The following is a 55,389-nucleotide window of genomic DNA, read 5'->3' on the forward strand; positions in this document are numbered from 1 at the left end:
CCCCACGACACCTTCGTCCCGCCCACCCCGCGCCGCCCGGTCGAGGATTTCCTGTCCTTGCCGCATTGAGGCGCCGGAGACCGGTCGCCCCATGGCGGGGTGGCCACCGGCCCGCCACACGCTAGACTGACCACGCCTGATCGTCACCCCCGGGAGGCACAGGCATCGTGGACCACTGCGAGGCAGGTGCGAATTCCGTTGCGAAACGGGGTTTTCCACATTCCGCGCACGGTCCGCGCCCTCGTAGCTCAGGGGATAGAGCACCGCTCTCCTAAAGCGGGTGTCGCAGGTTCGAATCCTGCCGAGGGCACAGCTTGACCTGCGTTTTCAGGCAGATTCGCACGCCGCGTGCCAAATGCATGCCAGATGCTGAAGGCTGACAGGCTCAAATGTGACCTTTTCGGAGCAACGGGGAGCACACGCCAGGCCGTGCGTCGTCACTTTCGTGTCGGGCATCCGACATCGCGTTCTGTGTCCGATTCAGCGCGCCTCACCAACGGGGACACGCCCGGCATTCTCCGGAAGGTGCCACCTTAAGGGTTAACATTCGCCGGTGGATGAGGTGACGAAGTACCGGTGGGCCTTGCGGAGGTCCGCAGACTTGGCCAGCGACCCATCAAACCGCGGCGATAAGGCGGCGTGGTGGCGTCACACCCACCAGCGCCTCCTCGACCACGAAGGCGTTACCGGTTCACCGTGTCCACGGTGTGGTGAAGCCTGGCCGTGCGTTTCGACGATGGGAGCGATCAGCGATCTCGAAAGCGGCTCGCAGGGGTACTGATCAACCCGATTTCGGATCAGCGACGTTTCCAAACCTTCTCGCAGCAGATTGCCATTTGACGAAGTCTGGCCAAGCGGCGGTGAGATACGCGCCGTGTAGACCGGGCCGCTTTTGAACGCACAAGTAAGTGAATTAAGGTCGAAAGCTTTAATGACAGAGGATACCGACTCCAAGTTGCTCCCAGCGGAAACGAAGCTGGCCGCCGCAGTAAACCAGGGAATCATGTGCCGGTTGGTATCGTCCGATACCAACCAGGAGCCTGATCGCAAACTCACTCTTGAGGATATGCAGAAATGGAGTGACGATCACGTAATCCGCGCCTCTTTCCTGAAGAAGCTACTCGATCGAAATCAAAACACCTCGGTGCATGTCTCAGGGGCTATCATCGATGGAGCCCTATTCTTGACGGGTCAGCAAATTCACATCCTGTACCTTGAGAAGTGTTTCATCCGCGGAGAAGTCCACGCCGACGGGATGAAAGCCGGTTCCCTCACATTTATTAATTGCGTCTTTTCGGCGCACGTCGGACTCGTCGCGTCCACCGTCGATGCGTTTGCATTTACAGGGTGCACCACCCTAAGGCCGGTGTGGTTTCGTGACTCAATTTGGGGATCGGCGATGTTCGATAATACCGAACTCTTGGCAAAAGCCTGGTTTGATCACATGATCGTCACTGGAAGGGCCACTTTTACGGAAGGTCAGTTTCACGACGTTGACTTCAGCGGCTCTCGTTTTCTTAACGATGCCACATTCACGGGAACCCATTTCTCGGGCGAAGCACGCTTCACTGATGCGGTAGCGCAGACGTGGAATTTCAACGGCGCGCAGTTCGATGATCCAAACCCCGGTCTATGGACTGGAAATAATATCGACCTGTCCGATACGACGTTTCGCAAACGTGGGCATCTAACAGTCATGGCGAAAACCGTCACAGCACGCCGGTTGCGATCTATAGAAGGCACACAGCTTTCCGTACGCTCCGAGACGCTGGACCTGACGGAAGCAGACTTTCAAGGACCCAGCATAGTCACCAGCTACCAGTTAGACGAGAGCGACCGCGTCGCCTTCCCGATCCCCCTAGACACCCTGGATAGTTTCCCGCTCGCAAAAGACATTCGCGAGTATGCCATCAATCGGTCCAATGCCTTCACGGAACAAATTGTAAATACAGTGCGGCAGATTCCCGGTTGCGAACTACGCTCACTTCGCCGCGCATCCGTTGCGAAGCTGGCGCTCACCAAGGTTTCGCTGGGAAACTGCCGCTTTGCTGACGCCCACAACCTCGAGCAGATCAGGATCGGGCACGAGTGTACATTTCACCGACCTCGCAGACTTCTGCGGACACGCCGGGACACAATCGCGGAAGAAGACCTCTGGCGCGAATCCCGCCGAACAAACACCGGCCCGCCGTTTGACGTGCCCTCACCGGGAGAGATAGCGGCCATCTACCGTTCTCTACGCAAGTCGTTCGAGGACACGAAGAACGAGCCCGGTGCGGCCGACTTCTATTACGGCGAGATGGAGATGCGACGTCACGCAGCAGCGCCAAGGTCGTTCGACCGATGGCTCCTGAACGCGTACTGGGCTATTTCCGGCTACGGGTTGCGGGCATCGAGAGCACTGCTGATTTTGGTCGCTACCCTGGTACTCGCTGGAGTTCTCTATCATCAGCCAGCCTTTGCGCAAGTCGTCACACCCGGCCGAATCACCGCGTTGAACTTCGACAACGGCACTCTCGTGTACAGCAAACCGTCGAAGTCACCGGTTCCCTTCCCTGAGGCACTGGAATTCGCAGCACAGCAGAGTATTTCTTTGCTCTGGCGTCCACCTACCGCGATCGCTACCAGCCACGGAGGAACCTGGCTCGCATGGGCTCTGCACCTCGTTTGCCCAGGATTACTGGCATTGGCCGTGGTGGCCTTGCGAGCGAGGATCAAACGCTAAGTGCGGCGGCACGAAACTGACCCAGGCGCCGGCCACGGAAACCAGTCCGGTGATCGGCATCCACCACAGCAGCCCCACCTTGGCTGCCCGCATCGAGGTTGCAGCCGAACTCGCGCGACAAGCCGACTACGATTCGAACCTATGTTCGATGATTGGCCGGACGAGTTCAGCCCCTCGCTCCGCCGTACTGTTGCGCCGCCGAGACCCGTCGTCGTCAACCTGGGTAAGGCAATGCCCACCGATGCGCTCAAAGGATTCGGACGCAACAAGATCGCGATGAAGATCAAGGCCGGCGGCCTGAAACTGACAGACGATGTACCAGGACTCCTGCAGGCCTGGGCTCGCGTTGCCGACGGTACTTGGCTTGGGCTCGTCGAGATGGTCCTGTGGACTGGCAACGGCCGCGGGAAGCTACCCGTGATGCAGTGGTGCCCAGCCTCCGCCATATCGCCGGCGAGGTGAGTTCGGCCGGAACTGCAGGCACGTCCTAGCCGACAGGAGGCTCAGCCTCTGGGCGTGTGAGCTCCAGTTCGATCAGCCAGCCCTTATGGATGCCGTAGCCTGCGTACACGCACTCTTCGCACACCACGATGTTGGCGCTCCCCGGGCTGTAGATAAACCCCTGCTTCGCTCCCACGAACCGCTGGCAGTCGACGCAATCGGCCCCATAGATGTTGCGCTGCATACGTTCCTCCTCGGTGGATCAGCCGTGCCGACTCGGGTGCGCCGGCCGACTGTCGTGTTGATGCATACGAATCAATCCGCGTTCAGGCCAGCCAAATGACCCAGCCGATTGCCAGGACGAGGCACAACACGGCAAACACGATGCAGGTGTTCGTCAGCCTCGCGGCTGTGCGCTTGAGTTGTTCGATCTCGGCGGCCGACTTCTTTCGGCCCTCTTCAGCCTGGGAATTCATCGCCAGCAGCTTCTTGGCCGCGGAAGTGAGCCGGTCGTTCTCGGCGGCGGCGCGTCCGATCGCCTTCTTCTGGTCAGCTATCGTGCTGTCCCGGTCGCCGAGGGTTCTGACTTGGTCAGTGATCGTCTGCGCCTGTTCGTCGATCTTCTCGGCATGACTGTTCGCGGTGGCGCGTGCGGCGCGGAGGTCCGTTCGGAGTTGGTCGCGTTCGGCGAGGGCGTCGGCGAGTTGCCGCTTCTTGGTGGCGATTTCGTGTGCTTGGTCTTTGGTGTGTTGTTCCCAGTCGGTCACGGTGGCCCATCCTGCGGTTGTGGCGGTGCTGTATGCCCACGCGAGTTCGTCGGTGCTGCTGCTGGTCCAGTCCAGTAAAAACCGGTCGAGCGGCCAGCGGGCCACGACCATCCGTGTCCCCGGCCCTCGCCGCGCGGGTTGGTGGCGGAGGACTCCGGTGTGGAGTTCGTACCCGCCGCGGATGGCGGGGCGGAAGTCGCTGACGCCGGCGGCGGGTAGCTTCTCGACCCAGTTGCAGTGGCGGGTCAGCCAGACGACGCGGTCGCATCCGGCCGCGCGCAGTCCTTCGGTGCGCGCACGTGCGGTGTCTAGGTCGAGGTGGCTCCATTGCACCTCGACGGCGTAGGCGATTCCGTTTTTGGTTCCGTAGACATCGGGAAACTGGTCACCGATGTGGGGCTCTACCGTGGCGTCGGACAGCCCGTAGTGCTCGAGCCGGTCGCGGGTCCAGTACTTGAGCAGGGCATGGTCGAAGGTTTCCGACCCCTTCCCTCCGATCGGGATCTGACCGGCCGGCGTCCGTTTGCCGTGCCGAAGGAAGGGATTCCCGACTCGCGAGTGGTATGGCTCCACCTTGTTGCCGCAGAGCAGGCAGCGAAGTCCCTGCTTGGCTTCCCAGTCGTCGAACACGCCGTCGTCGTGGACGTCGACGAGTACGCCGTAGGGGCCCAACGCCGCGGTCATTTCACTCCCCGGGCACACCCGTCCGCGTGACGCCACCATGCTCGACCCCCTGCGGCCTACCGAAACACGTTGTATCCGAAGGTAACTCGAGGCACCGACAAACACCGCCGGTCCGATCGCTACAGGCAGCGGAAGGGCACCAGTTGTTGACAAGGAACTCTGTTCAGGCCAGACGGATCCGGGACGGTTCAGTCAGCGTCCCTTCGAGGCCACACGTGTGCAGGCGTTGGGCATCTTCGGGACCGTAGGCGGCCAGAACCGACGGTGCGCCGGCGTTCTCACTCGCACGGGTGCCGTCGGGGCGGTGGAAGTGGATTCGGCCGTCGAGGAACAGCAGCAGCGACGCGCGTTTCCAGACATGCTCGACAAACCAACTCGTCTCGGTGCGCGCGAAGACCAAGGCGGTGCCAGTGCCGTGATCAGCCAGTCGGGCAATCCATTTCACCGCTTCACGGCTGTAGGGCGGATTCAGCCAGACCCGTCCCGCCCAATCTGCAGCCAGGCCGTCCTCGGGCAGGCAGATGTGGCGGGCAGCAGTCGCCCACGGACGCGGCTGCGCCGGACTGTCCGGTGCAGCACACGGATCCAGATCGAACGGACCGAGCGCGGCCAGGATCTCCGGCGGAGTCAGCCACACGTCGGTGACCATCCGGGCCGACTGATGCCCACCCATCCCACGCGAACGGGGCCGCCGCTGCCGCCGCCGATACGCCCGCTGCCGGCACGCATTCGAACAGAACCGGCGCGGCCGACCATTCTCCGGCGACTCGATTCCACTGCCGCACATCCCGCAACGGTCCACCGCATCCTCCTCTTCGTAACGGGTTTCGTAACGCGCTTGCACTTGTGCGCTACGCATCGCCGCCCTCTGCCACCGGCACGGTGAAGGGCTGGCTGCAGATGCCGCACAGGATCGGACCGGCGTCGATCGTCTTCTTGTGGGCCCGTACACGACGTACCGGGTCGCAACTGCACACCAACGCGCTACCACTGCGCGGCGCCTTCCCCTTCCCGTCGCCGTCTTCGCCGTCCCCGTCCTTCGCGGCGAGGTCGTGTTCGGACCGACGGTGCGCAACGATCGCCGCGGTCAAGGTGGCGATCTCGTCGGCGTACTGCTCGGCGGTGGGCTCGGGCAGCGTGGTGGTCGACCATCCGATGCGCGGGTCGCGCTCGACGTGCAAGCCGAATTCGTTGGCGAGGTCGCGGAACTTCCCGTTGTGGTAGGCACCGCCGCGGCTGGTCTCGGAGATTCCACGCGTGCGCGCCGCGCCGTGGGCGGCCTCGTGCAACAGCGTGGCCAGTACGTCGCGGGCACCGAACGCGAGTCCCTCGCCCCCGACGAACAACTCGGGCAGCACCTGCTGGCCGTGTTCCCATCGGTCGGCGCCGAACGCGCCGAGCCGCAACCCGCGCCGGCCGGCCGATCCGGACGCCATCGTGACGACGACGTCGGGCACGTCCGGATGCCGGGTGCGAAGGTCGGCCCATACCGATTCGATTGCGGTCGCCAAATCACTGGCAATGGAACTCATGAAACCCTCCCCAAGGGCTTGATGCATATGCATCAATTCTACCGAAAAACTGTGCACAGCAACAGGTTTGACGCATATGCAACAACAGAAATTGATGCCTACGCGTCAACTCCCGCCGATTCCGCAGCTTTGATGCATGCGCGTCAAAACCCCGTTGATGCATCCGCAACAACCACCAGTTTGACGCATATGCATCAAACGCGCCCCGCCCGAACCTTCCTTTTGTGGTCATCGATCGAAACCGGCACGCACACAACATGACTCGACCACCGCACTGAGCGCGTCCCGCGCGCGAACACGACTCCGCAGGAGTCGCACATGCTCACGCGCCCAGCTCTACCAACGCAACGCACCCACCCAACCCCCTTTTATGGTCTCTCTTCCCCTTGTGGTCCTCTCCCCCTTCTTCTGGTTCCCTTTGTCTCCCAACTGTTTGGTGTTGGCTCTCCTCCCGCCCGGCCGCCACTCTCTACAACCACACTCTTCTCAGTGGTGGTAGAGAGTGGCGGCCGGGCGGGAGGAGAGACGACACCAAACACCCAGGTCACAGCGATCTTGTATCGGAATCCAATCGGAATCCCATTCGCATTGATTCCGCATTCGTTCCGAATTGATTCCGCATTGGTTCCGCATTGAAAATCGTTGCCCGACACAGCAGTAGGCCCGTCCAGCGATGCTGGGCGGGCCTACTGCTGTGGTTGCTCGCTACCGTGCTCGACCGGCTCCCGAACGGGCCCCGGCGGGCTCGGAAAATCATTCGGGGTGCGTCTCCTCATCACCTCCCACCAGACCGACGTTGGCGGTCAGTTCCTTGGCCGCGGTCACGGTGCGCGTCACCGCGGACGGGCTGAGTTCGACGTGCTCGGCGATGCGCGAGTGCGACCACTGCTGCTCGAACTTCAGCCGCAGAATGGTTGCGACCTTCTCCGGATCGCGACGGCCGGCCGGATCCGCACCGCACACCGATTCGGCGACCTGCGCCCACCGATCCTGCGCACCCTCCGGCTCGATCGTGGTGCGCTGGGCCGGTTCGATCTCCGGCAGCGACGGTTGCGCGGTGAGTGCTGTCGACTGCGAATAGGTTTCGGTCCGCACCTCCCGCACCGACACCCTGTGTACCGGCTCGTCCCTGCGCACCGGCTCCGGATCGGCGTCGATCCGCTCCGAACCGGTCCGCACCGGCAATGCGGATTCCGGATCGGTGGTGCGCACGTCGTCGGTGTCGTGGTGCTCACGCAGGATCATGTGCGCAAGCGCTGCTCCCATGCCGAGGACTCCGACCGGCAGGCAGGCGACCAGCACGGTGACCGGCCACGGTGCCGAGTGCATTTTCGCGGCTTGCATGAGGTGGTAGGCGATCTGACCGACCGCACCCAGAATGAGACTGCCGAAGGCGGAATACTTGGCGTACCTGCGGGTTCCCTCGGATCGGATGCGGTTGCCCAGCCACACATACAGCGCGTAGGAGGCATAGGCTTCCATGCCGATCGGCAGCGTGATCGCGGTGTTGATCGTGAACGAGTCGGCGATACCGGGCAGCGGATGAACCGGACCGAACCCGGTCAGCTGCCCGAGCCCGACCCAGCCGGACCAGATCGCGACGAACGCGGGCAACGCCAAAAGCAGCACCGGCCACGCCCGCATCGGCTGATGATTGGATTGCGCACCGGTCTGCGCACTGGCGGTTGCGCGGTGGTGCGCAGCATCGTCGCTGCGCACCGCCTGCGCACCGGACCGGAATTCGGTGCCGGACATTGGTGTGTTCCTTCCTCGTGAGATTTGCTGGGTCAGCGCACCGGGGTCACCGGCTACGCGTCAGCCCCCGGGCCTGTGTCCGTTCGTGTTGTGGTGGTTGGCGAAAGTGGCGATCCAGATACGGGACGGGTTCGAGTTCGTCGATGCGGTGGAAAGCATCGAGGTGGTCGGACAGGTCCTTGCCGGCCGCGGCCTGCATCACCCGCACCTCACCGACTCGTCCGTGCAGGGACTCGGCGACGGTGTTGGCGTGGCGGTATCCGGGGCGGTCGCGGTCGGCGACCACGATCACCCGCCCCGCCCCGCGCAGCCATTTGGCATGGTCGGGGGTCCATTTCCCGGCGCCCATCGCGTTGCAGGTCGCGATCTGCCCGGCCTCGAACGCGCGCTGCACGTCCTTCTCGCCCTCGCACACATAAATTTCGCGGCCGGCGTTGACGGCCTCGACGACGTCGGGCAGCCGGAACGGCACAGGCGCGAATCCGGTGTGTTCCCACTCGGTTCCGGTCCAATGGGCCTGCCAAAACGATTTCGCGTCCCCGTGCTCGTGCGGGGTCCGCACACGAGTCACCGCACCCTCCACCCGGCCGTCGGGCCACCGGTAGACATAGGTTTCGACGTTCTCCGGCTCCGCGATCTGCTGCCCGATCTCCTTGCGTGCAGGGAACGCGAACCGGGCGTAGTCGATGGCCTTGTCCACCCGCGACTTCGGCGCCGGCGCCGTGGTCGGGGTAGGGCGGCCCGGCCGCCGCTGGGTGCGGCGGTTCGGGTCGCGTTCGGGCAGGCGGTCCCACAGGTCGCGCACCCGTAATCCAATGCGGGACAGGACTTCTTCGTCATCGCAACGGGCCCAGCAGCGCACCATCGTCTTGCCCTGCTGCGGGTCGTACCGCACTCCCAGCGACGGGTTGTGATGGTGGCCGTCGGCCTCGTGGACAGGGCACAGGTAGTTGGTCCACTGCATCGGGCCCCGCGGAAACTTCGGCGGCCCCATCCGGCTGCTCAATGCGTCGGTGACGACCTCGTACGATCGGCCCCACTCGCTGCGCTCGTCCATGACCGGCTCACCGCTCCCGCACCGGTCGCTCGGCCCGCTGAACCTGCTGCTGGGTGAGGGTGCGGGCCTGTTCCAGGCTGCGCAGCTGCACATCGCTGAGCCCGACGTGCCCGTCCAGCTCCAGGTTGTGGGCGATGTCGGCGCGGAAGCGCTCCATCGTCTCGGGGTTGCGGCGCCAATCGTGGTAGGCGTCTTCGAGGAAGGCCCAGTGATCGGCGTGCGGCCCGGTTTCCCAGCGCTCTGCCAGGGCGTGGCGCTTCATGTCGCACAGCTGGATCTCGTAGCTGGTCACCCGCGGCCGCGCCATCTTGCGTTCCAGGTCGGTGTAGGTGGCGAAGTCGGCGCGCATGGCTTCTTCGTGTTCGCGTTGCATGGGTTATCGGCTCCGCTCGATACCGTTGCGATGCGGGCGGGCTGGGCGAGGGATCGGCTCGTATCGCCTGCCGTTGTCCATTTGCCGAACCCCATCGCGGAGCGCGGTGTCCTCTCGGGCTGTCTGCTCGATGTCGACGCGTTCCTCGGAGCCGTAGCGGTCCTGGCGTGGTGTGGCGTGGGCGAGTTTCTGTACCGCTTCGTCGCGTTCGGTCCTGTACTTGTCGCGCTCGACCGTGACCTCTACCAGTCGCAACCCGTTCTGCCGCAGGTCTTCCAGCTCACGGGCCTGGGCCAGGTTGGTGTTCTTCAACGCCTCCACCTGCGCTGTCGCGGCCGCGAGCTTCCGTTTGTGGTCGTCACGGTCTGCGGTGACCGCGTCGACACCGCGCTGCAGAATCTCCACCCGCCGCGCAAGCTGGTCACGGTCTTCACGCAACCCGCGCACCTCGCGCTCGATCTCGGCCAGCCGGTCGGGGTGCTTCGCTTCCGGCGCAACGGGTTCCGGCGCTGCGACCAGGTGCGCCTGCGTCGGTCGGGTTTCGGTGGGCTGGTCCGGCGGACACTGCTGGGTCTGCTGCGATCCCCAGGTGGTGACCTCGTCGCGCACCATGCCGAGCGGGCCGGTCGCGGACTGCCCGGTCGGGCCGGGGTTGCGCGAATCCCACATCGTCGCGACGAACTGGCCGTCGCGGCGGCTGCTGCCGTTCTCGTACTCGCTCAATCGGTCGGCGACCCACTGCTGGGCCTGCTCGCGTGTAACGAAACTCGCTGTGCGGGGCCGGTTCTGGTGCGGGACCGACGCCAACGCGGGATCGTGGTCGCGGCCGTAGTACTCCTCCGGGCCCACCGATGCCACGAACGGCGCCGCACCATCGGTGCCGAGTTCGCCGCGGCGGGCCTCGACGCCGGCCAACTGGGCCCGCAACCGCGCCGCCTCGGTATCGAGGTGGCGCGCCTGCTCGGTGCGCTGCTGCTGCTCACGCTGGGCCGCCAGGTCACGTTCGATCTCGGCTTGGCGCTGCTGGGTGCGGCGCTCCGAGGTCACCGCGGCTTCACGCGCGGCCAGCGCGGACCGGTCATCGAGCGGCGTAAACAGTCGCTCGATCCGCACCGCGGCGGGCCGGCGTTCGATCTGATCAAGGGCCTGGACCACCTGTCCGCGCTGTTCCAGCGGTAGAGCGGTGGTGTGCAGGGTGTGCTCGATGCGGTGCCGGATGGCATCGAGGCGATCGGTCCGCTCGGCCAGCCACTGCTGGTTGTCGGGTCGGGACAAATCCATGTGGGTGCGGGCCCAGTCCAGCTCGCGGGCCTCGCGGTGGTAGTCGCTGACCCGCAGGTCCGCCCACGCGCCCGCGATGCGGCGCTCGCCGACCTCGATACGCACCGCCTCGGCCAGATCCCGGCGTTCGCGGCGGGTCAGCTTGCGAACCCCGCTGTAGCGGTTGCGGTTGCGGTGCGCCTCGATCCAGGTGCGGGCGACGTTCAGAATCTCGCGCAGTGCTCGCGAGGATTCGCGGCCGATCTGATCCATCTCGTTGTCTGACATATCGGTCAATTCCTCTCAGTGACAGTCGGTTTCGGGTTCGGGTTATCGGGTGCGTTCGATCGGCGCGCGCTGGCGGTTGCGGTGGTCGAGTTCGTCGGCGGCGCGGTCGGTGAGCTTCAATCGGGACGCGTACCGGCCGCGGGTCTCGGCCAACGCGTGCTCGGCGACGCGCACCCGCTCGTCGACGCGGTCGAGGTCGTCCAGGACCGCGTCCGTCGCCTCGACCGGATCGATCTCGGCGCCGAGGGTGTCGACCTCCAACGCATCGGGGTGCCGGCGCAGCGTCCGGTACTCGCGGCGAATCTCTGCGAGCTCGCGCCGGATCTCGTTCATCCGGTCGCCGACATCGTGCAGGCGGCCGTGCAGATCGACCGGGGCGGTGCGGATCGGATCGGGCGGGATTCGGTCTTCTCGGTAGTCGTTGTGGTTCATGGCTTTTCGGCTTCCTTCCACTGGATTTCTTGCGGGCTCGGCGTGCGGGTTATGCGGCGCCGAGGGATTGGGGGTCGTCGGGGTAGGGCTCGTCGGGTGAGAGGCCGAGGAGTTGTTTGCTGAACTGCCAGTCGATGAGCGCCTGTTCGGCGGTGTGGCCGACGATCTGGCTGGCGGTGGTGAACGCGAGCGAGGCGCGGTAGCGGGCGGCGTTGTCGGCGGTGAAGCCGTACTCGTGGCCGGCGTCGGGGTCGATGTGCAGCATCCGGTACTGCTCGGGCACGGTGGCGTCGATCTCGAGCAGCCGCGCGCCGGTGGATTCCCACGGCAGTGGGGAGCACACGAACGCTTGGGCGAGCTGGTACCACATGCCGCGGATCAGCCCGTCCCGCCAGTGGTGCTCGGCGTCGTTGGCGTCGACGAGCCCGAGGGCGCTGGCGCGTTCTTCGCACGCGAATTGGGCTGCGTGCGAGCAGAACAGGGTCGCCATCTCGTCGAGCCAGTACTCGATATCGGTGACCGACACCGTCGGCTCGGCCCGGCCGGTGATGTCGCCGGGCATCACTGGGCCACCTCCGCTGTCGCGGTGGCGGCGTCGTCGGGACGGGACCGGGCCGCGGTGGCGCGGCTGGTCAGCCATGTGACGGCGCCGACCAGAGTGCGGGCGAACGCGGCGCTGCCGCGGGCGAGCGCGGTGGCGATCGTGGCGATCGCGACGGGCAGCGGGGGCCGCAGGGCGGCGTTCCACCACAGGTAGGCCAGCCACCCGATGCCGTACCCGGCTACGGGGACCGCGACGACGGCGGGCTGTCCCCATCCGGCCAGTGCGGCGGCGGTGACCACAAGGGAGGAACTGGCCGCGGTCGAGGTCAGCAACCGGGCCCGGCCACTGGAGCCGGTGGTGCCGGCTTCTTCGGTGGTGTGCTCGGTGTCGTGCTCCTCGTCGTCGACGACGCTCGGGACCAGTCGCAGGTCCGGCTTGTGCTGTGCGAGTGTCGGTTCGGCCGATGCGGCAGGCGTGCGGTCGGTGGCGCGGACGGCGGCGGCGAGGAAATCGCTGACTTCGTCGGCGATCAGGTTGCCGACCTCGTCAGCGGGCACGCCCGCGGCGAAGTCTTCGAGCCGCTTGGGCCGGTCGTCGTCGTTGTGGTCGTGTCCGTCGTCGTCTCGGATGATGCGCATGACGTTGTGCTCCAATCGAATTCGAAAGAGATGGATGAGTTACGCGGCGGCGGTGGCGGTGCCGCCGATACCGGGCTGTGTGGCGGTCTTCTTCGCAGCGGCGGTGCCGGGAAGCGGTGTGAGGCGTTTGGTGTCGAGGGGGACGATGCGGCCGTAGAAGGCGCGGCCCTTCTTGGCGAACACGAAGTCGCCGGTCTCGAACTGGCGGACCCGGTCGGGGTCGACCAGCCACTTCTCACCGACGGAGACCTGGCCTTCGTCGCCGTGGCGCTGGCCCTTGATCAGGTGCCGAGACGGCAGCATCACCCGCCGGGATCCGAAGTGTTTGCATAGCTCACCGAAGTTCTCGCCGTACCCGATCAACACCCCGCCCGCGCACGCTTTCAGCAGCCGATCCAGCGACCACTTATCGGCGGCGAGGGATTCGGGGGATTGTCCGGCGAATACCATCGCCACGCCTTGGGAGCGGCCGCGTTCGGCGATCTCTTCCAGCCCGAGTGATCCCTGTTTGGTGGTCAGGGCGCTGGCCTCGTCGAGGTACAGGGTGACCGAGCGTCGCTGGTCTTTGCGTTTGCGGCCGGCGCGCTGCATCACCATGCGCAGGGTGGCCGCGACCTGGGAGCGGGCGGCGTCCTTGTCGAGTCCGGGCACGGTCATGAACAGCACCGACAGCTCGTCGATGTTGCGGCCGCCGTCGAACACGACATTGCCGGAATCGTCTTTGAGCAGGTCGAACAGGTTGCTGCACTTGATCAGCGCATCGTCGATCTGGGGGACCTTCTCCGCCTGCAACGCGTTGACCTGACGCACCACATCCGGCGCGTTCGACCAAATCTCCTTCAGCTTGTGCTCATTCAGCCGCTCCAGGAACTCGACGTGGCTGCCAGGCGGCCCGATCGGGGCATCAACCACCAAGGACACGATGCGCTTGCGCATGTCGTCGAAGTGCTGGCCCTCCGAGGTGCTGGCCTGGCCCGAGGACAGGAACTCACTGAGCACCGCGCGCTGGTCCCGCGCCGGCATATCCCAGATGTGCAGGCGATCCCCGCCCGGGACGACGGTCGCGATCTCGTGGGCGGGAACGCCCATCGCGGTCGCCAGAGCGGTGATTTCGCGCCCGAATTCGAGGTCGTCTTGGCCGCCCTTGCAGGTGATCAGTACCAGTTGCGGCTTGGGGTGCTTGGCCGCCATCTTGGGTACGTCTTTCCACCGGTACCAGGCCCGCCACTCGTACTCGAACGTCGCCAGGGCGTGGCGTTTGATCAGCTCGGTTTTGCCGCCGCCGGTGGTCGCGATGATCGCCTGATGCCGCTTGATGTCTTTGTGCGGCACCGTCATCCAGTGCTGATGCCGCGCAGTCAGCTCCCGCATCAGCCCGGGGGTTTTGATGTCGGTGCGGTCGGCGAGGGTGCCCAGCACGATGTTCGCGCCGGCACTGTAGGGGGCGCCGAGCTTCGCAGCGCGCACCGCCGCACGAGCCCGGCGGACCGTCAATGCTTCCTGCATGCGTTCGGTGCGCGCCAGCGACTTCAACCCGACAGTGTTGGTCTTGAGCACGAAACTGGCCCACCAATACGTTGCGGCCAGCATCGCCACCGGCACCCCCAGCGACAACATCAGCCGCAACCCCGAAAAGTCACCGGCCGCGACCTGCCCCGCACCCGACCACAAGAGAGAGGCCGGGGTGCTCCAGGAACCGCCGGCCAGGACCGACAACACCGGCAGCACCAGCGATCCGAACGCGAAGTTCCGCAAGCGGTGCGGCGCCAGCGGGAGTGCGGAGGCGACGCCGATGATCAGGATCAGCATCGCGACCACCACCACACCGGCCACCAGCGAATTCGCCACCACGTGCTCGACAGCTGAGACGTCGGGCATGTGCAGGCCGGTGATGTGGTGGTCGACCTGATCGGTCACGTGTCGGACCGGTGCGGGGGTGCCGGGAGGGGCTTCGGGGTGCAGGTTGCCGAACGGGGCGCTGCTGCCCGGTGCCGGTGACATCGGCGCGGGAACCGGGGTGGTGTAGGCGTCCTTGCAGTCGTCCGGGGTGATCAAGGGGGTGCAGTCGCTGGTCATGATGCTTCCTTGGAAAGTCGAATGAGGTTGTCGCGGTGGCGGTTCGCGGCCTTCGCGGCGCGCATGGCGCGGCGTTTGGCGGTGTGCTGTTCCCACTGCTCGTCGAAGTCGCCGACGGCGAACAACAGGGGAAGGTCGGCGAGTTCGCGGGGCAGTCGCTTCTTCGCCGCGGTCACCGCCGCAATGACGCGTTCGGTGCGGCACAGATACAGCACCCCCACCAGCCGGTGGGGCTGCGCGTCGCGCGCGGACCGGAACGCACCGGCCAGCGCGGAATCGAGGTGTTTGGGGTCCTTTTCGGTCAGTTCGACTTCCAGGGCCCACCAGCCGTAGGTGCCGTCGATGACTCCGCAGAACCAGCCGTCGTGCACGTGCGGGCGGTTGGGCATCGGCTCGCGGCCGGTGCTGAACTCCAGCACGGGTTTGCGGTTGCGGGCCTCGGCCTCGGCGCGCAGCCGCTTGCCGGCCTCGTGACGCAGCACCCGCTCGGACACCCACGCCTGCGGGTCGGAGCCGACCAGCATGATGCGGGCCTGCGCCACCGCCCGATAGTGGTTGGCGAACATCAGCGGCGGTTCCCACTCAGAGGGCCGCCACCCCAAATAGCGTGCTGCCACATCGCGTTTCGGATACAGCCACGCCCGCCCGCGCTGCACCTTCGCCAGCGACGCCCACCCGTTGTCGACCAACACCCGCCCGATCGCGTACGCACTGGACTCGTGCACGTTCAAGAACTCGGCCAGCACATCGATCTGCAGCCCGTGCATATGCGAGGTCGCCGACAACACCTCGGCCTGGCGCTCGGTCGCGGTGTCCTGACGCGGGCCCGGAAGGATCCGGCCCATCGACCCCGCCGGCACACCCAGCTCCGCGGCGATCTCGGCCACGCTGTAGCCCTGCGCCCGCAACGCCGCGGCCTCACCCAACTGCTTCTCGACCTGCCGCAACGGGATACCGAGGGTGCGGCGGATCTCGCCGTAGGACAGCCCGGCGGCTCGCAGACCGGCGACGATCTGTGGGCGGTAGCGGCGCTCCAACGCCACGAAATCCGCGGCGTCGGTCTTCGTGTTGTGGTTCATCGGGTTCGCTCCCTTCCAGGTCGGGTAGCGCGGCGGGCGGCCAGATCGGCGCGTGCCGCCTCGATCAGCTCGCGCATGTCTTCCGCGTCGATCCCGCGGCGTTCGCACGCCTGCGCCGAACGCACCCACCGCGCGATCCGCAGCGACTCCAGCTGCGCCTCGGTCGGTTCCTGCTTCGGCCGGGTCCGCTGCGCGTCGTAGAGATACGCCTGCCGACGCCCGCGACCGCGGACCTGCGCCTGCCATTCGCTGGTCGGGCGGCGGCCCTCGGCATCCAGCTGCCGCCAAGTGCGCAGATGCTGCGGCGCCATCCGCCACGGCCACGTCGGCACCCCGTACCGCTTGCCCTCCGGGTCCAAATACGCGGTACTCATGGCGCGACCCCGGGCAGGTAGTCGATGCCCAGCTCGATCAGCTCGGCGCGATTCGCGGCCACGAACCGCTCGACCGCCTCGGTGATCCGAGCCAGACTGTCTTCCATCCCGGCGACGTATTCGTCGAACTGGCGGTCGAATTCGTCCGCGTTCGCCGTCGGATCGGTCATGTAGACCGCGTAGTCGTAGCTGCGATCCGCCGGCGCGCTGATCACGCAGTCCTCGTAGAACCGCAACTTCTCGAACAGCACCTCGGCCTCGTCAGCCACCCGCGCCAACACAGCGCGACGATCGTTCTCGCCGGTCACCGGGCCACCCCCGACTCCGCCGTCGTCGGGACGACGTGAACGCAATCGATCCGCGAAACCTCGTCCGCCCGACACACATTCGGCGACGGCGCATAAGTCGGGCTGCCCTGGCCGAGCATGATCCCGAACACGATCCCGGCGCCGAAACACACCGCCGCCGCCAACGCGATCAGCCGCCACTTCGGCGGGGTCGCATACATTCCCGCCTGCACCAGCCCAGCCGCGTCGAACTCCGGCCGCCCGAACGCCGCCAACCCCGTGTGGTGGCGGGTGAAATCCAGACTGTTCATCGCCGCCACATCCCCCGCGGACGACGGAACATCGTCGACACCAGCCAGCGCAGCCCGAACACGAACACCGCAGCCGCGATCACAATCCCGATCACCAAATCTGGGGACGTGACCAGCGCATACAGACCGATCATCGTGACGGCTAGAAGCAGAGGCATCCGAGTCATCACGACACCGCCTGCGATGCCAAACCCTCGACCCGCTCGGCCGTCGCCATCGGGCGCGCGAGGTTCAACAGCTCCACCCGATCGATGCGGATCTGGTTCGACGCCAACCGATACCCGGTCAACTTTCCTTGAGATATCCAGCGGCGCAACGTCTTCACGTGCACGTCCACCAGTGCTGCCGCTTCCGACAGCCTGATCAGCACCACATCGCGCGATTCCGCGTCCTTGCGCGTCCGCGAACTTGTCATGACTTCCACTCCCTCTGTTGGACATCGGTTGAAAACCGGTCATATCTGAGAGTGGATGCAGTCAACGCCCTAAAAAAGGCCATACAAGAGGACATTGATGGGCCGTTTTTTGCCCCCCGCTGTGGTTAACGGCCTACCTGCGGACTAGAATGGAGGCATGACAGCTCCTGGAAACGCCGCACTCCGCGCAGCCCGGCAGGCACTCGGGTTCCGTTCTCAAGCAGCGCTTGCAGAGGCACTGAATGAGACCGCACGATCGGTCGGGCTTCGAGTCTCGATCAACGCCCGCACCGTGCGCCGCTGGGAATCCGCCGAACCCCCCTGGCCCCATCCTGAACACGCGGCCGCACTGGAAGCCCTGTTCAAGCGGCCCCTATCCGAACTCGGTTTCACACCGCCTTGGTCTGACACTCCGGACAGCGAGCGCTCAAGCACTGCCGGCCCGAAGTCTGAAACCTGGGCAACCCGTCACCTCGGCGGATCAGCAGCAAGCCTTCCGCCGTCTGTGGCGAACGACTTCATGTCGGTGACAGTCGCGCACAGGCACCTGTACTGGTCCATCCCGGCGGCTCGACTTCACCGTTCAGTTGCCGAACACGCGGCCCTTGGCGCCGATCTCCTGCGACAGCTTCACGGGACCGCGAAGGAAGTGCTGGCACGGGCCGTCGCAGAATCCGCCCTCCTTGCCGGGCGCCTGGAGTTCTTTGATCTACAGCAACCCGATCTGGCTCAGCCGAGCTTTGTGCTGGCTCTTCAAGCCGCACACGAAGGCGACGATCCGCTTCTCGGCGCCGCAACGCTGGCGCACATGGCCTTCGCCCCGGCCTTCTCGGGCGATCCAAGCCGAGCAGAGGAAGCACGGGACAAGTTGCGCGCGGCTCGCGCTTTCGCGCGGCGGGGAGATGCCAGCGCCGAGATGCTGGCTTGGCTCGATGCAGTCGAAGCAGAAGTTGAGACCCGATTCGGGGATACGCGGCGGGCTCTGAATCTCATTCACCACGCTGAGCAGACCCTCGATGAGCACGACACCGAAGTGAACCCGTCACCTGCATGGCTGGACTGGTTCTCCTCCGCGCGGCTGGCAGGATTCAAGGGCAACACGTTAATGATCGCCGGCCGTGGACGTGAAGCGCGGGAGACTCTTGAACAGGTGCTGGCCGAGCTTCCGGAAGAGTCGGTGAAACAGCGGACTGTATATCTCGCGGACATCGCCGCGGCGGCAGTTCTCGAACACAATCCAGAGGCGGCCTGCAGCTACCTTGAGGACGCCCTCGACCTCCTGGGCCGGAACTGGTACGCGACCGCAATGGATCGAGTCAAGGCCGTTCGCCAGTCGCTACGGGAGTGGGATTCCCTGCCTGCCGTACGGGCACTGGATGACCGGCTGTACGACTGGCATACGACGGTCAACTCTCTGATCGGCTAGCTTGAGACGTTCTCTGCCGCAACAATTTCAGATAGTTCGTTGAGGTCGCGGATCCGCCAGTCGGAGAGGTCCGCGACTTCCTTTTTGTCGCGGAGTATCCAACCCCAGGGTCCTCGCTGTATGTAGGCGGTTCGCATCCCGGCCCGCTTGGCAGGCGTTACATCATTGTCGATTCGGTCGCCGACGTAGACGATCTGATCCGCGGCACAAGGCGCCGCCTCCACGACCTTGTCAAAAAACTCAGGCGCTGGCTTCTGGACTTCCCAGTCGTCGGATGTGGCGATAAAGTCGGTCGGAAGATCGAGGCTTCGAAGGATCTGACCGGAGCGTACGGTCTGGTTTCCAACGATTCCGACCCATACACCCAGGTCCTGCAGCTTCGACAACGCCGGCCGAACATCCGGGTACAGGTCCTCCTCCCCGTACGCCTCGGGCTGGCCGGCGTCGGCGCGCGCTTGCCGCTCTGCCGCAAGGTCAAATCCGGGTTTGAACACTTGGAACGTTTGCAGGTAGTCCTGGCCGCTGGCGATCGTCGCGCCGAACACTGCCGCAAAGGTATGTCGAGGAACCCCCAGCCAGTCCGCCCACGTGCCGTATTCACGGGTCTCGTCGACAAGCGTTTCACCAACGTCGAACACGACAGCCGAAATCATGCGCACTACCGTACCCTCCCCTGCCGACGACCCGGCGTCCGTCTCCAACCGTGACTAACTGGTCCAGGTGCTCTGAATCAAGCCACGCGTCCGGCTGATATTCGAATGGGTGTATCGCGCGGACATAGCAGCGGAGGTATGCCCCATGAGGGTCATGTGATCCGCCAGACTGGCGCCGGCCTGAGCAAACAACGTTGCGGCCGTGTGCCGAAGGTCGTGCGGAACAACGCGGTCGTATCCGATCGACTGCCCAGCTCTGATCAGAGCCGAACGTATGGTGTCCCGATGTAGAAACTTCCCGTTCGGCGCCGGAAAGACCAGCCCACTCCGTCCAGGAATCGAATAGTCCGCCATGTGGTTGATGAGCGCTGGACGTAGAGGGTCGGGCAGCGGGACGGTCCGCAGCGCAGCGCGTGACTTCGGTCGGCTGACAATCCAGTCCCCCTTCACCCGAACCACCGCCCGAGACACTGTGACTGCCACGCCATCCCCGGTGAGGTCGATGTCCGACCGACGAAGGGCCGTCAACTCGCCCCAGCGCAGACCGGAGAACCCAGCGACGAGCACGAATACCTGCCAATGCTTCGGCATTTCTCCCGCCAGCGCCCGAACCTCATCTGCTGTCAGCGCAAGCGGTTCGCGTACGCGATGCTTGACCGCGCCGCCCTTGATACGACACGGATTGACCAATATCAGTTCGTCGTCGACCGCTTGGTTGAGGATCGTTCGCAACAGGCTGTACGCATTCGCGTTGCGCGTCGGATATGTGGTCCCGAGACCAGCGAACCAGGCACGGACCTTTTGAGCCGTCAGCTTTGACAGAGCGACGTTGCCGAGTTCCGGGAGGATCTGCCTGTCGAGGTATCCCCGGTTCAGAGTGCGGTACTTGGGCTTGTGCCTCCCCTCGGTCTCATCGAACCACCGATTCGCGTACTCCCGCAGCGCCGGGCCGGCCTTCGTCTGCCCGGCTCGGGTTTCAACCCGATCGGTGGGCGGTGTCCACACGCCCAGATCGATCTTCTTACGCTCCGCCGCCAACCACGCGACGGCATCGTCATGCGCGGAGAAGGTATGCATCGCTTTGTGCGGCTTACCATCTGGCCCGATGTAGCGAGCTTGGTACCGGCCCGAAGGAAGCTTGCGGGTGTTCCCGAACCCGCGCTTCGTCCCCTTGGCATTACTCATCGATCCTCCATCGCCTGCCGTCGTGCGAGATGTCCAAGAATACGTGCCAGATACGTGCCAGATCAATGTATTCCGATGTCAACTCACCTGCAGGTTTGTCCACGCACTCTGGTTGTGCCACATAGCCCTACGGCGAAGTTATCGCAGATGAGCGGCCCTAAGGCCCGGTGTCGTGTCGCAGGTTCGAATCCTGCCGAGGGCACAGCTTGACCTGCGTTTTCAGGCAGATTCGCACGCCGCGTGCCAAATGCATGCCAGATGCTGAAGGCTGACAGGCTCAAATGTGACCTTTTCGGAGCAACGGGGAGCACACGCCAGGCCGTGCGTCGTCACTTTCGTGTCGGGCATCCGACATCGCGTTCTGTGTCCGATTCAGCGCGCCTCACCAACGGGGACACGCCCGGCATTCTCCGGAAGGTGCCACCTTAAGGGTTAACATTCGCCGGTGGATGAGGTGACGAAGTACCGGTGGGCCTTGCGGAGGTCCGCAGACTTGGCCAGCGACCCATCAAACCGCGGCGATAAGGCGGCGTGGTGGCGTCACACCCACCAGCGCCTCCTCGACCACGAAGGCGTTACCGGTTCACCGTGTCCACGGTGTGGTGAAGCCTGGCCGTGCGTTTCGACGATGGGAGCGATCAGCGATCTCGAAAGCGGCTCGCAGGGGTACTGATCAACCCGATTTCGGATCAGCGACGTTTCCAAACCTTCTCGCAGCAGATTGCCATTTGACGAAGTCTGGCCAAGCGGCGGTGAGATACGCGCCGTGTAGACCGGGCCGCTTTTGAACGCACAAGTAAGTGAATTAAGGTCGAAAGCTTTAATGACAGAGGATACCGACTCCAAGTTGCTCCCAGCGGAAACGAAGCTGGCCGCCGCAGTAAACCAGGGAATCATGTGCCGGTTGGTATCGTCCGATACCAACCAGGAGCCTGATCGCAAACTCACTCTTGAGGATATGCAGAAATGGAGTGACGATCACGTAATCCGCGCCTCTTTCCTGAAGAAGCTACTCGATCGAAATCAAAACACCTCGGTGCATGTCTCAGGGGCTATCATCGATGGAGCCCTATTCTTGACGGGTCAGCAAATTCACATCCTGTACCTTGAGAAGTGTTTCATCCGCGGAGAAGTCCACGCCGACGGGATGAAAGCCGGTTCCCTCACATTTATTAATTGCGTCTTTTCGGCGCACGTCGGACTCGTCGCGTCCACCGTCGATGCGTTTGCATTTACAGGGTGCACCACCCTAAGGCCGGTGTGGTTTCGTGACTCAATTTGGGGATCGGCGATGTTCGATAATACCGAACTCTTGGCAAAAGCCTGGTTTGATCACATGATCGTCACTGGAAGGGCCACTTTTACGGAAGGTCAGTTTCACGACGTTGACTTCAGCGGCTCTCGTTTTCTTAACGATGCCACATTCACGGGAACCCATTTCTCGGGCGAAGCACGCTTCACTGATGCGGTAGCGCAGACGTGGAATTTCAACGGCGCGCAGTTCGATGATCCAAACCCCGGTCTATGGACTGGAAATAATATCGACCTGTCCGATACGACGTTTCGCAAACGTGGGCATCTAACAGTCATGGCGAAAACCGTCACAGCACGCCGGTTGCGATCTATAGAAGGCACACAGCTTTCCGTACGCTCCGAGACGCTGGACCTGACGGAAGCAGACTTTCAAGGACCCAGCATAGTCACCAGCTACCAGTTAGACGAGAGCGACCGCGTCGCCTTCCCGATCCCCCTAGACACCCTGGATAGTTTCCCGCTCGCAAAAGACATTCGCGAGTATGCCATCAATCGGTCCAATGCCTTCACGGAACAAATTGTAAATACAGTGCGGCAGATTCCCGGTTGCGAACTACGCTCACTTCGCCGCGCATCCGTTGCGAAGCTGGCGCTCACCAAGGTTTCGCTGGGAAACTGCCGCTTTGCTGACGCCCACAACCTCGAGCAGATCAGGATCGGGCACGAGTGTACATTTCACCGACCTCGCAGACTTCTGCGGACACGCCGGGACACAATCGCGGAAGAAGACCTCTGGCGCGAATCCCGCCGAACAAACACCGGCCCGCCGTTTGACGTGCCCTCACCGGGAGAGATAGCGGCCATCTACCGTTCTCTACGCAAGTCGTTCGAGGACACGAAGAACGAGCCCGGTGCGGCCGACTTCTATTACGGCGAGATGGAGATGCGACGTCACGCAGCAGCGCCAAGGTCGTTCGACCGATGGCTCCTGAACGCGTACTGGGCTATTTCCGGCTACGGGTTGCGGGCATCGAGAGCACTGCTGATTTTGGTCGCTACCCTGGTACTCGCTGGAGTTCTCTATCATCAGCCAGCCTTTGCGCAAGTCGTCACACCCGGCCGAATCACCGCGTTGAACTTCGACAACGGCACTCTCGTGTACAGCAAACCGTCGAAGTCACCGGTTCCCTTCCCTGAGGCACTGGAATTCGCAGCACAGCAGAGTATTTCTTTGCTCTGGCGTCCACCTACCGCGATCGCTACCAGCCACGGAGGAACCTGGCTCGCATGGGCTCTGCACCTCGTTTGCCCAGGATTACTGGCATTGGCCGTGGTGGCCTTGCGAGCGAGGATCAAACGCTAAGTGCGGCGGCACGAAACTGACCCAGGCGCCGGCCACGGAAACCAGTCCGGTGATCGGCATCCACCACAGCAGCCCCACCTTGGCTGCCCGCATCGAGGTTGCAGCCGAACTCGCGCGACAAGCCGACTACGATTCGAACCTATGTTCGATGATTGGCCGGACGAGTTCAGCCCCTCGCTCCGCCGTACTGTTGCGCCGCCGAGACCCGTCGTCGTCAACCTGGGTAAGGCAATGCCCACCGATGCGCTCAAAGGATTCGGACGCAACAAGATCGCGATGAAGATCAAGGCCGGCGGCCTGAAACTGACAGACGATGTACCAGGACTCCTGCAGGCCTGGGCTCGCGTTGCCGACGGTACTTGGCTTGGGCTCGTCGAGATGGTCCTGTGGACTGGCAACGGCCGCGGGAAGCTACCCGTGATGCAGTGGTGCCCAGCCTCCGCCATATCGCCGGCGAGGTGAGTTCGGCCGGAACTGCAGGCACGTCCTAGCCGACAGGAGGCTCAGCCTCTGGGCGTGTGAGCTCCAGTTCGATCAGCCAGCCCTTATGGATGCCGTAGCCTGCGTACACGCACTCTTCGCACACCACGATGTTGGCGCTCCCCGGGCTGTAGATAAACCCCTGCTTCGCTCCCACGAACCGCTGGCAGTCGACGCAATCGGCCCCATAGATGTTGCGCTGCATACGTTCCTCCTCGGTGGATCAGCCGTGCCGACTCGGGTGCGCCGGCCGACTGTCGTGTTGATGCATACGAATCAATCCGCGTTCAGGCCAGCCAAATGACCCAGCCGATTGCCAGGACGAGGCACAACACGGCAAACACGATGCAGGTGTTCGTCAGCCTCGCGGCTGTGCGCTTGAGTTGTTCGATCTCGGCGGCCGACTTCTTTCGGCCCTCTTCAGCCTGGGAATTCATCGCCAGCAGCTTCTTGGCCGCGGAAGTGAGCCGGTCGTTCTCGGCGGCGGCGCGTCCGATCGCCTTCTTCTGGTCAGCTATCGTGCTGTCCCGGTCGCCGAGGGTTCTGACTTGGTCAGTGATCGTCTGCGCCTGTTCGTCGATCTTCTCGGCATGACTGTTCGCGGTGGCGCGTGCGGCGCGGAGGTCCGTTCGGAGTTGGTCGCGTTCGGCGAGGGCGTCGGCGAGTTGCCGCTTCTTGGTGGCGATTTCGTGTGCTTGGTCTTTGGTGTGTTGTTCCCAGTCGGTCACGGTGGCCCATCCTGCGGTTGTGGCGGTGCTGTATGCCCACGCGAGTTCGTCGGTGCTGCTGCTGGTCCAGTCCAGTAAAAACCGGTCGAGCGGCCAGCGGGCCACGACCATCCGTGTCCCCGGCCCTCGCCGCGCGGGTTGGTGGCGGAGGACTCCGGTGTGGAGTTCGTACCCGCCGCGGATGGCGGGGCGGAAGTCGCTGACGCCGGCGGCGGGTAGCTTCTCGACCCAGTTGCAGTGGCGGGTCAGCCAGACGACGCGGTCGCATCCGGCCGCGCGCAGTCCTTCGGTGCGCGCACGTGCGGTGTCTAGGTCGAGGTGGCTCCATTGCACCTCGACGGCGTAGGCGATTCCGTTTTTGGTTCCGTAGACATCGGGAAACTGGTCACCGATGTGGGGCTCTACCGTGGCGTCGGACAGCCCGTAGTGCTCGAGCCGGTCGCGGGTCCAGTACTTGAGCAGGGCATGGTCGAAGGTTTCCGACCCCTTCCCTCCGATCGGGATCTGACCGGCCGGCGTCCGTTTGCCGTGCCGAAGGAAGGGATTCCCGACTCGCGAGTGGTATGGCTCCACCTTGTTGCCGCAGAGCAGGCAGCGAAGTCCCTGCTTGGCTTCCCAGTCGTCGAACACGCCGTCGTCGTGGACGTCGACGAGTACGCCGTAGGGGCCCAACGCCGCGGTCATTTCACTCCCCGGGCACACCCGTCCGCGTGACGCCACCATGCTCGACCCCCTGCGGCCTACCGAAACACGTTGTATCCGAAGGTAACTCGAGGCACCGACAAACACCGCCGGTCCGATCGCTACAGGCAGCGGAAGGGCACCAGTTGTTGACAAGGAACTCTGTTCAGGCCAGACGGATCCGGGACGGTTCAGTCAGCGTCCCTTCGAGGCCACACGTGTGCAGGCGTTGGGCATCTTCGGGACCGTAGGCGGCCAGAACCGACGGTGCGCCGGCGTTCTCACTCGCACGGGTGCCGTCGGGGCGGTGGAAGTGGATTCGGCCGTCGAGGAACAGCAGCAGCGACGCGCGTTTCCAGACATGCTCGACAAACCAACTCGTCTCGGTGCGCGCGAAGACCAAGGCGGTGCCAGTGCCGTGATCAGCCAGTCGGGCAATCCATTTCACCGCTTCACGGCTGTAGGGCGGATTCAGCCAGACCCGTCCCGCCCAATCTGCAGCCAGGCCGTCCTCGGGCAGGCAGATGTGGCGGGCAGCAGTCGCCCACGGACGCGGCTGCGCCGGACTGTCCGGTGCAGCACACGGATCCAGATCGAACGGACCGAGCGCGGCCAGGATCTCCGGCGGAGTCAGCCACACGTCGGTGACCATCCGGGCCGACTGATGCCCACCCATCCCACGCGAACGGGGCCGCCGCTGCCGCCGCCGATACGCCCGCTGCCGGCACGCATTCGAACAGAACCGGCGCGGCCGACCATTCTCCGGCGACTCGATTCCACTGCCGCACATCCCGCAACGGTCCACCGCATCCTCCTCTTCGTAACGGGTTTCGTAACGCGCTTGCACTTGTGCGCTACGCATCGCCGCCCTCTGCCACCGGCACGGTGAAGGGCTGGCTGCAGATGCCGCACAGGATCGGACCGGCGTCGATCGTCTTCTTGTGGGCCCGTACACGACGTACCGGGTCGCAACTGCACACCAACGCGCTACCACTGCGCGGCGCCTTCCCCTTCCCGTCGCCGTCTTCGCCGTCCCCGTCCTTCGCGGCGAGGTCGTGTTCGGACCGACGGTGCGCAACGATCGCCGCGGTCAAGGTGGCGATCTCGTCGGCGTACTGCTCGGCGGTGGGCTCGGGCAGCGTGGTGGTCGACCATCCGATGCGCGGGTCGCGCTCGACGTGCAAGCCGAATTCGTTGGCGAGGTCGCGGAACTTCCCGTTGTGGTAGGCACCGCCGCGGCTGGTCTCGGAGATTCCACGCGTGCGCGCCGCGCCGTGGGCGGCCTCGTGCAACAGCGTGGCCAGTACGTCGCGGGCACCGAACGCGAGTCCCTCGCCCCCGACGAACAACTCGGGCAGCACCTGCTGGCCGTGTTCCCATCGGTCGGCGCCGAACGCGCCGAGCCGCAACCCGCGCCGGCCGGCCGATCCGGACGCCATCGTGACGACGACGTCGGGCACGTCCGGATGCCGGGTGCGAAGGTCGGCCCATACCGATTCGATTGCGGTCGCCAAATCACTGGCAATGGAACTCATGAAACCCTCCCCAAGGGCTTGATGCATATGCATCAATTCTACCGAAAAACTGTGCACAGCAACAGGTTTGACGCATATGCAACAACAGAAATTGATGCCTACGCGTCAACTCCCGCCGATTCCGCAGCTTTGATGCATGCGCGTCAAAACCCCGTTGATGCATCCGCAACAACCACCAGTTTGACGCATATGCATCAAACGCGCCCCGCCCGAACCTTCCTTTTGTGGTCATCGATCGAAACCGGCACGCACACAACATGACTCGACCACCGCACTGAGCGCGTCCCGCGCGCGAACACGACTCCGCAGGAGTCGCACATGCTCACGCGCCCAGCTCTACCAACGCAACGCACCCACCCAACCCCCTTTTATGGTCTCTCTTCCCCTTGTGGTCCTCTCCCCCTTCTTCTGGTTCCCTTTGTCTCCCAACTGTTTGGTGTTGGCTCTCCTCCCGCCCGGCCGCCACTCTCTACAACCACACTCTTCTCAGTGGTGGTAGAGAGTGGCGGCCGGGCGGGAGGAGAGACGACACCAAACACCCAGGTCACAGCGATCTTGTATCGGAATCCAATCGGAATCCCATTCGCATTGATTCCGCATTCGTTCCGAATTGATTCCGCATTGGTTCCGCATTGAAAATCGTTGCCCGACACAGCAGTAGGCCCGTCCAGCGATGCTGGGCGGGCCTACTGCTGTGGTTGCTCGCTACCGTGCTCGACCGGCTCCCGAACGGGCCCCGGCGGGCTCGGAAAATCATTCGGGGTGCGTCTCCTCATCACCTCCCACCAGACCGACGTTGGCGGTCAGTTCCTTGGCCGCGGTCACGGTGCGCGTCACCGCGGACGGGCTGAGTTCGACGTGCTCGGCGATGCGCGAGTGCGACCACTGCTGCTCGAACTTCAGCCGCAGAATGGTTGCGACCTTCTCCGGATCGCGACGGCCGGCCGGATCCGCACCGCACACCGATTCGGCGACCTGCGCCCACCGATCCTGCGCACCCTCCGGCTCGATCGTGGTGCGCTGGGCCGGTTCGATCTCCGGCAGCGACGGTTGCGCGGTGAGTGCTGTCGACTGCGAATAGGTTTCGGTCCGCACCTCCCGCACCGACACCCTGTGTACCGGCTCGTCCCTGCGCACCGGCTCCGGATCGGCGTCGATCCGCTCCGAACCGGTCCGCACCGGCAATGCGGATTCCGGATCGGTGGTGCGCACGTCGTCGGTGTCGTGGTGCTCACGCAGGATCATGTGCGCAAGCGCTGCTCCCATGCCGAGGACTCCGACCGGCAGGCAGGCGACCAGCACGGTGACCGGCCACGGTGCCGAGTGCATTTTCGCGGCTTGCATGAGGTGGTAGGCGATCTGACCGACCGCACCCAGAATGAGACTGCCGAAGGCGGAATACTTGGCGTACCTGCGGGTTCCCTCGGATCGGATGCGGTTGCCCAGCCACACATACAGCGCGTAGGAGGCATAGGCTTCCATGCCGATCGGCAGCGTGATCGCGGTGTTGATCGTGAACGAGTCGGCGATACCGGGCAGCGGATGAACCGGACCGAACCCGGTCAGCTGCCCGAGCCCGACCCAGCCGGACCAGATCGCGACGAACGCGGGCAACGCCAAAAGCAGCACCGGCCACGCCCGCATCGGCTGATGATTGGATTGCGCACCGGTCTGCGCACTGGCGGTTGCGCGGTGGTGCGCAGCATCGTCGCTGCGCACCGCCTGCGCACCGGACCGGAATTCGGTGCCGGACATTGGTGTGTTCCTTCCTCGTGAGATTTGCTGGGTCAGCGCACCGGGGTCACCGGCTACGCGTCAGCCCCCGGGCCTGTGTCCGTTCGTGTTGTGGTGGTTGGCGAAAGTGGCGATCCAGATACGGGACGGGTTCGAGTTCGTCGATGCGGTGGAAAGCATCGAGGTGGTCGGACAGGTCCTTGCCGGCCGCGGCCTGCATCACCCGCACCTCACCGACTCGTCCGTGCAGGGACTCGGCGACGGTGTTGGCGTGGCGGTATCCGGGGCGGTCGCGGTCGGCGACCACGATCACCCGCCCCGCCCCGCGCAGCCATTTGGCATGGTCGGGGGTCCATTTCCCGGCGCCCATCGCGTTGCAGGTCGCGATCTGCCCGGCCTCGAACGCGCGCTGCACGTCCTTCTCGCCCTCGCACACATAAATTTCGCGGCCGGCGTTGACGGCCTCGACGACGTCGGGCAGCCGGAACGGCACAGGCGCGAATCCGGTGTGTTCCCACTCGGTTCCGGTCCAATGGGCCTGCCAAAACGATTTCGCGTCCCCGTGCTCGTGCGGGGTCCGCACACGAGTCACCGCACCCTCCACCCGGCCGTCGGGCCACCGGTAGACATAGGTTTCGACGTTCTCCGGCTCCGCGATCTGCTGCCCGATCTCCTTGCGTGCAGGGAACGCGAACCGGGCGTAGTCGATGGCCTTGTCCACCCGCGACTTCGGCGCCGGCGCCGTGGTCGGGGTAGGGCGGCCCGGCCGCCGCTGGGTGCGGCGGTTCGGGTCGCGTTCGGGCAGGCGGTCCCACAGGTCGCGCACCCGTAATCCAATGCGGGACAGGACTTCTTCGTCATCGCAACGGGCCCAGCAGCGCACCATCGTCTTGCCCTGCTGCGGGTCGTACCGCACTCCCAGCGACGGGTTGTGATGGTGGCCGTCGGCCTCGTGGACAGGGCACAGGTAGTTGGTCCACTGCATCGGGCCCCGCGGAAACTTCGGCGGCCCCATCCGGCTGCTCAATGCGTCGGTGACGACCTCGTACGATCGGCCCCACTCGCTGCGCTCGTCCATGACCGGCTCACCGCTCCCGCACCGGTCGCTCGGCCCGCTGAACCTGCTGCTGGGTGAGGGTGCGGGCCTGTTCCAGGCTGCGCAGCTGCACATCGCTGAGCCCGACGTGCCCGTCCAGCTCCAGGTTGTGGGCGATGTCGGCGCGGAAGCGCTCCATCGTCTCGGGGTTGCGGCGCCAATCGTGGTAGGCGTCTTCGAGGAAGGCCCAGTGATCGGCGTGCGGCCCGGTTTCCCAGCGCTCTGCCAGGGCGTGGCGCTTCATGTCGCACAGCTGGATCTCGTAGCTGGTCACCCGCGGCCGCGCCATCTTGCGTTCCAGGTCGGTGTAGGTGGCGAAGTCGGCGCGCATGGCTTCTTCGTGTTCGCGTTGCATGGGTTATCGGCTCCGCTCGATACCGTTGCGATGCGGGCGGGCTGGGCGAGGGATCGGCTCGTATCGCCTGCCGTTGTCCATTTGCCGAACCCCATCGCGGAGCGCGGTGTCCTCTCGGGCTGTCTGCTCGATGTCGACGCGTTCCTCGGAGCCGTAGCGGTCCTGGCGTGGTGTGGCGTGGGCGAGTTTCTGTACCGCTTCGTCGCGTTCGGTCCTGTACTTGTCGCGCTCGACCGTGACCTCTACCAGTCGCAACCCGTTCTGCCGCAGGTCTTCCAGCTCACGGGCCTGGGCCAGGTTGGTGTTCTTCAACGCCTCCACCTGCGCTGTCGCGGCCGCGAGCTTCCGTTTGTGGTCGTCACGGTCTGCGGTGACCGCGTCGACACCGCGCTGCAGAATCTCCACCCGCCGCGCAAGCTGGTCACGGTCTTCACGCAACCCGCGCACCTCGCGCTCGATCTCGGCCAGCCGGTCGGGGTGCTTCGCTTCCGGCGCAACGGGTTCCGGCGCTGCGACCAGGTGCGCCTGCGTCGGTCGGGTTTCGGTGGGCTGGTCCGGCGGACACTGCTGGGTCTGCTGCGATCCCCAGGTGGTGACCTCGTCGCGCACCATGCCGAGCGGGCCGGTCGCGGACTGCCCGGTCGGGCCGGGGTTGCGCGAATCCCACATCGTCGCGACGAACTGGCCGTCGCGGCGGCTGCTGCCGTTCTCGTACTCGCTCAATCGGTCGGCGACCCACTGCTGGGCCTGCTCGCGTGTAACGAAACTCGCTGTGCGGGGCCGGTTCTGGTGCGGGACCGACGCCAACGCGGGATCGTGGTCGCGGCCGTAGTACTCCTCCGGGCCCACCGATGCCACGAACGGCGCCGCACCATCGGTGCCGAGTTCGCCGCGGCGGGCCTCGACGCCGGCCAACTGGGCCCGCAACCGCGCCGCCTCGGTATCGAGGTGGCGCGCCTGCTCGGTGCGCTGCTGCTGCTCACGCTGGGCCGCCAGGTCACGTTCGATCTCGGCTTGGCGCTGCTGGGTGCGGCGCTCCGAGGTCACCGCGGCTTCACGCGCGGCCAGCGCGGACCGGTCATCGAGCGGCGTAAACAGTCGCTCGATCCGCACCGCGGCGGGCCGGCGTTCGATCTGATCAAGGGCCTGGACCACCTGTCCGCGCTGTTCCAGCGGTAGAGCGGTGGTGTGCAGGGTGTGCTCGATGCGGTGCCGGATGGCATCGAGGCGATCGGTCCGCTCGGCCAGCCACTGCTGGTTGTCGGGTCGGGACAAATCCATGTGGGTGCGGGCCCAGTCCAGCTCGCGGGCCTCGCGGTGGTAGTCGCTGACCCGCAGGTCCGCCCACGCGCCCGCGATGCGGCGCTCGCCGACCTCGATACGCACCGCCTCGGCCAGATCCCGGCGTTCGCGGCGGGTCAGCTTGCGAACCCCGCTGTAGCGGTTGCGGTTGCGGTGCGCCTCGATCCAGGTGCGGGCGACGTTCAGAATCTCGCGCAGTGCTCGCGAGGATTCGCGGCCGATCTGATCCATCTCGTTGTCTGACATATCGGTCAATTCCTCTCAGTGACAGTCGGTTTCGGGTTCGGGTTATCGGGTGCGTTCGATCGGCGCGCGCTGGCGGTTGCGGTGGTCGAGTTCGTCGGCGGCGCGGTCGGTGAGCTTCAATCGGGACGCGTACCGGCCGCGGGTCTCGGCCAACGCGTGCTCGGCGACGCGCACCCGCTCGTCGACGCGGTCGAGGTCGTCCAGGACCGCGTCCGTCGCCTCGACCGGATCGATCTCGGCGCCGAGGGTGTCGACCTCCAACGCATCGGGGTGCCGGCGCAGCGTCCGGTACTCGCGGCGAATCTCTGCGAGCTCGCGCCGGATCTCGTTCATCCGGTCGCCGACATCGTGCAGGCGGCCGTGCAGATCGACCGGGGCGGTGCGGATCGGATCGGGCGGGATTCGGTCTTCTCGGTAGTCGTTGTGGTTCATGGCTTTTCGGCTTCCTTCCACTGGATTTCTTGCGGGCTCGGCGTGCGGGTTATGCGGCGCCGAGGGATTGGGGGTCGTCGGGGTAGGGCTCGTCGGGTGAGAGGCCGAGGAGTTGTTTGCTGAACTGCCAGTCGATGAGCGCCTGTTCGGCGGTGTGGCCGACGATCTGGCTGGCGGTGGTGAACGCGAGCGAGGCGCGGTAGCGGGCGGCGTTGTCGGCGGTGAAGCCGTACTCGTGGCCGGCGTCGGGGTCGATGTGCAGCATCCGGTACTGCTCGGGCACGGTGGCGTCGATCTCGAGCAGCCGCGCGCCGGTGGATTCCCACGGCAGTGGGGAGCACACGAACGCTTGGGCGAGCTGGTACCACATGCCGCGGATCAGCCCGTCCCGCCAGTGGTGCTCGGCGTCGTTGGCGTCGACGAGCCCGAGGGCGCTGGCGCGTTCTTCGCACGCGAATTGGGCTGCGTGCGAGCAGAACAGGGTCGCCATCTCGTCGAGCCAGTACTCGATATCGGTGACCGACACCGTCGGCTCGGCCCGGCCGGTGATGTCGCCGGGCATCACTGGGCCACCTCCGCTGTCGCGGTGGCGGCGTCGTCGGGACGGGACCGGGCCGCGGTGGCGCGGCTGGTCAGCCATGTGACGGCGCCGACCAGAGTGCGGGCGAACGCGGCGCTGCCGCGGGCGAGCGCGGTGGCGATCGTGGCGATCGCGACGGGCAGCGGGGGCCGCAGGGCGGCGTTCCACCACAGGTAGGCCAGCCACCCGATGCCGTACCCGGCTACGGGGACCGCGACGACGGCGGGCTGTCCCCATCCGGCCAGTGCGGCGGCGGTGACCACAAGGGAGGAACTGGCCGCGGTCGAGGTCAGCAACCGGGCCCGGCCACTGGAGCCGGTGGTGCCGGCTTCTTCGGTGGTGTGCTCGGTGTCGTGCTCCTCGTCGTCGACGACGCTCGGGACCAGTCGCAGGTCCGGCTTGTGCTGTGCGAGTGTCGGTTCGGCCGATGCGGCAGGCGTGCGGTCGGTGGCGCGGACGGCGGCGGCGAGGAAATCGCTGACTTCGTCGGCGATCAGGTTGCCGACCTCGTCAGCGGGCACGCCCGCGGCGAAGTCTTCGAGCCGCTTGGGCCGGTCGTCGTCGTTGTGGTCGTGTCCGTCGTCGTCTCGGATGATGCGCATGACGTTGTGCTCCAATCGAATTCGAAAGAGATGGATGAGTTACGCGGCGGCGGTGGCGGTGCCGCCGATACCGGGCTGTGTGGCGGTCTTCTTCGCAGCGGCGGTGCCGGGAAGCGGTGTGAGGCGTTTGGTGTCGAGGGGGACGATGCGGCCGTAGAAGGCGCGGCCCTTCTTGGCGAACACGAAGTCGCCGGTCTCGAACTGGCGGACCCGGTCGGGGTCGACCAGCCACTTCTCACCGACGGAGACCTGGCCTTCGTCGCCGTGGCGCTGGCCCTTGATCAGGTGCCGAGACGGCAGCATCACCCGCCGGGATCCGAAGTGTTTGCATAGCTCACCGAAGTTCTCGCCGTACCCGATCAACACCCCGCCCGCGCACGCTTTCAGCAGCCGATCCAGCGACCACTTATCGGCGGCGAGGGATTCGGGGGATTGTCCGGCGAATACCATCGCCACGCCTTGGGAGCGGCCGCGTTCGGCGATCTCTTCCAGCCCGAGTGATCCCTGTTTGGTGGTCAGGGCGCTGGCCTCGTCGAGGTACAGGGTGACCGAGCGTCGCTGGTCTTTGCGTTTGCGGCCGGCGCGCTGCATCACCATGCGCAGGGTGGCCGCGACCTGGGAGCGGGCGGCGTCCTTGTCGAGTCCGGGCACGGTCATGAACAGCACCGACAGCTCGTCGATGTTGCGGCCGCCGTCGAACACGACATTGCCGGAATCGTCTTTGAGCAGGTCGAACAGGTTGCTGCACTTGATCAGCGCATCGTCGATCTGGGGGACCTTCTCCGCCTGCAACGCGTTGACCTGACGCACCACATCCGGCGCGTTCGACCAAATCTCCTTCAGCTTGTGCTCATTCAGCCGCTCCAGGAACTCGACGTGGCTGCCAGGCGGCCCGATCGGGGCATCAACCACCAAGGACACGATGCGCTTGCGCATGTCGTCGAAGTGCTGGCCCTCCGAGGTGCTGGCCTGGCCCGAGGACAGGAACTCACTGAGCACCGCGCGCTGGTCCCGCGCCGGCATATCCCAGATGTGCAGGCGATCCCCGCCCGGGACGACGGTCGCGATCTCGTGGGCGGGAACGCCCATCGCGGTCGCCAGAGCGGTGATTTCGCGCCCGAATTCGAGGTCGTCTTGGCCGCCCTTGCAGGTGATCAGTACCAGTTGCGGCTTGGGGTGCTTGGCCGCCATCTTGGGTACGTCTTTCCACCGGTACCAGGCCCGCCACTCGTACTCGAACGTCGCCAGGGCGTGGCGTTTGATCAGCTCGGTTTTGCCGCCGCCGGTGGTCGCGATGATCGCCTGATGCCGCTTGATGTCTTTGTGCGGCACCGTCATCCAGTGCTGATGCCGCGCAGTCAGCTCCCGCATCAGCCCGGGGGTTTTGATGTCGGTGCGGTCGGCGAGGGTGCCCAGCACGATGTTCGCGCCGGCACTGTAGGGGGCGCCGAGCTTCGCAGCGCGCACCGCCGCACGAGCCCGGCGGACCGTCAATGCTTCCTGCATGCGTTCGGTGCGCGCCAGCGACTTCAACCCGACAGTGTTGGTCTTGAGCACGAAACTGGCCCACCAATACGTTGCGGCCAGCATCGCCACCGGCACCCCCAGCGACAACATCAGCCGCAACCCCGAAAAGTCACCGGCCGCGACCTGCCCCGCACCCGACCACAAGAGAGAGGCCGGGGTGCTCCAGGAACCGCCGGCCAGGACCGACAACACCGGCAGCACCAGCGATCCGAACGCGAAGTTCCGCAAGCGGTGCGGCGCCAGCGGGAGTGCGGAGGCGACGCCGATGATCAGGATCAGCATCGCGACCACCACCACACCGGCCACCAGCGAATTCGCCACCACGTGCTCGACAGCTGAGACGTCGGGCATGTGCAGGCCGGTGATGTGGTGGTCGACCTGATCGGTCACGTGTCGGACCGGTGCGGGGGTGCCGGGAGGGGCTTCGGGGTGCAGGTTGCCGAACGGGGCGCTGCTGCCCGGTGCCGGTGACATCGGCGCGGGAACCGGGGTGGTGTAGGCGTCCTTGCAGTCGTCCGGGGTGATCAAGGGGGTGCAGTCGCTGGTCATGATGCTTCCTTGGAAAGTCGAATGAGGTTGTCGCGGTGGCGGTTCGCGGCCTTCGCGGCGCGCATGGCGCGGCGTTTGGCGGTGTGCTGTTCCCACTGCTCGTCGAAGTCGCCGACGGCGAACAACAGGGGAAGGTCGGCGAGTTCGCGGGGCAGTCGCTTCTTCGCCGCGGTCACCGCCGCAATGACGCGTTCGGTGCGGCACAGATACAGCACCCCCACCAGCCGGTGGGGCTGCGCGTCGCGCGCGGACCGGAACGCACCGGCCAGCGCGGAATCGAGGTGTTTGGGGTCCTTTTCGGTCAGTTCGACTTCCAGGGCCCACCAGCCGTAGGTGCCGTCGATGACTCCGCAGAACCAGCCGTCGTGCACGTGCGGGCGGTTGGGCATCGGCTCGCGGCCGGTGCTGAACTCCAGCACGGGTTTGCGGTTGCGGGCCTCGGCCTCGGCGCGCAGCCGCTTGCCGGCCTCGTGACGCAGCACCCGCTCGGACACCCACGCCTGCGGGTCGGAGCCGACCAGCATGATGCGGGCCTGCGCCACCGCCCGATAGTGGTTGGCGAACATCAGCGGCGGTTCCCACTCAGAGGGCCGCCACCCCAAATAGCGTGCTGCCACATCGCGTTTCGGATACAGCCACGCCCGCCCGCGCTGCACCTTCGCCAGCGACGCCCACCCGTTGTCGACCAACACCCGCCCGATCGCGTACGCACTGGACTCGTGCACGTTCAAGAACTCGGCCAGCACATCGATCTGCAGCCCGTGCATATGCGAGGTCGCCGACAACACCTCGGCCTGGCGCTCGGTCGCGGTGTCCTGACGCGGGCCCGGAAGGATCCGGCCCATCGACCCCGCCGGCACACCCAGCTCCGCGGCGATCTCGGCCACGCTGTAGCCCTGCGCCCGCAACGCCGCGGCCTCACCCAACTGCTTCTCGACCTGCCGCAACGGGATACCGAGGGTGCGGCGGATCTCGCCGTAGGACAGCCCGGCGGCTCGCAGACCGGCGACGATCTGTGGGCGGTAGCGGCGCTCCAACGCCACGAAATCCGCGGCGTCGGTCTTCGTGTTGTGGTTCATCGGGTTCGCTCCCTTCCAGGTCGGGTAGCGCGGCGGGCGGCCAGATCGGCGCGTGCCGCCTCGATCAGCTCGCGCATGTCTTCCGCGTCGATCCCGCGGCGTTCGCACGCCTGCGCCGAACGCACCCACCGCGCGATCCGCAGCGACTCCAGCTGCGCCTCGGTCGGTTCCTGCTTCGGCCGGGTCCGCTGCGCGTCGTAGAGATACGCCTGCCGACGCCCGCGACCGCGGACCTGCGCCTGCCATTCGCTGGTCGGGCGGCGGCCCTCGGCATCCAGCTGCCGCCAAGTGCGCAGATGCTGCGGCGCCATCCGCCACGGCCACGTCGGCACCCCGTACCGCTTGCCCTCCGGGTCCAAATACGCGGTACTCATGGCGCGACCCCGGGCAGGTAGTCGATGCCCAGCTCGATCAGCTCGGCGCGATTCGCGGCCACGAACCGCTCGACCGCCTCGGTGATCCGAGCCAGACTGTCTTCCATCCCGGCGACGTATTCGTCGAACTGGCGGTCGAATTCGTCCGCGTTCGCCGTCGGATCGGTCATGTAGACCGCGTAGTCGTAGCTGCGATCCGCCGGCGCGCTGATCACGCAGTCCTCGTAGAACCGCAACTTCTCGAACAGCACCTCGGCCTCGTCAGCCACCCGCGCCAACACAGCGCGACGATCGTTCTCGCCGGTCACCGGGCCACCCCCGACTCCGCCGTCGTCGGGACGACGTGAACGCAATCGATCCGCGAAACCTCGTCCGCCCGACACACATTCGGCGACGGCGCATAAGTCGGGCTGCCCTGGCCGAGCATGATCCCGAACACGATCCCGGCGCCGAAACACACCGCCGCCGCCAACGCGATCAGCCGCCACTTCGGCGGGGTCGCATACATTCCCGCCTGCACCAGCCCAGCCGCGTCGAACTCCGGCCGCCCGAACGCCGCCAACCCCGTGTGGTGGCGGGTGAAATCCAGACTGTTCATCGCCGCCACATCCCCCGCGGACGACGGAACATCGTCGACACCAGCCAGCGCAGCCCGAACACGAACACCGCAGCCGCGATCACAATCCCGATCACCAAATCTGGGGACGTGACCAGCGCATACAGACCGATCATCGTGACGGCTAGAAGCAGAGGCATCCGAGTCATCACGACACCGCCTGCGATGCCAAACCCTCGACCCGCTCGGCCGTCGCCATCGGGCGCGCGAGGTTCAACAGCTCCACCCGATCGATGCGGATCTGGTTCGACGCCAACCGATACCCGGTCAACTTTCCTTGAGATATCCAGCGGCGCAACGTCTTCACGTGCACGTCCACCAGTGCTGCCGCTTCCGACAGCCTGATCAGCACCACATCGCGCGATTCCGCGTCCTTGCGCGTCCGCGAACTTGTCATGACTTCCACTCCCTCTGTTGGACATCGGTTGAAAACCGGTCATATCTGAGAGTGGATGCAGTCAACGCCCTAAAAAAGGCCATACAAGAGGACATTGATGGGCCGTTTTTTGCCCCCCGCTGTGGTTAACGGCCTACCTGCGGACTAGAATGGAGGCATGACAGCTCCTGGAAACGCCGCACTCCGCGCAGCCCGGCAGGCACTCGGGTTCCGTTCTCAAGCAGCGCTTGCAGAGGCACTGAATGAGACCGCACGATCGGTCGGGCTTCGAGTCTCGATCAACGCCCGCACCGTGCGCCGCTGGGAATCCGCCGAACCCCCCTGGCCCCATCCTGAACACGCGGCCGCACTGGAAGCCCTGTTCAAGCGGCCCCTATCCGAACTCGGTTTCACACCGCCTTGGTCTGACACTCCGGACAGCGAGCGCTCAAGCACTGCCGGCCCGAAGTCTGAAACCTGGGCAACCCGTCACCTCGGCGGATCAGCAGCAAGCCTTCCGCCGTCTGTGGCGAACGACTTCATGTCGGTGACAGTCGCGCACAGGCACCTGTACTGGTCCATCCCGGCGGCTCGACTTCACCGTTCAGTTGCCGAACACGCGGCCCTTGGCGCCGATCTCCTGCGACAGCTTCACGGGACCGCGAAGGAAGTGCTGGCACGGGCCGTCGCAGAATCCGCCCTCCTTGCCGGGCGCCTGGAGTTCTTTGATCTACAGCAACCCGATCTGGCTCAGCCGAGCTTTGTGCTGGCTCTTCAAGCCGCACACGAAGGCGACGATCCGCTTCTCGGCGCCGCAACGCTGGCGCACATGGCCTTCGCCCCGGCCTTCTCGGGCGATCCAAGCCGAGCAGAGGAAGCACGGGACAAGTTGCGCGCGGCTCGCGCTTTCGCGCGGCGGGGAGATGCCAGCGCCGAGATGCTGGCTTGGCTCGATGCAGTCGAAGCAGAAGTTGAGACCCGATTCGGGGATACGCGGCGGGCTCTGAATCTCATTCACCACGCTGAGCAGACCCTCGATGAGCACGACACCGAAGTGAACCCGTCACCTGCATGGCTGGACTGGTTCTCCTCCGCGCGGCTGGCAGGATTCAAGGGCAACACGTTAATGATCGCCGGCCGTGGACGTGAAGCGCGGGAGACTCTTGAACAGGTGCTGGCCGAGCTTCCGGAAGAGTCGGTGAAACAGCGGACTGTATATCTCGCGGACATCGCCGCGGCGGCAGTTCTCGAACACAATCCAGAGGCGGCCTGCAGCTACCTTGAGGACGCCCTCGACCTCCTGGGCCGGAACTGGTACGCGACCGCAATGGATCGAGTCAAGGCCGTTCGCCAGTCGCTACGGGAGTGGGATTCCCTGCCTGCCGTACGGGCACTGGATGACCGGCTGTACGACTGGCATACGACGGTCAACTCTCTGATCGGCTAGCTTGAGACGTTCTCTGCCGCAACAATTTCAGATAGTTCGTTGAGGTCGCGGATCCGCCAGTCGGAGAGGTCCGCGACTTCCTTTTTGTCGCGGAGTATCCAACCCCAGGGTCCTCGCTGTATGTAGGCGGTTCGCATCCCGGCCCGCTTGGCAGGCGTTACATCATTGTCGATTCGGTCGCCGACGTAGACGATCTGATCCGCGGCACAAGGCGCCGCCTCCACGACCTTGTCAAAAAACTCAGGCGCTGGCTTCTGGACTTCCCAGTCGTCGGATGTGGCGATAAAGTCGGTCGGAAGATCGAGGCTTCGAAGGATCTGACCGGAGCGTACGGTCTGGTTTCCAACGATTCCGACCCATACACCCAGGTCCTGCAGCTTCGACAACGCCGGCCGAACATCCGGGTACAGGTCCTCCTCCCCGTACGCCTCGGGCTGGCCGGCGTCGGCGCGCGCTTGCCGCTCTGCCGCAAGGTCAAATCCGGGTTTGAACACTTGGAACGTTTGCAGGTAGTCCTGGCCGCTGGCGATCGTCGCGCCGAACACTGCCGCAAAGGTATGTCGAGGAACCCCCAGCCAGTCCGCCCACGTGCCGTATTCACGGGTCTCGTCGACAAGCGTTTCACCAACGTCGAACACGACAGCCGAAATCATGCGCACTACCGTACCCTCCCCTGCCGACGACCCGGCGTCCGTCTCCAACCGTGACTAACTGGTCCAGGTGCTCTGAATCAAGCCACGCGTCCGGCTGATATTCGAATGGGTGTATCGCGCGGACATAGCAGCGGAGGTATGCCCCATGAGGGTCATGTGATCCGCCAGACTGGCGCCGGCCTGAGCAAACAACGTTGCGGCCGTGTGCCGAAGGTCGTGCGGAACAACGCGGTCGTATCCGATCGACTGCCCAGCTCTGATCAGAGCCGAACGTATGGTGTCCCGATGTAGAAACTTCCCGTTCGGCGCCGGAAAGACCAGCCCACTCCGTCCAGGAATCGAATAGTCCGCCATGTGGTTGATGAGCGCTGGACGTAGAGGGTCGGGCAGCGGGACGGTCCGCAGCGCAGCGCGTGACTTCGGTCGGCTGACAATCCAGTCCCCCTTCACCCGAACCACCGCCCGAGACACTGTGACTGCCACGCCATCCCCGGTGAGGTCGATGTCCGACCGACGAAGGGCCGTCAACTCGCCCCAGCGCAGACCGGAGAACCCAGCGACGAGCACGAATACCTGCCAATGCTTCGGCATTTCTCCCGCCAGCGCCCGAACCTCATCTGCTGTCAGCGCAAGCGGTTCGCGTACGCGATGCTTGACCGCGCCGCCCTTGATACGACACGGATTGACCAATATCAGTTCGTCGTCGACCGCTTGGTTGAGGATCGTTCGCAACAGGCTGTACGCATTCGCGTTGCGCGTCGGATATGTGGTCCCGAGACCAGCGAACCAGGCACGGACCTTTTGAGCCGTCAGCTTTGACAGAGCGACGTTGCCGAGTTCCGGGAGGATCTGCCTGTCGAGGTATCCCCGGTTCAGAGTGCGGTACTTGGGCTTGTGCCTCCCCTCGGTCTCATCGAACCACCGATTCGCGTACTCCCGCAGCGCCGGGCCGGCCTTCGTCTGCCCGGCTCGGGTTTCAACCCGATCGGTGGGCGGTGTCCACACGCCCAGATCGATCTTCTTACGCTCCGCCGCCAACCACGCGACGGCATCGTCATGCGCGGAGAAGGTATGCATCGCTTTGTGCGGCTTACCATCTGGCCCGATGTAGCGAGCTTGGTACCGGCCCGAAGGAAGCTTGCGGGTGTTCCCGAACCCGCGCTTCGTCCCCTTGGCATTACTCATCGATCCTCCATCGCCTGCCGTCGTGCGAGATGTCCAAGAATACGTGCCAGATACGTGCCAGATCAATGTATTCCGATGTCAACTCACCTGCAGGTTTGTCCACGCACTCTGGTTGTGCCACATAGCCCTACGGCGAAGTTATCGCAGATGAGCGGCCCTAAGGCCCGGTGTCGTGTCGCAGGTTCGAATCCTGCCGAGGGCACAAATCGGTTCATCCTGTTCAGGTCTGCCGCTGCCCTGGAAACCGAAATATTTACGGACCCGCGAACCCTGCCGAATGCGGCGGCCGGACATTGTAAAAGGGTTGATTCGGCAACTTTCTGATACACGGCGGAAACGCGTAGAATTCCACCAGGTCGGGACAGCTATCTGGAGTCCATCATGATCAAGAAAAGGAATTCACACTCGAAATTCGCCCGGTTGGCAGCAGCAGCCGGAATGGCCGCAATCGCTGCGGCTCCGGTCGTCGCAGCCGCGACACAAGCATCCGCCACCGAAGCAACGACGTCGACATCCGCAACTCAATCCGTCGACAATCCCGGTTGGGGCCACGGCAACGGCTGGGGCCACGGCAATGGCTGGGGCCACGGGAACGGTTGGGGGTGGGGAAATGGCGGCGGCTGGGGTAACGGAGGTTGGGGTAACGGCGGTTGGGGTAATCCCGGCTGGTGGAACCCATTCGGCGGCGGCTGGGGAAGCTTCTAGTGCCGATGACCGAGCCCGGACACGCACAGCGTGCCGGGCTCGGCCGCGTCCGATACCGATCATGAGATGCCGGAATAGACCGACCGGGCCGGAACTGGTGACCGAATGAAAATCGTATGTGTCGGTGGCGGGCCCGCCGGACTGTACTTCGCCATTTCGATGAAGCGGCGCGACCCGGGCCATGCCGTCACGGTGATCGACCGAGATCCTCCCGGGTCCACCTACGGCTGGGGCGTCGTCTACTGGGACGATCTGCTCGACATCCTGTACCGGAACGACCCCGACAGCGCACAGACGGTGCGGGCCGGATCTGTGCTCTGGCGAGAACAGGCGATCCACGTCGGCGACGACGGGACCGCATATTTCCCGGGCTACGGATTCAGCATGGGGCGAGCGGCATTGCTCGATGTGCTGTCGCAGCGGGCCACCGACCTCGGCGTCGATGTCCAGCACGGCCGGGAAATTCACGATCTGTCCGGCTTCGACGACGCCGATCTCGTCATCGCCGCCGACGGCGCGAACAGCCGGGTGCGGCAGCTGGAGGATCATCGCTTCGGAACATCGGTGAACCTCGGCAAGAATCGATATATCTGGCTCGGCACCGACAAGGTCTTCGACCGATTCACTTTCGCCTTCGAACACACGCCGGCCGGTTGGATCTGGTTCCACGCCTACCCGTCGATCGCCGGAAAGATCAGCACCTGCATCGTGGAATGCCAACCGCGGACGTGGCGCGAATCGGGATTCGATTCCCTGGACGGCGCCGCGAATGTGCGTCTTCTGGAAAAGATATTCGCGCGCGTTCTCGACGGTCACTCGTTGATCAGCAAGACACGAGGCGAATTCGCAAGGTGGAGTTGCTTTCCCGAAGTGACCAACAAAACCTGGTATCACGACAATGTGGTGCTGGTCGGCGATGCGGCGCACACGACGCACTTCACCATCGGTTCGGGCACCCGGTTGGCGATCATCGACGCCATCGTGCTCGCCCAGAGCCTGTACGAACACGGCGAGATCGCCGATGCGCTGGAGAATTACGATGCGCAGCGGCGCGCGGCGATGCGCCCGATCCAGGCCGCCGCCCGTGCCAGCATGACCTGGTTCGAACACGCCGACCGGTATCTGGACCGCAACGCCGTGCAGTTCGCCTATGCGATGGCGGTTCGGCACGGGCTGCAAATGCCGTGGCGATACCAGATGCACCTGCTCACACAGGTTCCCGCCGTGCGCACAATGCGCAGGGGTATCGATTCCGGGCAGCGGTGGTGGCGAGCGGCGCGGCGCGGCGAACTCGCGATGCCGCGGCGCTGATCTGTTCGGCGCTGATCTACTCGGCGCTGATCTACTCGGCGGCGCGACTGCTCTCGTCGCGATGCAGCACCCAGGTGCCGCGGCCGGCGGCCTTGGCCCGGTACAGGCCCACGTCGGCATCGTTCAGCAGTTTCTCGGCGTTCGCGCCCGCCACCGGGGCGACGACGGCGCCGATGCTGGCCGACATCGCCAGCAGATCGGTGGGACCGACCGGGACCGGTTCCCGCAGGGTCGCAAGCATGGTCTCGGCGGCGGCGTGCGCCGCCTCTTCGTCACACGGAGGTGCGAGCAGCGCGACGAACTCGTCTCCGCCGATGCGGGTGACCGTGACCGCCGGTGAGGTCATCGTCGCGTCCAGCCGGCGACCGACCTCGGCCAGCACGCTGTCGCCCGCGCGGTGGCCGTACCGGTCGTTGATCAGCTTGAACTCGTCGAGGTCGAGGAAACACAAACCGATGTGGTCGGCGGGACCGGCCGTCGCGACGATGGCCTCCAACTGCTCGAGCAGGCAGTGTCGGTTGGGCAGTCCCGTCAACGAGTCGTGGCGCGCCTGCCACCACAGTTTCCGCTCCATCGCGCGCCGTTCGGTGATGTCCTCTCCGACGGCGAGCAGCCGCAGATCGCGCCCACCCGCTCCGCGCACCAGCGTCATCGTCCAGGCACCCCAGCAGACGGTGCCGTCGGGACGGCAGAAGCGGCCTTCGAAGTGCACGGTGCCATACCGGCGCTGGTACAGGTCGACGACCACCTGCTGAAGTTTGTCGCGATCCTCGGGATGCATCAGGTCCAGACCAGCCACGCCCGGCAGTTCCTCCGGCTTCATCCCGACCATCCGTGCCGTGGTCCGGTTGGCTTCCAGCGTGATGCCGTTGCTGTCGTAGAGGGCGATCGCCACCGCAGCGTTGTCGAACACCACGCGGAAGCGCTGGTCGGCAACCTCGCGGCTGTCCGCGTGGACCTTCAACAGTTCGGCACTGTAGCCGCGGCCGAGTTCGCCCAGGAGCGCGCCGAACCGCCGCGTGCTATCCGGCCGCTGCGACCGTTCCAGCAAACCGGCCAGCACCGTCGCGGACGGGGTCATCAATGCGGGGTCGGTCAGCTTCCACCGCACCATCTCGACCCCGACGCGGTATGCGGGCGACGGATCGAACGGCTCGGCCGACATGGCAACGTCCAGTTCGACGATCCACGTGGTCAACTGCTCGACGCGCGGCAGAGATGTCGGCACGCCACCGCAATCGACCAGGGCCGCCGACCAGTCTCGCGCCATGTCGGCAACCTCGCGCCTGTCCATCCGCGAGGACCTTCCTCCATCGCCGGACCCGCGAGGCCCGGCACCGACGACCCTCCCCATTCGCTACCAACGAGCATACGAAACAACCGCTCTGCCGTGTGGGTGACGGCGGGAACCGGCCGCACTACCGACGCCCCCGGTCGAGCCGGCATCCCCTGCACACGGGACGCCCGCACGACGACGCGAGGCAGCTGTCCGATCCACTCGGGAACTACCCCCGATCGCGGGAGAGTAACGCCCCCGGTTCCGCGTCGAGATGTCCGGATGCACCGTTTCCGCACGGCTCGACCGCCGTAACCCGGTGGCGTGGTCGGTGGCCGAAGCCCTCGATGGCGCTCACCGACGTCGCCGCTCAGGACGTGCGAGAGCTCGAGCCGAGGGCCCTGGCGACTGATCGCACCGCATTGAAAAGTGCAGCGCAGCAATTATTTTCGAGGGCAATTCGCGAAGATCCTTGACGGGCTGTGGCATACGGCGCAGAATAGCGGGCGGGGACGGGGGCAGGTCGCCGGGCGATATCGGGGGAGGATTCGCACAGGCCCGAAATTCCTTGCGGGATAGCGACTTACATCCGGAACGACATGTTCGTTCGGACCGGCAGCACGGGGGGACTGATCAAGTGCGTCGAAATTCCGGCGCGATCCGCTTTCCTCGAATCCACGACTCCATCAATTCTCGGTTGCACACGTCCGAGTCGAACAGAACGACTCGGAATGAGACCGCCTCCAAGGGGAGTGCGAGGAAAAGGAAGGAAAGTGAAGATGGAGAGCACGGCAGACAGCTCGGACAAGAAGATCTACGAGAAGCCGGTGATCGCCAAATGCGGCGATTTCCGCAACCTCACCGGGGGCGTTTTCACCACGGAATCCGACCTGCTGGTCGGACGCCGCGGAATGATCTGAGCCGTCACCACCGAGCTCGAATCATAGGGGGTTGGAGGATGACTGGCGATGCTCGGACAGGATTTGTCGTTCTGCCCGACCACGGGGCGGCAGTGAGCATCGCCAGGCGTCTCCTCCCGTGGGCGCGGGTGTTGGCAGAGCACCGTTCGGGACGTCCGATGGTCGTCGGACATTGCCCGGACCGGCCGGTCATTCACGCGAACGGCCGCGCGGCGCAGGTGGTGATCCTCGGCCACGCTCTGATCAGCGAGCAGGCCGTCCTCGACTATGCGATGTCGACAGGTTCACCGGCTCGATGGCGAGTGATCCTGGACGCGATCTACGGATCGTTTCACTCGATCGTCGAGGTGAACGCCGACATCCACCTGAACGGTGCCGCATACGGATCCCGCGGCCTGTACCGCGCCCGCGTGGACGGCATCGACATCGCCGCCGATACTGTGCACGCCCTGCGGCACCTCGTCGGCGGCAAACTCGACGCCGGTGCCCTCGCCGCACATCTGCTCGAACCCGTTCCGCATCACCTCGCACAACGTCCGCTGCTCACGGGAATCGAACCGCTCGCCCGCGGTACCGGGTTGGTGATCACACCGACCGGAACGTCCCGGATGGTGCGGAGCGCGAGTGAAAGGACCGCCGTCCGGGGCCTCGAGGAGGGCGCACACGAGGTACGGAGCCGACTCGAGGCGGCGGTACGGGCTCGGACCGCGGCGGGTGGCACGGTTACCTGCGAACTTTCCGGCGGTTACGACTCGACGTCGATCAGTTTTCTCGCCGCCCGCGGACCGGCGGAGATCACGCTGCTGACGGCACGCGGACGCGATTCCGCCAATGAAGACCTCGAATGGGCCCTGCTCGCCGCCCGGCACCTGCCACATGTGCGGCACACGATCCTTCCCGATTCCGAACTGCCTTTCACCTACGCCGGCCTGGAGGAGGGGCCGACCTGGCTGAACGAGCCCTCACCGCTCATCGCCGGCAGAAGCCGGGTAGGTGCGCTCGCGGCACTGGCGGCAACCTTCGGTCCCACCGTGCACCTGACCGGCCACGGGGGCGATCACCTCTTCACCGGACTGCCGACGCTCTACCGCGATCTACTGTGGCGTCGCCCGCTCACCGCATGGCGGGGACTGCGCAGTTTCGGCGCCCTCGGCGGTTGGCGATCACGAGATCTCCTGCGCGGCGCGGTCGAGCCCGCGGATTTCCGGGCGTGGTGGAAAAGGAATTCTGTACCGATCGCCGGTGTGCCGGAACGGCGCAAACCGATGCTGGGCTGGGCCCTGGTTCCGTCCATTCCGGTGTGGGCCTCGGCAGCGGCGAAAGATGCTGTGCACGAGGGAATCTCGTGGATGGCCGCCGATGCCGAACCGCTGGCGCCCGCTCGTGGGCGCCACGTCGAACTGGAGTCGATTGTCGAGGGGGCCCGGACGGTGGCCGTGTTGAACCGCATGTCACTGGCATCCGGCGGGCCGCCCCTGTCCGCACCCTATTTCGATGACCGAGTTATTTCCGCTGCCCTGTCGGTGGCGGTTCCGGATCGGGTCAGCGCCTGGACGTACAAGCCTCTGCTCAGGGCCGCGGTCAGCGGAATCGTGCCCGACGAGGTACTGCGCCGGCAGACCAAGGACAGCGGATCACACGACGTCGAAGTGGGCCTGCGCAAGCATCGCGACGAACTCGTGGCTCTGTGGGAGAACTCGCGGCTCGGCGCCATGGGCCTGATCGACTCGAAGCGACTGAAGCATTTGTGCGCCAGCCCCAGTTCGTTCGAACTGGAAGACGGAACGATGTTCAGCACCATCGCCTGCGAACTCTGGCTGCGCGATCTGGAACGGAATTTTCTCGATCCGCGCGACAGTAGCGCGCGGAAAGCCTGAGGAGTGGGAGGGACCATGAATACCACGACACCGAGGCCCGGCTTGTCTTTCGTGCGAACGGAATACGGGGGCGTCGTTCTCGATTTGAAACAGGGCGAGTATTGGCGGCTCAATCCGGTCGGAGCGGAAGTGTTCGCATCGCTCCTCGCCGGCGACGCCGCCGATCCCGTTGCGGCAGTGCTCGATCGGTTCGACGTCGATGCCGTTACCGCGCAGCGAGACGTCGCCGAACTGGTGAGCCGCCTTCGAGCAGTGGGGCTGGTGCCGTCGTGAGCCACCAGATGGCGCTCGGGACCGAATTCGAGGCGGACGGACGCAGGGGTGAGCGCTCGGCCGCGGCCTGGGCCGTTCGCGCCGCGAGGGTCCTCGTCAGGTTGCCACCGCGACGGATCGAATGGATCCTGAAGCAGTTACACCGAGGAAGTCGTCCGGCCCCGTTCGACGATGCCGAGCGATGGCGGCGCCGGGTCGTCGAGGTGAGTCCCGACGCCGCCGGAAGATACGGCTGCCTGACGAGGTCCGTGGCGACGACGCTGCTGAGCCGACGCTACGGTGCGTGGACAACCTGGTGTGTCGGCGTGCGCACCGAGTTGCCGTTCGCCGCACACGCATGGGTCGAAGCAGACGGAAAGCTTGTCGGGGAGGCGGGAGACATGACGACATTCAGTCGACTGATCGTGGTCGGCCGGCATGTGAACGTGGGTGACGATGTCAGCTGACGACGGTGAGATTCGAGAGCGCGAGTCCTGGCCGCGCCGGGTCGGGGCGCTGCTGAGAATTCTCGCACCACAACGTAATTCGCTGCTCGCGGCGACGGCACTGCTTCTCGTCGGCACCGGTTTGTCGTTGGCGCAACCGCTCCTGGCCGGACAGGTCGTCCGCGATGCCTCGGCGGGCGCGACGATCGCGTGGTCGCTCGCGGCGTTGGTGGGGGCCTATCTCCTGTATGCCGTCGCCGATACCGGCGGCAATTACATACTCGAGCGGTCCAGCGAATCCGTACTCTTGTCCGTGCGTCATCGTCTGGCCGGGCATCTGCTGCGGCTGAGAATTCCCACTCTGGAGTCACAGCGGGTCGGCGATCTCATCTCCCGCGTCACGCTCGATTCGACCGTGATCCGCAACGCCGTGGGCAGCAGTCTCGTCCAAATACTCACGGGTGCAATCACACTCGTGGGCACCGTGGCGGTGATGATCTATCTCGACTGGCTGTTGTTCTCGATCGTCTTCGTCACCGTGGGCGTCGCCGCGGCGGCGATGTTGCTGGTCATGACGCGAATCGAAGTGGCTTCGGTGCGCTTGCAGGAGAGCGTCGGCGCGCTGTCCGCGGATATCGAGCGCGCGCTGAACGGCGTGCGCACGGTGAAGGTCAACAATGCCGAGGACCGCGAACACGAGCGGTTGACCGAACTGGCCGGTGCCGCATTCGCCGCCGGCGTGCGCGCGGCCCGATTGAAGGCGCTGGGAAATCCGGCCATGCACCTGGCGGTGACCGGGTCGTTCGTGGTGTCCTTGCTGGTCGGCGGTGTGCGGGTGGCCAATCATCAGATGGAGTTGAGCAGCCTCGTCACGATGATGCTCCTCGCGATGAACCTGCTCATTCCGGTCGGCGATCTGTTCAACGGCTCCGTCGGATTGCAGAAGGCCTTGGGCGCGCTGAGCCGGATCGAATCGACGCTGAGTTTGCCGGCCGAGGACGTCGACGAGATTCCGCAGGTCGGCGTCGACTGTGATTCGGCGATCGAGACCGCCTCGGCGAACGGGCGTCCCGCATTGGAATTCCGCGAGGTGCGTTTCTCCTACGACGAGCGGCCGATTCTCGACGGCGTGAGTTTCTCGGTACCTCCGCGGGGACATGTGGCCCTGGTCGGGCACTCGGGCGCCGGGAAATCCACCGTATTCTCCCTGGTGAGCCGGTTCTACGATCCGGACGGCGGCGACATTCTGCTCGGCGGCCGGTCCTACGCCGGTCGACCACGGCGGGCGTGGCGCTCGGAAATCAGCCTGCTGGAGCAGAACGCGCCGCTGCTGTTCGGCAGCCTCCGGGACAATCTGACCTACCGGCAGCCGGGCCTCGGCGAAGACGATCTGCAGCGCGCGACAGAGCTCGCCGGGCTGGCCGATCTCGTCTCCCGGCTCCCCCGTGGGCTGGACACTCCCGTGGGCGAGCACGGCGTCCTGCTCTCGGGCGGCGAGCGTCAACGCGTAGCACTGGCCCGAGCGCTGATCCGCCGGCCCGTCCTGATGATGCTCGACGAACCCACCGCGATGCTCGACGCCGAAACCGAGAAGGCGCTGAACGTGACCATCCAGAACGTGCGACAAGAATGTGCCCTCCTGGTGATCGCCCATCGCCTGTCCACCATCCGCGAGGCCGACATCGTCATGTTCCTGAAGGACGGGCGGATCGTCGACAGCGGGCCCCACGACGAACTGGTCGCCCGCAACGCCGACTATCGACAGCTGGTCGGAGCGACGGTGTGAATCCGGTGCGGGACCGACGGGTGTTCCGATGATCCGTCAGCTCGACAGGGTCACCACCGCGGCCGGGTCGAACAGGTCCCGGATTCGGTTCCACGGGAGCTGAACCGGGTAGTAGTCGCCCCGCGCGTGCGCGACGGAGAAGTAGACGGTGAGCCCCTCCGGGGAGGGGACCCAGTTGGCGAAATCGTCACTGCCGGGAGCGTGTGTGAACAGGGTGGGCCCGTCCGCGGGCACCAGGCTCTGGGCGGTCGCGGCGAGGGCGTTCCAGCTCTGGGCCGGGTCGCGCAAGGCCGTCGGCAACATGACCGGTTGCGCGGTTCCGGTGTCGATCACCACGGTGCCGATCTGGTTGACCGGATGCGGGCCGCCCTCCCACGTGTGGTCGGTGATCAGCACGCCCGCAACGACCTTCGTCCCGATCCGGGTGACGCGGCTGGTTTCCCCGCAGCGCAGCCGGGCGTCGTGCAGCGCACCGCTCGCGTCGCCGCCGCTCGTATCGGCCAGCGAGGCGCGCATCGCCGCGTTGAACCGATCGCGCACTGCCTGCTCACCGCCCTCGAGTTGCGGCAGCGTCACGTCGGTCGTCAGCGTCGCGGTCTGTTCCCGCACCGGCACGGTGGTGGCGGTGTACGGCCCTGCCGAGGCCACGGGCGAGTGCGGGCACCCGGCCTGCTGATCCGGCGATCCGCTGACCTGCTGAGCAACCGGTTCGGAGGAGGCCGGTCCATCAGCGGCATCGTCCGTACCGCACGCCGAAAGCGCCGCCACGCCGAACCAGATTGCCACCCACACTGCTCTTTTCACTGGGTACTCCCCCCGACTGTCACCGGCGAACGGCAGCATACAACCTGGACCTCACATTTCGGCGTGCTGTGTCGTCCAACAGTGGAAGGACCTGTACCGAACGAGGGAGTGAGATCATGACCGATCCGGAAGCGAGCGCGGTGGTAGGTGAGCGGCGGGCGCTGCTCAACCTCGCCTACCGGCTGCTCGGCTCCCTCGCGGAGGCCGAGGACGTGGTGCAGGAGACCTATGCGCGCTGGTACGCCCTGTCCCCGGAACAACAGCAGGCCGTCGAGGCGCCGGGTGGCTGGTTGCGGACCGTGGCCAGCCGCATCTGTCTGGATCTGCTCGGTTCGGCGCGGGCTCGCCGCGAGCGCTACGTCGGTGAGTGGATTCCGGAGCCGGTCCCGGACCGCAGCGAGTGGGGCGCGCCCGCACCGGCCGATCCGGCCGACCGGGTGACGCTCGACGAATCGATCAGCATGGCGTTCCTCGTCGTACTCGATTCCATGACGCCGGCCGAGCGCGTGGCCTTCGTCCTGCACGATGTCTTCCGGTATTCCTTCGCCGAGATCGCCGATATCGTCGGCCGCACTCCCGCGGCCTGCCGACAGCTGGCCTCCTCCGCACGCCGTCGTATCCAGACCTCGGCACGTCCCTCTCGGGACGAGCGTGCCGAGGTCGTCCGAGACTTCAAACGCGCGTGGGAGACGAAGGATATCGAGGCACTGATCGAGATCCTGGATCCACGGGCCGTCGCGACGGCCGACAGCGGCGGCCGGGTGGTCGCCTTCCGTCATCCGATCACCGGTGGCGAGCAGATCGCTCGCGCATGGATCGAAATCGCCTCCCGCGCCGCGGAAGTCACACTTCTCGAGCGCACCGTCAACGGCCAGCCCGGCCTGGTGGCACAGATCGACGGCGCCATCGCGACCGTCTACGCCTTCGATATCGCCGACGGCCGGATCACCCGGATCTGGGCGATCCGCAATCCGGAGAAGCTACGGCAATGGACGGAACACCGGCTGTCACCGCAGTGACCATGAAAGTGGTTCGGGCGGAACGATTTCTACGCGAATCGGACATCCGCGGCTCGGCCTGATTTTCGGTACTTTGGATACGGTCACCGTCAGGACCGGTCCGACACCGTGGGGAGCGCCGATCGGCGCCGGTAGCAGGGAGCACAGCATGACCGAGGCCGAGGTTTCCGAGCAGATCGAGCTGGTGGAAGACGACTTCCACGACGATCCGCACAAGTACTACGAGCGCTGGCGGGCCCGGGGGCCGGTGCACCACGTGCGGTTCACGCACGAGCGCGGGATTCCGTGCTGGGTCGTCGTCGGCCATGCGGAAGCGCGTGCGGCACTGGCCGATCCGCGCTTGCGCAAGAACTCGGCCGGCACCTTCGAACTGTTCCGGCGCAAAGGCTCTGCGGTGCTGTCGAATTCGGATGCGCAGGCGTTGAGCACCCATATGCTCAATACCGATCCGCCGGAACACACGCGACTGCGGAAGTTGGTGAACAAGGCCTTCACGCCGCGGCGGGTGGCGGCCTTGCGCCCGCGCATCGAGGAGATCACCACCGGATTGCTCGACGAAGTGGCCGCGCACGACGAGGTCGATCTGCTTCATGCGTTCGCGACCCCGCTACCCGTCACCGTGATCTGCGAACTGCTCGGCGTTCCCTTCACCGATCGCGACGATTTCCAGCTGTGGACGAAGATCCTGGTCGGGGCCTCCGGAGATCTGGCGGACCGCGACCGCGCCTCCGCCGATATGGGCAGATATCTGACGGCGCTGCTGGCGGACAAACGCGTTCGGCCCGGCGACGACCTGCTGTCGGGACTGGCCACCGAACAGGACGAAGGCGACCGCCTCACCGATCCCGAATTGGTGGCGATGGCTTTCCTGCTGCTGGTTGCCGGTCACGAAACGACGGTGAACCTGATCGGCAACGGCACCTTCGCCCTGCTGCGCAACCGGCCCCAATTCGATGCGCTGCGGGCGGATCCGGACGGTGTCCCCGCCGCCGTGGAAGAGTTTCTGCGACTGGACGGCCCGGTCGGCTGGGCCACGGTCCGGTACACCGAGGAACCCGTCGACATCGGCGGAATCGTCATCCCCGCAGGGGAATTGGTTTACGTCGCGCTATCGGCGGCCGATCGCGATCCCGATCGATACCGTTCACCCGACGAACTCGATATCGGCCGGAAGCCGTCCGGACATGTGGCCTTCGGCCACGGAATCCACTTCTGCGTCGGCGCTCCGCTGGCCCGGATGGAGGCCGCCGTCGCCTTCACCGCTGTGCTGGATCGCTTCCCGAAGCTGGCCCTGGCGCCGTCGTTCACCCCGCGGTGGCAGCCGAGCCTGCTCATGCGGGGACTCACCGAACTGCCGGTGCGCCCCCACGGATGAGGTGAACCCGCCGGATCATCCGGTCGGCAGTGCGGTCTTGGCCGCCACACGCGCAGCGCGGTGCGCAGCCCCCGGCGGGAACGAGACGGTGCGCCCTCGGCGGCCGCGAACGGTCGATATCCGAGAAACTTCCGCTCCGACGCGGTTTCCGGGGCGTCGTCGGAGGTCGCGGTGAGGAAGCGATCCGGCAGCGCCAATTTGTGGATCGTCCGGAGGGTGAGCGCATACTGCCGCAGCAGAGGACCCGTCGTGTACGGCAGATCGAATTCTTCGCACAGCGCACGCACGCGGGCGGCGATCTCCCGGTACCGGTTGCTGGGCAGGTCCGGGAACAGGTGATGTTCGATCTGGTAGCACAGATTGCCGCTCATGAAGGCCTGAACCCGCCCGGCATCGAAGTTCGCCGTGCCCAGCATCTGGCGCAGATACCATTCCGCCTTGGTTTCCGACTCCAGCACCGACGGAGTGAATTTCTCCGCGCCGTCGGGAAAATGGCCGCAGAAGATCACCAGGTACGCCCACAGGTTGCGCAGCACATTGGCGCCGAGATTGGCGAAAAGCGTTCGCCGCCATCGCTTTCCGCTCAATGCGGGGAACAGCACGTAATCCTTGCCTGCCTGCCGGACCAGTTTTCCGAGCAACGCCCGGGTCTGACCGGCGCGCTCGGCGGTATCGGTCACCCGATCGTGGACGGAGTCCAGGTCGTGCCAGGCGATACCCCATTCGAAGGTCGCCGCCAGCAGCACATTCTGTAACGGTTGCAGCAGCAGGCGCGGCCGCCAGCGCTGGTCTCTGGTCACCCGCATCACGCCGAAGCCGATATCGTCGTCCATTCCCAGCACGTTGGTGTAGAGGTGATGGCGGACATTATGTGCGTAGCGCCACTGCGCGGACAGCCCGGCCATATCCCACTCCCAGGTGTTGGAGTGAATTTCCGGGTCGTTCATCCAATCCCACTGACCGTGGGAGACGTTGTGACCGATCTCCATATTCTCGACGCTCTTGGCCGTCGCCAGGCCGGCCGTACCGAGCACCCAGGCGAAGCGGCCACGACCGGCGAGAATGACCAGTCGCGCGGCGGCGTCGAGGGTGCGCTGAAAAACGATCGTCCGGCGAATGTAGTTCGCGTCACGAGTACCCAGGTCGGCCTCGACATCGGCGCGAATACGGTCGAGTTCACGCCCCAGCGCCTCGATATCGGCGGGACTGAGATGTGCGTACACGCCGATCTCGGTAATAGCCATGACCTACATCCTCGGATTTGTGTGTGGTGGCGCGAACGCCCACCGACGAGGACATATGCGGAGACCCGCCGATCACCCGAGCCTACCCGTCCTCGCTGAACAGCCCGCGAGACGACCGAGCCCGGCCGCGCGGCCGCGTGTTCATTCCAGCCACGCGTCGCTGCGAGCCGCCCACGGATTGCATTCGTACAGCGAGGGTGCAGCGGCGGAGGCCGGGTCACTGCTCGGGTGCATTCCCCACCCGAACCAGTTGGCGACGTTCTGGTTGGTCCCGTGCCAGCGTCGTTCGCCCGGCCGGTCACCCGCGCCGGCGTTGTTGGCGTAGGCCCGGTCGGCCAGGCCCTGGGTGATGGCACCGCGTCCGGTATTGACGCCGTAGAACATCCCGGAGAAACACCACGCCTGCAGCTCGAGCCGACGGTTGAGCAGGTCGACCTCCGGCCCGGTCCAGTTCAGCGCCGAGGCCCTGGCTTGGAAGGCGGCCATGATTCCGGTGAGCTGTTGCACGTGGTGTTCGTATTCGTGCGAGAGCACCGCGAGCACGTTGCCGACGCCGTAGCCGATGACCGGGGCCATGGTGTCGAACGGCATCACGATCATCCGGTCGGCCGCACAGTAGAACGCTTCCCGATTGCTGCCGGTGGAACTGCACGCACCGTGGTAATCACCGATTCGGGCGCCCGCCCAGAGCGCGGGCGAGGACATGGGGATCCGGAAGTGCGCCAGGGTGGGCGCCCATGCGGCATCGTGACAGCTGATCGCCGCGCGGTAGTACGCCTCCGCGCCATCCGGAGTGTTGCGCCAGCCGGGCAGCCGACAGTCGACACTCGACAGGCCCACGCCTTGCTCGCTGAGCACCGGATTACTGCCGAGTTCCGGGTCGGTTTTCACCGGGCCGGTGCCGGTGTGCTGACGATTGCCGGCTACCGGCGTCGCGTCGGGCGTCGACCGCGCCGTAGCCTGCGGCACGGCCGGCGAGCCGACGGGATCCGGCGAGTGGGCCGTCGCACAACTACAGAGAAGCAGAGCGGCGACAGCTGAAAAGATCCCCCCACGAAGCAATTTCACGTCCTACTTGTACCAGAACTCGCCCTCGCAGGGCCGCCGACGAGGAGCGCGCGGCCGGTCAGCTGCCGAGTTCGGCGGCGGAGTCCGCGCCTGCGGTACCGGTCTGCCGGAGGAAGTCGGCGATAACCTCGAGTTCTGGCTCCGAGTACCGGTCGAGCACCTCGTCCATGCGCCGGTTCATGCCCGAGAACACGTGGAACAGTTCGGAATTGCGCTCGCGGACGGCGCGCAGGGTGACTGCGCGCCGGTCGCTCGCCTCGGGGTCGCGTTCCCGGACGATCCAGCCGCCCTTCTGCAACCGGTCCAGGACACCGGTGAGGGTGGCCGGGTGCAGGCCGGTGAGCCGGGACAGGGCGGTCGGCGAGACGGGGCCTCGCCGGTTGATCAGGTCCAGGCAGGTCCAGTCCACGTCGCGGAGTTCCACCCGGCCGCCGAACCGGCGATTCAGCAGGGCGAGCTGAATGTTCAAGTCGCGCAACGCATCCTTGACGTCGACGGCCAGCCGGCGCCGTTGCTGCGCGGCCGCGCGATCCGCCTCCGAGCTCATCGGCACCCTCCGGTCGATTCATACGATTTTCATATGATATCTCCGGCGCGGACGAACCCGGCAGGTCAGTGCGGTTCGACCCGGAACACCGCGATGCGCTCGGCCGCCGCCGCCACCCCGTCGGGCGTTGCCGCATCGGCCAAACCGGTTGTGACGAAACGGTTTCCGACGCTGGCGGGCCCGGCTCCGACCAATTCGCGCAGCAGCGCCCCGCGCTGCTCGACCGGAACCTCGACCAGTCGCGCGGTCGAGGATTTCCGTCC

The 55,389-nt window shown here is 65.4% G+C and carries 59 protein-coding genes, 1 tRNA gene and 1 pseudogene (1 of these 61 only partly in view); 15 read left to right on the forward strand and 46 right to left on the reverse strand.

Annotation, left to right across the window (positions count from 1 at the left end; all coding sequences use genetic code 11):
• Positions 1 to 237: 237 nt before the first annotated feature.
• From A5789_RS18155 to A5789_RS18160, 3 genes are all read left to right on the forward strand, one after another.
• Positions 238 to 310: transfer RNA gene (locus A5789_RS18155), tRNA-Arg, on the forward strand.
• Between the two features lie 621 nt (positions 311 to 931).
• Complete coding sequence (locus A5789_RS36655; RefSeq protein ID WP_155525706.1) at positions 932 to 2,725, forward strand: pentapeptide repeat-containing protein; 1,794 nt, start codon at positions 932 to 934, stop codon at positions 2,723 to 2,725.
• Positions 2,726 to 2,866: 141 nt separating this feature from the next.
• Positions 2,867 to 3,187 carry a hypothetical protein gene (locus A5789_RS18160; protein WP_227462905.1) on the forward strand — a complete coding sequence of 107 codons (321 nt, stop codon included), beginning with the start codon at positions 2,867 to 2,869 and terminating at the stop codon, positions 3,185 to 3,187.
• A 25-nt stretch (positions 3,188 to 3,212) separates the two neighbouring features.
• Here the strand turns inward: A5789_RS18160 and A5789_RS18165 are convergent, their stop codons facing one another.
• The 18 genes from A5789_RS18165 to A5789_RS18245 form a co-directional block, all read right to left on the reverse strand.
• Positions 3,213 to 3,410 carry a hypothetical protein gene (locus tag A5789_RS18165; RefSeq protein ID WP_064907277.1) on the reverse strand — a complete coding sequence of 66 codons (198 nt, stop codon included), beginning with the start codon at positions 3,408 to 3,410 and terminating at the stop codon, positions 3,213 to 3,215.
• A gap of 82 nt (positions 3,411 to 3,492) precedes the next feature.
• Positions 3,493 to 4,617, reverse strand: coding sequence for a hypothetical protein (locus A5789_RS18170; RefSeq protein WP_064923027.1), 1,125 nt, complete (start codon positions 4,615 to 4,617; stop codon positions 3,493 to 3,495).
• Between the two features lie 163 nt (positions 4,618 to 4,780).
• Positions 4,781 to 5,266 carry a phage N-6-adenine-methyltransferase gene (locus tag A5789_RS18175; protein ID WP_228792816.1) on the reverse strand — a complete coding sequence of 162 codons (486 nt, stop codon included), beginning with the start codon at positions 5,264 to 5,266 and terminating at the stop codon, positions 4,781 to 4,783.
• Between the two features lie 202 nt (positions 5,267 to 5,468).
• Complete coding sequence (locus A5789_RS18180) at positions 5,469 to 6,149, reverse strand: hypothetical protein (RefSeq protein WP_064923029.1); 681 nt, start codon at positions 6,147 to 6,149, stop codon at positions 5,469 to 5,471.
• A 753-nt stretch (positions 6,150 to 6,902) separates the two neighbouring features.
• On the reverse strand, positions 6,903 to 7,904 hold the full coding sequence (locus A5789_RS37370; RefSeq protein WP_197516647.1) for a sigma-70 family RNA polymerase sigma factor: 1,002 nt from the start codon (positions 7,902 to 7,904) through the stop codon (positions 6,903 to 6,905).
• A gap of 46 nt (positions 7,905 to 7,950) precedes the next feature.
• Positions 7,951 to 8,961, reverse strand: coding sequence for a toprim domain-containing protein (locus tag A5789_RS18190; protein ID WP_064902990.1), 1,011 nt, complete (start codon positions 8,959 to 8,961; stop codon positions 7,951 to 7,953).
• Between the two features lie 7 nt (positions 8,962 to 8,968).
• On the reverse strand, positions 8,969 to 9,334 hold the full coding sequence (locus A5789_RS18195) for a hypothetical protein (RefSeq protein ID WP_064902992.1): 366 nt from the start codon (positions 9,332 to 9,334) through the stop codon (positions 8,969 to 8,971).
• 3 nt (positions 9,335 to 9,337) lie between these two features.
• Positions 9,338 to 10,882, reverse strand: a complete 1,545-nt coding sequence (locus A5789_RS18200; protein WP_156773017.1) for a hypothetical protein — start codon at positions 10,880 to 10,882, stop codon at positions 9,338 to 9,340.
• 42 nt (positions 10,883 to 10,924) lie between these two features.
• Positions 10,925 to 11,314: a hypothetical protein gene (locus A5789_RS18205; protein ID WP_064902786.1), complete on the reverse strand. Its 390-nt coding sequence runs from the start codon at positions 11,312 to 11,314 to the stop codon at positions 10,925 to 10,927.
• A 49-nt stretch (positions 11,315 to 11,363) separates the two neighbouring features.
• Positions 11,364 to 11,876 carry a hypothetical protein gene (locus A5789_RS18210; protein WP_064927308.1) on the reverse strand — a complete coding sequence of 171 codons (513 nt, stop codon included), beginning with the start codon at positions 11,874 to 11,876 and terminating at the stop codon, positions 11,364 to 11,366.
• The gene (locus tag A5789_RS18215) at positions 11,876 to 12,496 is read right to left on the reverse strand and encodes a hypothetical protein (protein ID WP_064927310.1); all 621 of its coding nucleotides are present in this window, start codon (positions 12,494 to 12,496) and stop codon (positions 11,876 to 11,878) included. Before A5789_RS18215 ends, A5789_RS18210 begins: the two co-directional genes overlap by 1 nt.
• Positions 12,497 to 12,535: 39 nt before the next feature.
• Positions 12,536 to 14,572, reverse strand: a complete 2,037-nt coding sequence (locus A5789_RS18220) for a hypothetical protein (protein WP_064927312.1) — start codon at positions 14,570 to 14,572, stop codon at positions 12,536 to 12,538.
• The gene (locus tag A5789_RS18225; RefSeq protein WP_064927314.1) at positions 14,569 to 15,651 is read right to left on the reverse strand and encodes a hypothetical protein; all 1,083 of its coding nucleotides are present in this window, start codon (positions 15,649 to 15,651) and stop codon (positions 14,569 to 14,571) included. The genes A5789_RS18220 and A5789_RS18225 overlap by 4 nt, the downstream gene beginning before the upstream one ends.
• Positions 15,648 to 16,025, reverse strand: coding sequence for a hypothetical protein (locus tag A5789_RS18230; protein ID WP_064901161.1), 378 nt, complete (start codon positions 16,023 to 16,025; stop codon positions 15,648 to 15,650). Before A5789_RS18230 ends, A5789_RS18225 begins: the two co-directional genes overlap by 4 nt.
• Positions 16,022 to 16,333 (reverse strand): hypothetical protein, encoded by a 312-nt coding sequence (locus A5789_RS18235; protein WP_064901158.1) that lies wholly within the window; start codon positions 16,331 to 16,333, stop codon positions 16,022 to 16,024. Before A5789_RS18235 ends, A5789_RS18230 begins: the two co-directional genes overlap by 4 nt.
• A complete protein-coding gene (locus A5789_RS18240; RefSeq protein ID WP_064901156.1) occupies positions 16,330 to 16,632 on the reverse strand; it encodes a hypothetical protein in 303 nt (100 codons plus the stop codon). Before A5789_RS18240 ends, A5789_RS18235 begins: the two co-directional genes overlap by 4 nt.
• Complete coding sequence (locus A5789_RS36660) at positions 16,620 to 16,793, reverse strand: hypothetical protein (RefSeq protein WP_156773018.1); 174 nt, start codon at positions 16,791 to 16,793, stop codon at positions 16,620 to 16,622. Before A5789_RS36660 ends, A5789_RS18240 begins: the two co-directional genes overlap by 13 nt.
• On the reverse strand, positions 16,790 to 17,038 hold the full coding sequence (locus A5789_RS18245) for a helix-turn-helix domain-containing protein (RefSeq protein ID WP_064901153.1): 249 nt from the start codon (positions 17,036 to 17,038) through the stop codon (positions 16,790 to 16,792). Before A5789_RS18245 ends, A5789_RS36660 begins: the two co-directional genes overlap by 4 nt.
• Before the next feature lie 157 nt (positions 17,039 to 17,195).
• Between A5789_RS18245 and A5789_RS18250 the strand changes: the two genes are divergently transcribed.
• Entirely contained in the window at positions 17,196 to 18,464 is a 1,269-nt protein-coding gene (locus tag A5789_RS18250) for a hypothetical protein (RefSeq protein ID WP_064922936.1), read from the forward strand.
• Here A5789_RS18250 and A5789_RS18255 read toward each other — a convergent pair.
• Together A5789_RS18255 and A5789_RS18260 are read right to left on the reverse strand one after the other, a co-directional pair.
• A complete protein-coding gene (locus A5789_RS18255; RefSeq protein WP_064903729.1) occupies positions 18,461 to 19,117 on the reverse strand; it encodes an HAD family hydrolase in 657 nt (218 codons plus the stop codon). The genes A5789_RS18250 and A5789_RS18255 overlap by 4 nt on opposite strands.
• 54 nt (positions 19,118 to 19,171) lie before the next feature.
• Positions 19,172 to 20,302: a site-specific integrase gene (locus A5789_RS18260; protein ID WP_064903727.1), complete on the reverse strand. Its 1,131-nt coding sequence runs from the start codon at positions 20,300 to 20,302 to the stop codon at positions 19,172 to 19,174.
• A gap of 823 nt (positions 20,303 to 21,125) precedes the next feature.
• Here A5789_RS18260 and A5789_RS36665 point away from each other — a divergent pair.
• Positions 21,126 to 22,919, forward strand: coding sequence for a pentapeptide repeat-containing protein (locus A5789_RS36665; protein WP_155525706.1), 1,794 nt, complete (start codon positions 21,126 to 21,128; stop codon positions 22,917 to 22,919).
• Positions 22,920 to 23,060: 141 nt separating this feature from the next.
• Complete coding sequence (locus A5789_RS18265; RefSeq protein ID WP_227462905.1) at positions 23,061 to 23,381, forward strand: hypothetical protein; 321 nt, start codon at positions 23,061 to 23,063, stop codon at positions 23,379 to 23,381.
• A 25-nt stretch (positions 23,382 to 23,406) separates the two neighbouring features.
• Here the strand turns inward: A5789_RS18265 and A5789_RS18270 are convergent, their stop codons facing one another.
• The 18 genes from A5789_RS18270 to A5789_RS18350 form a co-directional block, all read right to left on the reverse strand.
• A complete protein-coding gene (locus tag A5789_RS18270) occupies positions 23,407 to 23,604 on the reverse strand; it encodes a hypothetical protein (RefSeq protein ID WP_064907277.1) in 198 nt (65 codons plus the stop codon).
• 82 nt (positions 23,605 to 23,686) lie between these two features.
• Positions 23,687 to 24,811 (reverse strand): hypothetical protein, encoded by a 1,125-nt coding sequence (locus tag A5789_RS18275; RefSeq protein WP_064923027.1) that lies wholly within the window; start codon positions 24,809 to 24,811, stop codon positions 23,687 to 23,689.
• A 163-nt stretch (positions 24,812 to 24,974) separates the two neighbouring features.
• Entirely contained in the window at positions 24,975 to 25,460 is a 486-nt protein-coding gene (locus tag A5789_RS18280; RefSeq protein WP_228792816.1) for a phage N-6-adenine-methyltransferase, read from the reverse strand.
• A 202-nt stretch (positions 25,461 to 25,662) separates the two neighbouring features.
• Positions 25,663 to 26,343: a hypothetical protein gene (locus A5789_RS18285; RefSeq protein WP_064923029.1), complete on the reverse strand. Its 681-nt coding sequence runs from the start codon at positions 26,341 to 26,343 to the stop codon at positions 25,663 to 25,665.
• Between the two features lie 753 nt (positions 26,344 to 27,096).
• Positions 27,097 to 28,098, reverse strand: coding sequence for a sigma-70 family RNA polymerase sigma factor (locus tag A5789_RS37375; RefSeq protein ID WP_197516647.1), 1,002 nt, complete (start codon positions 28,096 to 28,098; stop codon positions 27,097 to 27,099).
• A gap of 46 nt (positions 28,099 to 28,144) precedes the next feature.
• A complete protein-coding gene (locus tag A5789_RS18295) occupies positions 28,145 to 29,155 on the reverse strand; it encodes a toprim domain-containing protein (RefSeq protein WP_064902990.1) in 1,011 nt (336 codons plus the stop codon).
• 7 nt (positions 29,156 to 29,162) lie between these two features.
• Positions 29,163 to 29,528 (reverse strand): hypothetical protein, encoded by a 366-nt coding sequence (locus tag A5789_RS18300; protein ID WP_064902992.1) that lies wholly within the window; start codon positions 29,526 to 29,528, stop codon positions 29,163 to 29,165.
• A 3-nt stretch (positions 29,529 to 29,531) separates the two neighbouring features.
• Positions 29,532 to 31,076, reverse strand: a complete 1,545-nt coding sequence (locus A5789_RS18305) for a hypothetical protein (RefSeq protein ID WP_156773017.1) — start codon at positions 31,074 to 31,076, stop codon at positions 29,532 to 29,534.
• Between the two features lie 42 nt (positions 31,077 to 31,118).
• Positions 31,119 to 31,508, reverse strand: a complete 390-nt coding sequence (locus A5789_RS18310) for a hypothetical protein (protein WP_064902786.1) — start codon at positions 31,506 to 31,508, stop codon at positions 31,119 to 31,121.
• Positions 31,509 to 31,557: 49 nt separating this feature from the next.
• Positions 31,558 to 32,070 carry a hypothetical protein gene (locus tag A5789_RS18315; RefSeq protein ID WP_064927308.1) on the reverse strand — a complete coding sequence of 171 codons (513 nt, stop codon included), beginning with the start codon at positions 32,068 to 32,070 and terminating at the stop codon, positions 31,558 to 31,560.
• A complete protein-coding gene (locus A5789_RS18320; RefSeq protein WP_064927310.1) occupies positions 32,070 to 32,690 on the reverse strand; it encodes a hypothetical protein in 621 nt (206 codons plus the stop codon). Before A5789_RS18320 ends, A5789_RS18315 begins: the two co-directional genes overlap by 1 nt.
• Before the next feature lie 39 nt (positions 32,691 to 32,729).
• On the reverse strand, positions 32,730 to 34,766 hold the full coding sequence (locus A5789_RS18325; protein WP_064927312.1) for a hypothetical protein: 2,037 nt from the start codon (positions 34,764 to 34,766) through the stop codon (positions 32,730 to 32,732).
• On the reverse strand, positions 34,763 to 35,845 hold the full coding sequence (locus A5789_RS18330) for a hypothetical protein (protein ID WP_064927314.1): 1,083 nt from the start codon (positions 35,843 to 35,845) through the stop codon (positions 34,763 to 34,765). Before A5789_RS18330 ends, A5789_RS18325 begins: the two co-directional genes overlap by 4 nt.
• Positions 35,842 to 36,219, reverse strand: a complete 378-nt coding sequence (locus tag A5789_RS18335; RefSeq protein WP_064901161.1) for a hypothetical protein — start codon at positions 36,217 to 36,219, stop codon at positions 35,842 to 35,844. The genes A5789_RS18330 and A5789_RS18335 overlap by 4 nt, the downstream gene beginning before the upstream one ends.
• Positions 36,216 to 36,527 (reverse strand): hypothetical protein, encoded by a 312-nt coding sequence (locus A5789_RS18340; RefSeq protein ID WP_064901158.1) that lies wholly within the window; start codon positions 36,525 to 36,527, stop codon positions 36,216 to 36,218. Before A5789_RS18340 ends, A5789_RS18335 begins: the two co-directional genes overlap by 4 nt.
• Positions 36,524 to 36,826: a hypothetical protein gene (locus A5789_RS18345; protein ID WP_064901156.1), complete on the reverse strand. Its 303-nt coding sequence runs from the start codon at positions 36,824 to 36,826 to the stop codon at positions 36,524 to 36,526. Before A5789_RS18345 ends, A5789_RS18340 begins: the two co-directional genes overlap by 4 nt.
• Entirely contained in the window at positions 36,814 to 36,987 is a 174-nt protein-coding gene (locus A5789_RS36670; RefSeq protein WP_156773018.1) for a hypothetical protein, read from the reverse strand. Before A5789_RS36670 ends, A5789_RS18345 begins: the two co-directional genes overlap by 13 nt.
• Complete coding sequence (locus A5789_RS18350; RefSeq protein ID WP_064901153.1) at positions 36,984 to 37,232, reverse strand: helix-turn-helix domain-containing protein; 249 nt, start codon at positions 37,230 to 37,232, stop codon at positions 36,984 to 36,986. The genes A5789_RS36670 and A5789_RS18350 overlap by 4 nt, the downstream gene beginning before the upstream one ends.
• Before the next feature lie 157 nt (positions 37,233 to 37,389).
• On the opposite strand from A5789_RS18350, the gene A5789_RS18355 reads away from it, so the two are divergent.
• A complete protein-coding gene (locus A5789_RS18355) occupies positions 37,390 to 38,658 on the forward strand; it encodes a hypothetical protein (protein WP_064922936.1) in 1,269 nt (422 codons plus the stop codon).
• Here A5789_RS18355 and A5789_RS18360 read toward each other — a convergent pair.
• Both A5789_RS18360 and A5789_RS18365 read right to left on the reverse strand, forming a co-directional pair.
• The gene (locus A5789_RS18360) at positions 38,655 to 39,311 is read right to left on the reverse strand and encodes an HAD family hydrolase (protein WP_064903729.1); all 657 of its coding nucleotides are present in this window, start codon (positions 39,309 to 39,311) and stop codon (positions 38,655 to 38,657) included. The two genes, A5789_RS18355 and A5789_RS18360, sit on opposite strands and share 4 nt — an antisense overlap.
• A gap of 54 nt (positions 39,312 to 39,365) precedes the next feature.
• Positions 39,366 to 40,496, reverse strand: coding sequence for a site-specific integrase (locus A5789_RS18365; RefSeq protein ID WP_064903727.1), 1,131 nt, complete (start codon positions 40,494 to 40,496; stop codon positions 39,366 to 39,368).
• Between the two features lie 810 nt (positions 40,497 to 41,306).
• Here A5789_RS18365 and A5789_RS18370 point away from each other — a divergent pair.
• Positions 41,307 to 42,512 (forward strand): FAD-dependent monooxygenase, encoded by a 1,206-nt coding sequence (locus A5789_RS18370; protein ID WP_064902619.1) that lies wholly within the window; start codon positions 41,307 to 41,309, stop codon positions 42,510 to 42,512.
• A gap of 31 nt (positions 42,513 to 42,543) precedes the next feature.
• On the opposite strand, the gene A5789_RS18375 is transcribed toward A5789_RS18370, so the two are convergent.
• On the reverse strand, positions 42,544 to 43,782 hold the full coding sequence (locus A5789_RS18375; protein WP_193615569.1) for a diguanylate cyclase domain-containing protein: 1,239 nt from the start codon (positions 43,780 to 43,782) through the stop codon (positions 42,544 to 42,546).
• A 785-nt stretch (positions 43,783 to 44,567) separates the two neighbouring features.
• Here A5789_RS18375 and A5789_RS37380 point away from each other — a divergent pair.
• The 5 genes from A5789_RS37380 (at position 44,568) to A5789_RS18395 (ending at position 49,069) form a co-directional block, all read left to right on the forward strand.
• On the forward strand, positions 44,568 to 44,708 hold the full coding sequence (locus tag A5789_RS37380; RefSeq protein WP_193615568.1) for a keywimysin-related RiPP: 141 nt from the start codon (positions 44,568 to 44,570) through the stop codon (positions 44,706 to 44,708).
• A 158-nt stretch (positions 44,709 to 44,866) separates the two neighbouring features.
• Positions 44,867 to 46,585: an asparagine synthase-related protein gene (locus tag A5789_RS18380; protein ID WP_064902617.1), complete on the forward strand. Its 1,719-nt coding sequence runs from the start codon at positions 44,867 to 44,869 to the stop codon at positions 46,583 to 46,585.
• A 15-nt stretch (positions 46,586 to 46,600) separates the two neighbouring features.
• Positions 46,601 to 46,858 carry a lasso peptide biosynthesis PqqD family chaperone gene (locus A5789_RS18385; protein ID WP_063017667.1) on the forward strand — a complete coding sequence of 86 codons (258 nt, stop codon included), beginning with the start codon at positions 46,601 to 46,603 and terminating at the stop codon, positions 46,856 to 46,858.
• Positions 46,859 to 46,866: 8 nt separating this feature from the next.
• Positions 46,867 to 47,304 carry a lasso peptide biosynthesis B2 protein gene (locus A5789_RS18390; protein WP_063017639.1) on the forward strand — a complete coding sequence of 146 codons (438 nt, stop codon included), beginning with the start codon at positions 46,867 to 46,869 and terminating at the stop codon, positions 47,302 to 47,304.
• Positions 47,294 to 49,069, forward strand: a complete 1,776-nt coding sequence (locus A5789_RS18395; protein WP_064902622.1) for an ABC transporter ATP-binding protein — start codon at positions 47,294 to 47,296, stop codon at positions 49,067 to 49,069. Before A5789_RS18390 ends, A5789_RS18395 begins: the two co-directional genes overlap by 11 nt.
• A gap of 36 nt (positions 49,070 to 49,105) precedes the next feature.
• Here A5789_RS18395 and A5789_RS18400 read toward each other — a convergent pair whose 3' ends face one another.
• A complete protein-coding gene (locus A5789_RS18400; protein WP_155525831.1) occupies positions 49,106 to 49,873 on the reverse strand; it encodes a hypothetical protein in 768 nt (255 codons plus the stop codon).
• A gap of 116 nt (positions 49,874 to 49,989) precedes the next feature.
• On the opposite strand from A5789_RS18400, the gene sigJ reads away from it, so the two are divergent.
• Together sigJ and A5789_RS37890 are read left to right on the forward strand one after the other, a co-directional pair.
• Positions 49,990 to 50,892, forward strand: a complete 903-nt coding sequence (sigJ, locus tag A5789_RS18405; protein ID WP_063017633.1) for an RNA polymerase sigma factor SigJ — start codon at positions 49,990 to 49,992, stop codon at positions 50,890 to 50,892.
• 148 nt (positions 50,893 to 51,040) lie between these two features.
• Positions 51,041 to 52,267 carry a cytochrome P450 gene (locus A5789_RS37890; protein ID WP_064902616.1) on the forward strand — a complete coding sequence of 409 codons (1,227 nt, stop codon included), beginning with the start codon at positions 51,041 to 51,043 and terminating at the stop codon, positions 52,265 to 52,267.
• A 50-nt stretch (positions 52,268 to 52,317) separates the two neighbouring features.
• Here A5789_RS37890 and A5789_RS35690 read toward each other — a convergent pair.
• The 4 genes and pseudogenes from A5789_RS35690 to A5789_RS18430 form a co-directional block, all read right to left on the reverse strand.
• Positions 52,318 to 53,511: pseudogene (locus tag A5789_RS35690) on the reverse strand (fatty acid desaturase); the annotation flags it as partial.
• A 141-nt stretch (positions 53,512 to 53,652) separates the two neighbouring features.
• Positions 53,653 to 54,480 carry a neutral zinc metallopeptidase gene (locus A5789_RS18420; RefSeq protein WP_081879234.1) on the reverse strand — a complete coding sequence of 276 codons (828 nt, stop codon included), beginning with the start codon at positions 54,478 to 54,480 and terminating at the stop codon, positions 53,653 to 53,655.
• A gap of 157 nt (positions 54,481 to 54,637) precedes the next feature.
• Positions 54,638 to 55,126 (reverse strand): MarR family transcriptional regulator, encoded by a 489-nt coding sequence (locus A5789_RS18425; protein WP_063017627.1) that lies wholly within the window; start codon positions 55,124 to 55,126, stop codon positions 54,638 to 54,640.
• A gap of 65 nt (positions 55,127 to 55,191) precedes the next feature.
• Positions 55,192 to 55,389 carry the 3' end of a nitroreductase family deazaflavin-dependent oxidoreductase gene (locus A5789_RS18430; protein ID WP_197516649.1) on the reverse strand. 246 nt of this gene lie beyond the right edge of the window, so the window shows 198 of its 444 coding nt (coding positions 247-444); the start codon falls outside the window, past its right edge; the stop codon is at positions 55,192 to 55,194.

Source organism: Nocardia sp. 852002-51101_SCH5132738 (genome assembly GCF_001665695.1).
Lineage (GTDB): Bacteria > Actinomycetota > Actinomycetes > Mycobacteriales > Mycobacteriaceae > Nocardia > Nocardia nova.

Coding starts and splice junctions, on each gene's coding strand:
- A5789_RS36655 (WP_155525706.1), top strand. CDS start 932: ATGACAGAGGATACCGACTCCAAGTTGCTCCCAGCGGAAACGAAGCTG.
- A5789_RS18160 (WP_227462905.1), top strand. CDS start 2,867: ATGTTCGATGATTGGCCGGACGAGTTCAGCCCCTCGCTCCGCCGTACT.
- A5789_RS18165 (WP_064907277.1), bottom strand. CDS start 3,410: ATGCAGCGCAACATCTATGGGGCCGATTGCGTCGACTGCCAGCGGTTC.
- A5789_RS18170 (WP_064923027.1), bottom strand. CDS start 4,617: ATGACCGCGGCGTTGGGCCCCTACGGCGTACTCGTCGACGTCCACGAC.
- A5789_RS18175 (WP_228792816.1), bottom strand. CDS start 5,266: ATGGTCACCGACGTGTGGCTGACTCCGCCGGAGATCCTGGCCGCGCTC.
- A5789_RS18180 (WP_064923029.1), bottom strand. CDS start 6,149: ATGAGTTCCATTGCCAGTGATTTGGCGACCGCAATCGAATCGGTATGG.
- A5789_RS37370 (WP_197516647.1), bottom strand. CDS start 7,904: ATGTCCGGCACCGAATTCCGGTCCGGTGCGCAGGCGGTGCGCAGCGAC.
- A5789_RS18190 (WP_064902990.1), bottom strand. CDS start 8,961: ATGGACGAGCGCAGCGAGTGGGGCCGATCGTACGAGGTCGTCACCGAC.
- A5789_RS18195 (WP_064902992.1), bottom strand. CDS start 9,334: ATGCAACGCGAACACGAAGAAGCCATGCGCGCCGACTTCGCCACCTAC.
- A5789_RS18200 (WP_156773017.1), bottom strand. CDS start 10,882: ATGTCAGACAACGAGATGGATCAGATCGGCCGCGAATCCTCGCGAGCA.
- A5789_RS18205 (WP_064902786.1), bottom strand. CDS start 11,314: ATGAACCACAACGACTACCGAGAAGACCGAATCCCGCCCGATCCGATC.
- A5789_RS18210 (WP_064927308.1), bottom strand. CDS start 11,876: ATGCCCGGCGACATCACCGGCCGGGCCGAGCCGACGGTGTCGGTCACC.
- A5789_RS18215 (WP_064927310.1), bottom strand. CDS start 12,496: ATGCGCATCATCCGAGACGACGACGGACACGACCACAACGACGACGAC.
- A5789_RS18220 (WP_064927312.1), bottom strand. CDS start 14,572: ATGACCAGCGACTGCACCCCCTTGATCACCCCGGACGACTGCAAGGAC.
- A5789_RS18225 (WP_064927314.1), bottom strand. CDS start 15,651: ATGAACCACAACACGAAGACCGACGCCGCGGATTTCGTGGCGTTGGAG.
- A5789_RS18230 (WP_064901161.1), bottom strand. CDS start 16,025: ATGAGTACCGCGTATTTGGACCCGGAGGGCAAGCGGTACGGGGTGCCG.
- A5789_RS18245 (WP_064901153.1), bottom strand. CDS start 17,038: ATGACAAGTTCGCGGACGCGCAAGGACGCGGAATCGCGCGATGTGGTG.
- A5789_RS18250 (WP_064922936.1), top strand. CDS start 17,196: ATGACAGCTCCTGGAAACGCCGCACTCCGCGCAGCCCGGCAGGCACTC.
- A5789_RS18255 (WP_064903729.1), bottom strand. CDS start 19,117: ATGATTTCGGCTGTCGTGTTCGACGTTGGTGAAACGCTTGTCGACGAG.
- A5789_RS18260 (WP_064903727.1), bottom strand. CDS start 20,302: ATGAGTAATGCCAAGGGGACGAAGCGCGGGTTCGGGAACACCCGCAAG.
- A5789_RS36665 (WP_155525706.1), top strand. CDS start 21,126: ATGACAGAGGATACCGACTCCAAGTTGCTCCCAGCGGAAACGAAGCTG.
- A5789_RS18265 (WP_227462905.1), top strand. CDS start 23,061: ATGTTCGATGATTGGCCGGACGAGTTCAGCCCCTCGCTCCGCCGTACT.
- A5789_RS18270 (WP_064907277.1), bottom strand. CDS start 23,604: ATGCAGCGCAACATCTATGGGGCCGATTGCGTCGACTGCCAGCGGTTC.
- A5789_RS18275 (WP_064923027.1), bottom strand. CDS start 24,811: ATGACCGCGGCGTTGGGCCCCTACGGCGTACTCGTCGACGTCCACGAC.
- A5789_RS18280 (WP_228792816.1), bottom strand. CDS start 25,460: ATGGTCACCGACGTGTGGCTGACTCCGCCGGAGATCCTGGCCGCGCTC.
- A5789_RS18285 (WP_064923029.1), bottom strand. CDS start 26,343: ATGAGTTCCATTGCCAGTGATTTGGCGACCGCAATCGAATCGGTATGG.
- A5789_RS37375 (WP_197516647.1), bottom strand. CDS start 28,098: ATGTCCGGCACCGAATTCCGGTCCGGTGCGCAGGCGGTGCGCAGCGAC.
- A5789_RS18295 (WP_064902990.1), bottom strand. CDS start 29,155: ATGGACGAGCGCAGCGAGTGGGGCCGATCGTACGAGGTCGTCACCGAC.
- A5789_RS18300 (WP_064902992.1), bottom strand. CDS start 29,528: ATGCAACGCGAACACGAAGAAGCCATGCGCGCCGACTTCGCCACCTAC.
- A5789_RS18305 (WP_156773017.1), bottom strand. CDS start 31,076: ATGTCAGACAACGAGATGGATCAGATCGGCCGCGAATCCTCGCGAGCA.
- A5789_RS18310 (WP_064902786.1), bottom strand. CDS start 31,508: ATGAACCACAACGACTACCGAGAAGACCGAATCCCGCCCGATCCGATC.
- A5789_RS18315 (WP_064927308.1), bottom strand. CDS start 32,070: ATGCCCGGCGACATCACCGGCCGGGCCGAGCCGACGGTGTCGGTCACC.
- A5789_RS18320 (WP_064927310.1), bottom strand. CDS start 32,690: ATGCGCATCATCCGAGACGACGACGGACACGACCACAACGACGACGAC.
- A5789_RS18325 (WP_064927312.1), bottom strand. CDS start 34,766: ATGACCAGCGACTGCACCCCCTTGATCACCCCGGACGACTGCAAGGAC.
- A5789_RS18330 (WP_064927314.1), bottom strand. CDS start 35,845: ATGAACCACAACACGAAGACCGACGCCGCGGATTTCGTGGCGTTGGAG.
- A5789_RS18335 (WP_064901161.1), bottom strand. CDS start 36,219: ATGAGTACCGCGTATTTGGACCCGGAGGGCAAGCGGTACGGGGTGCCG.
- A5789_RS18350 (WP_064901153.1), bottom strand. CDS start 37,232: ATGACAAGTTCGCGGACGCGCAAGGACGCGGAATCGCGCGATGTGGTG.
- A5789_RS18355 (WP_064922936.1), top strand. CDS start 37,390: ATGACAGCTCCTGGAAACGCCGCACTCCGCGCAGCCCGGCAGGCACTC.
- A5789_RS18360 (WP_064903729.1), bottom strand. CDS start 39,311: ATGATTTCGGCTGTCGTGTTCGACGTTGGTGAAACGCTTGTCGACGAG.
- A5789_RS18365 (WP_064903727.1), bottom strand. CDS start 40,496: ATGAGTAATGCCAAGGGGACGAAGCGCGGGTTCGGGAACACCCGCAAG.
- A5789_RS18370 (WP_064902619.1), top strand. CDS start 41,307: ATGAAAATCGTATGTGTCGGTGGCGGGCCCGCCGGACTGTACTTCGCC.
- A5789_RS18375 (WP_193615569.1), bottom strand. CDS start 43,782: ATGGCGCGAGACTGGTCGGCGGCCCTGGTCGATTGCGGTGGCGTGCCG.
- A5789_RS37380 (WP_193615568.1), top strand. CDS start 44,568: ATGGAGAGCACGGCAGACAGCTCGGACAAGAAGATCTACGAGAAGCCG.
- A5789_RS18380 (WP_064902617.1), top strand. CDS start 44,867: ATGGTCGTCGGACATTGCCCGGACCGGCCGGTCATTCACGCGAACGGC.
- A5789_RS18385 (WP_063017667.1), top strand. CDS start 46,601: ATGAATACCACGACACCGAGGCCCGGCTTGTCTTTCGTGCGAACGGAA.
- A5789_RS18390 (WP_063017639.1), top strand. CDS start 46,867: ATGGCGCTCGGGACCGAATTCGAGGCGGACGGACGCAGGGGTGAGCGC.
- A5789_RS18395 (WP_064902622.1), top strand. CDS start 47,294: ATGTCAGCTGACGACGGTGAGATTCGAGAGCGCGAGTCCTGGCCGCGC.
- sigJ (WP_063017633.1), top strand. CDS start 49,990: ATGACCGATCCGGAAGCGAGCGCGGTGGTAGGTGAGCGGCGGGCGCTG.
- A5789_RS37890 (WP_064902616.1), top strand. CDS start 51,041: ATGACCGAGGCCGAGGTTTCCGAGCAGATCGAGCTGGTGGAAGACGAC.
- A5789_RS18425 (WP_063017627.1), bottom strand. CDS start 55,126: ATGAGCTCGGAGGCGGATCGCGCGGCCGCGCAGCAACGGCGCCGGCTG.